Genomic DNA, 55736 nt, shown 5'->3' with positions numbered 1-55736 from the left:
ATGCAGGTTCACGGGATGCGGTTGCGCATGCGTCGCGCCGGGTTCCTGGAGGATGGCGTGGCCGGCGATTTCCTGCGCAAGCAGCGCCACGTCGAACCGCGCGTCGAAGGCGACGCCTTCGCGAAAGCGAGGTGGCGGGTTTTGCGAGAGGCGGGTCTTGAGCTCGCCCCAGGTCAGCATCTGTACCTGGCTCACCACATCCACGCGCAGGCTTTGCAGCGGGTGTGAAGAGCGCGCGGCAACGAAGGCCTCCAGCGCCTGCGTGCCTTGCTGCCAGGCCGCCTCCAGGTCTTCGCCACGTGCCGCGTGCACGTGGGCGCGATCGACGCCGTTGTGCAGTGCGAAGAACACGACACAGCCGGCGGTGCCAGCCGGTGCAAAGGCCTGCGGCGATGCGCCGCGGGAAGTCGCCAGGCCCTGCCAAGCGCTGTCCAGAAGATCGCTGAGATTCACTGCGTTGATCCCGGTCTCCGCCCGGCTGCCATGGGCGTTGTTCTTTTAGGTGGCGGCAGTCTATCGTTTGGCTGCAAACCAAAGCATGAACCCCTAGATGCCTTGGTGTCTCTGGTGCCGCCCCAGCGCAGCCGATCAGCGCGGCTGCTGTTGCGTGGTGCAGTGAATGCCGCCGCCGCCTGCGGCGATGGCATCGATGTCGAGCTGCACCACCTCGCGCTTCGGAAACAGGTCCCGCAGCAGTGCGCGCGCGTTGGCATCGGCGCGCGCATCGCCGAACTGCGGGCCGATGACGGCGCCGTTGCACACGTAGAAGTTGATGTAGCCCGCCGCGAACTCGTCCGTCTCGAACGTGCTGCGCACTGTCTCGGGACCCTTGAGCACTTCCACGCGCAAGCGCTGGCCGCGTGCGTCGGTGGCCTGCTGCAAGATTTCCAGGTGGCGCCGGGTCACGGCGTGGTCGTAGGAGTCCGGGTCGTCGTCGACGCCTGCAACCACCACCCCCGGCGCGGCAAAGCGCGCATAGAAGTCGGTGTGCCCGTCGGTGATGTCGCGGCCCGCGATGCCGGGCAGCCAGATGATCTTGCGCAGGCCCAGCAGGCGCTTGAGTTCTGCTTCGCAGGCCTCCTTGCGCAAGCCGGGGTTGCGGTTGGCATTGAGCACGCAGCTCTCGGTGATGATGGCCGTGCCCGCGCCGTCGACCTCGATGCCGCCGCCTTCGAGCACGAGCCGCGTGCTCAGGCGTTGCCCTTTAGCGGTGTCGGTCACGTACTCGGCCACCTCGGCGTCGCGTGCATGGGCCTGCTTGCCGCCCCAGCCATTGAAGTTGAAGTCGATACCGGCCCATTCGCCGGCGGCATTGCGCACGAACACCGGCCCGGTGTCGCGCATCCAGAGATCGTCCACCGGCTGCACTTCGAGTTGCACGCGGTTGCCGCACAGCCTGGCTGCCAGGTCATGCTCCTGCTCGCGCACGAGCATGTGCACGGGCTCGAAGTCGGCGATGGTGCGGGCGATGGTGGCCAGGTGCTCGCGCGCCGGCTTCAGCAAGCGCCGTCCCCAGACTTTTTCGCTGGGGCCGAAAGACATCCAGGTGGCGCGGTGCGCATCGCCTTCGTCCGGCATGCGCCAGGTCTCGGGGGCGGCGGCAACCGAAGACGGCGCAGCGGCCCAACCCAGCGGCGCAAGGCTCAGTCCGTTCAGCAGGCGGCGGCGGGTCATTGAAAAGTGCATCTCTCGAAGCCGATCAGAACTTGGAAAGAGGGCAGCCTGGCGTTGGACATATGAGTTCAATGGATGGGGGCGCCGATGCGGGGAGCCGCTTGGCCGTTTGCGGATTCTGACTAGAATCGCCACTCCCTTGGGGAGTAGCCGGCTTCCGGACTTCGGAAGCGCTCACGTCAACATACTCGGTTCGCACCATGCGAGCCGTGGCGTGAGCAACCGACAGGTTGGCGAGACCAGCGGCGCATGAACACGGCATTGGCCGGCGGGTTCGTGCGCTGCGGCGTCTTGAACCGGCCTTTGCTACTACCCACCATGAACATTGCCTCCACGATCCTTCTTGCATTCGCCATGTCGACGGATGCTTTCGCCGCTGCTGTCGGCAAAGGCGCAGCACTTCGCAAACCCTCCTGGCGCGAGGCCTTGCGCACCGGCCTCATCTTCGGCGTCATCGAGGCGTTGACACCCGTCATCGGCTGGGCTGCCGGCCTGGCCGCCGCCAGCTATGTCGCCCGGTGGGACCACTGGATCGCGGTCACGCTGCTCAGCGTGCTGGGGCTGCGGATGATCTGGGCGGGCTTCGGCGCACCCGATGCGGTGGAAGACAAGCCCGAACGCAACTCCTTCTGGACACTCGCGGTGACCGGCTTCGCCACCAGCATCGACGCGATGGCCGTGGGCGTCGGGCTGGCCTTCATCAACGTCAACATCGCCTGGACTGCGCTGGCCATCGGCCTTGCCACCATGACGATGGTGACCATCGGTGTGATGGTCGGGCGCGTGCTGGGTGCGGTGATCGGCAAGCGCGCGGAAATCCTGGGCGGCCTGGTACTGATCGGCATCGGCTTCCTGATCCTGTACGAGCACCTGAACGGCCTGGCCTGAGGCGCTGAAAAAAATGGGCGCCCGGCGCCCATTTTGAACACCTAAGCACTAGCATCCGGGGCATAAGACAGACAAGGACCCCCCATGGAGACGTACCCGACCCTTCGCCAGGCCACAGGCGTTGCCCGCATTCTCAGCAAGCGCTCGTCTTGCACCATCGTGGTCTATCGCCAGGGAGATGAAAGGTTCGTGGCGGCGCATTCCGCCGACCGTGTCGATGGCACCATCGAAAGCGTGTACCGCGACGGGTACGTTGTGCCGACGCTCCTGAGCAAGACGACACGCTGACGCGTCAGCGGCCGTGGGGCGCGTCCCCCGCGGCCTGCATCGCGATCCACTCCCATACCGCACGAATCGCCGGCTCTTTCTCGCGTCCGCTCGCGGTGGCCAGAAAGTAGCTGCCCGTGTCGAGCGCAGGCCCGAACGGCTGCACCAGCGCACCGCTGCGCACTTCTTCCGCCGCCAGCGTGAGGCTCAACAGCGCCACGCCATGCCCGCCGAGCGCGGCGAGCATCGCGTGCGTCTCGTCTGAAAACGAAAGGCCCGAAGCCTTCAGCGCCCGGCCCCTCGGCGGCGTGATGCCGGCCTCGCGAAACCAGCGCGGCCACACCGCAGGCGCCAGTGCCTGCGGCTGCCAGTCGCAGTGGATCAACTGGTGCTTCGGCAGATCGCCCACGCGCGTGAGGCCCAGCATCGGACTGCACAGCGGCGCGTAGCGCTCGGGCATCAGCTCGCGCGACGCAAGGCCGGGCCAGTTGCCGCTGCCCGAGCGCACCGCGATGTCGGCGTCGCCCCTTGCAAGGTCGACCAGCGTGTCGCTCGCATGCAGCCGCAGCTCGACGCCAGGGCAGGCCTCGCGGAAAGCCACCATGCGCGGCAACACCCACCGCGCGGCAAACGCCGTGTTCGTGGTGAGCGTGACGGCCTGCGATGCGGCAGGGCGCCGCAGCTTGTCGACACCGGCTTCGAGCACGTCGAAGCCCATGCGCAGGTCGTCGAACAGCCGCTGGCCCGCAGGCGTGAGCGCCAGTTGCCGCGTCAGGCGCCGAAACAGCGGCTGCCCCAGCGTGTCTTCGAGCGCGCGCACCTGGTGGCTGATGGCAGAGGGCGTGACCGAGAGTTCGAGCGCCGCGCGCTGAAAGCTCCGGTGCGCGGCTGCAGCCTCGAAGGCGCGCAGCGACAGCAGCGGAGGCAGGCGCCGGGGCGGCCGGACAGATGAGCCAATCTCGTTCATGAGAGGAAAAATGATCGTTTGTGGATGGCCTTGATCATGCCTAGATTCAGGACCTGTGCAGCCATTCTGACTGCACAGGACAGAACAAACCGACTCATCCATCAAGACCATGACACTGAACCTTCTCCACATCGACGCCAGCGCCCGTGCGGGCCGTTCCGACATCGACCTCCACGGCTCGCACACGCGTCGCCTTTCCGCGCGCTTTGTCGAGCACTGGCGCAAGGCGCGGCCGGACGACCGCATCGACTACCTCGATGTCGGCCAGCAGCCGCCCGCGCACGTCACCGGCCGCTGGATCCATGCGGCCTTCACGCCGCCGGCCGAGCGCGAACCGTGGATGGCCGACGTGCTCGCCGAGAGCGACCGTCTGGTCGACCAGCTCATCGCCGCCGATGTCGTCGTGGTCGGCCTGCCGATGTACAACTTCGGCGCGCCGGCGCAGTTCAAGGCATGGATCGACAACATCGTGCGCGTGGGCCGCACCTTCGGTTTCGATCGTTCGCGCGGCGCCGTGCCTTACTGGCCGCTGCTGGCGGACGCGGGCAAGCGCGTGGTGCTGCTTGGGGCGCGCGGCGACCACGGCTACGACGCGGGCGGGCGCATCGCGCACCTGAATCACACCGAGAACAGCGTGCGCTCGGCCTTGGGTTACATCGGCATCACCGAGGTGTTCGAGGCTGCGGTGGAGTCGGACGAATTCGGCGGCGAACAGCTTGCGCAGTCGCTGTTGAAGGCGGAGGCCGGAGTCGATCGCCTCGTCGACGAACTCGGCGGTGCGACAGCAGGCAAGGCCAATGCGAACGCCGATGGCCAGCTCGTATGCTCGGACGACCCCCGATGAACTGGAGCGAGATTGACCAAGCCCGAGGCAGACAAAAACCCGACTGACGGGACAGCCGCAGCGAAACCTCTGCGCGTTCGCGAGGCAGTGACTACCGATGTGCAAGCCATGCTCGCGTGCGACGCGTATGCCCGGTCGAACACCGGTCGGGCAAGTCTTGTCGCCGCCGCAGTCGGGCAGCGTCAATGCACGGTGGCTGTGGAGGACGGCCGTGTCGTCGGCTACGTGGTGCTCACACACGACTTCTTCGGGAACGGCTTTGTTTCTCTTGTCGTCGTTTCGCCTGCGCACCAGCGCAAGGGCGTGGCACTTCGACTGCTTGCGGCGGCCGAGGCCGCATGCCGGACGCCCAAGCTCTTCACCTCGACAAACAGCTCCAACCTGGCGTCCCAGAGGCTCATCTCGAAGGCAGGCTTCTTGCGCAGCGGCCTGATCGAGAACCTCGATGCGCATGACCCCGAGCTTGTGTACTTCAAGTTCGTTTGATCGAGCGGGCCTATCGATCACAGGGCAGGGGCGCGATAGACACCTTGCCCTTTGGGATGACCATTACATCCGCGTACACCGAAATCGGAGAAGATGAAGCACTGGTCGCCTGAAAAACATCGATGAATTTACCGGGTCTCTCTAAATTCCGCATTGGGTTGAACACACGCCTGAGCCTTGGTGTTGCTGCGGTCGTTCTGACCGCAACTTTCGCCATCGCCACCGTGGCGCTGCACCTGGTCAAGAGTCGCATGCGCGCATCGATCGCGGACGAGCAGGTCGCGCGCGTGTCCGCCATTGCCGACGCCATCGACCAGAAGTTCAGCAGCCGCCGTACCCTGCTGCAGACCTTCGGCGACAGCGTGGAAACCCAGGGCTTCGAAAACGCCGTTCCGCTGCAGGCCTTTCTGGAAAAGCACCCGGCGCTCAAGCAGGCCTTCGACAACGTGGCCTTCATCGACATCGACGGCAACCTCGTGGCCAACCAGAACGGCGCGCAGCAGATCGGCAGCGTCAACCTCAAGGACCGCGCCTACTTTCAGGAGACGGTGAGCTCCAAGGCCGGCGTCATCTCGCAGCCTTACCGCAACCGCCTGAACGGCCTGGCGCAGGTGGCCATCACGGAGCCGGTGCTCGACAGCGCCGGGCAGGTGAAGTTCGTGATTTCCGGCGCCATCAACCTGAAAGACCGCAACGTCCTGGGCAGGCTGGCCGATGTCCGGTTCGGCAAGACCGGCTACCTGTTCATCACGACCACGGACGGCATTGTGGTCGACCATCCACGCACGTCGCGCATCCTCAATCACATTCAGGCAGACGGCGCAGGAGCGCCTGAAATCATCCGCGCCATGGCCGGTTTCGAGGGGGCGAGCGAAGGCGTCGACGAGAGCGGTGTGCCCGGCCTCTATGCCTTCGACCGCACCGAGCAGACCAACTGGATCGTCGGGGCCATGTACCCGCGCGCCGAGGCTTTCGCCCGCCTCGATGCCATCGAACGCGGCGCCTGGCTCGGTGCGTTTTTGCTCGCGCTGTCGGCGGGCACGCTGGCACTGGGTGTGGTGCGGCGGCAATTGAGGCCATTGGCCGACCTGCACCGGCACATGCAGTTTGCGCAGGACGCGCCCACGGAAGTCGCGGCGCCGCGCAGCTACGCGCAGGACGAGATCGGCGATCTCTCGCGAACCTTCGATGAACTGATGGCGCAACGGCGCGCCAGCGAGGTCAGCCTGGCGCACAGCGCGGCGCAGGTCCGCACCATCGCGGACAACATCCCGGCGATGGTTTCGCACGTCGACGCGTCGCTGCGCTACACGTTCGTCAACGCGCACATCCGGGCGCTGCACAAGAACGCGCCGCTGGTCGGCCGGTTGATGCCCGAGGTTCGCGGCGAGAAGGACTTCGCTGTCGTCGAGCCGCATTTCCGGCGTGCGCTGGCTGGCGAGACCGTCATCATCGAGAAGACCGGCGACCCGGCGCTCGGCATCGGCGACCGCACCTTCAAGGCCCACTACATCCCCGACCATGATGCGGATGGCGTCGTACAGGGTGTGTTCTCGATGACCTTCGACATCACGGAAGACGTGAACATCCGCAAGGCGTTGACCGAGCAGGAGAAGCGGGTGCGCGACGTGACCGACAGCATCCCCGCGCTGGTCGGTTACTTCGATCGCAACCAGAACTGCCTGTACGGCAACAGCCGGGCGCGGCAGATGGCGGGCGTGGGCAACGGCTCGCTGCAGGGCCTGACATTGCGATCCGCCCTGGGCGACGCGATGTTCCGGCAGCACGAGCCCTACCTTCCCATGGTGTTCACCGGCCAGAAGGTGCGCTTTCCCGTGCATGCGCCGATGCATGACAGGGAGGGCTACTTCCAGGTCAACCTGATTCCCGACAAGAACCTGCAGGGCGAGGTTCTGGGTTTCTATCTCATGACCTTCAACATCACCGCGTTGAAGGAGGCCGAGCTGCGCCAGGCCGAGAGCGAACTGCGACTGCGCACCATCACCAACAGCATGCCGGCGCTCATCACCTACATCGACCGCGAAGAGAAGATCACCTTCGCCAACGCCACCAGCCGCGAATGGCTCGGGCTCGATCCGTCGGAAGTGCTGGGTCGTCATGTGCAGGACGTGGCCGGCCTCGACGTGTACCTCTCGCGCAAGGCCATGATCGCGCGGGCGCTGGCGGGTGAAAAGGTGGAGTTCGAAGCGCGCACCCAGCGCACGGGGTTCGAGCGCGTCACGCAGGTGATCTACGTGCCCGACACGCGCGAAGACGGATCGACGCACGGCATCTTCTCGCTCGCGCTGGACATCACCGCGCTGAAGGTGGTGGAGCACAAGCTCATCGAACTGGCGCGCCTTGACACGCTCACCGGCCTGCCGAACCGGCTGGCCTTCAACGAGTACCTGCCCGATGCGGTGCTGCGCGGGCGGCTCACGGGCAACTCGCTGGCGCTGATGTTCCTGGACATCGATCACTTCAAGGGCATCAACGACACGCTGGGCCACGCGGTGGGCGATGCCGTGCTGGTCGAATATGCGCGGCGGCTGCTGGGCAGCGTGCGCGGCACGGACATGGTGGCCCGGCTCGCCGGTGACGAGTTCGTGCTGGTGCTGGAAAACCTGAACGCACCGGACGCGGTGGCCTCGGTCGCTGAAAAAATCGTGGAGCGGATCAACGCGCCGCCTTTCGTGGTCGATGGTCAGCAGATCGAAGTCACGACCAGCATCGGCATCGCGTTTCACCGGGCGGCCGATTCTTCCGTCACCGCTGCCGAGCTGCTGGCGCGGGCCGATGCGGCGCTCTACAACGCCAAGGCGGCGGGGCGCAACCGGTTCGAGTTCTTCATTCCGGCGGGGGCTTCGGCGACGGGCAAGACAGCAGCGCCGGCCGATCCGTCTCCCGAGAAGCACTGACTTTCTCTATGGAATCAACGCGAGAACATGGTTCTCGTGGCGCCCCTCGCCAAGAACGAAATGGGTGCGCCCCTTCTCGACAAGACCGTGCTTCTCGTAGAAGCCGCACGCCCTCCGGTTCTTGACGTTGACCGACAGCCACAGCGCATCGGTACCTGTGCGCTTCCGGATCGACGCACGCGCCTCCCGCAGCAGTGCCGTACCCACACCAGCGCCCGTGAACGGCTCCTGGACATACAGCGTGCAAAGCTCCGCTTCCGCTGAAGGAATGAGCGGCTGTGCGACACCGAAGCGCACCAGCGCATAGCCGACGAGGTGACTGTCGATTTCCGCGACGAGCAGGCAAGCAGCGGCGTCTTCGGTCAGCGCGACGAACTTCGATGGCGTGAATTCCCCGAGTACATAGCGGGCGAGCAGATCGTTCACGCCCTCCGTGGCGTAGGTGCTAAGCCAGACCTGGATCGCGAGCGCGGCGAGCGTGTGTGCATCTGCTGTGACGGCAGGGCGGACGGCGATCGTGTCTCGTTCTTCGGTGGATGTTGCCGGCATGGTGTGTGTGGCTCGAAAGCGAAAGGGGCGATGCGTAGATGAAGCAGGTGTGCCGCTGGATTCTGCCTTCGCCAATCCGCTGGCGCGCCTTAAAAAAGTACCAAAGCCGCTTGACCCTCTCGCAACGTCACACCCTACGATGCCTTCAACTTGGAGAGAGAAGGCATGCTTTTGAAGATTGGCGAACTCGCCCGGCGCACCGGACTGACGGTGCGTGCGCTGCGGCACTACGGGGACATCGGCCTGCTGGTTCCGTCCGGCCGCTCGGTCGGCGGCTACCGCCTGTACGACCGCAAGGACATCGCGCGGCTGTACCGCATCCAGGCGCTGCGGCGGCTCGATCTGTCACTGGCCGAGATTCAGGGTCTGCTCGACAACGCGGCAAACGGTCTTTCGGAGGTCGTTGCGCAACAGGTGACGCAGCTCGACCGCGAGATCAAGCAGGCAACCGCACTGCGCACGCATCTGCTCGCGCTGCAGGCCCAATTGAAGGCCAGCGAGGAGCCGGCGGTCGACGACTGGCTGGTCGCGCTCGAAAGCATGGTGGCGGGCTCGAAGTACTTCAGCGACGACGAACTCCACCAGATGAAGACGCAGCGCGACGGCTTCAACGACGCGGTCGCGCCCGAGCGGGCCGCACTGACCGCCACGCTCCACGGGCTGATGGCGTCCGGCGCATCGCCGCAGAGCCAGCCCGCGCAAGCCTTGGCGCAGCGATGGATTGCGTTGCTGCTCGAAGAAGCCGGCGGCGACGAAGGCCTGCTCATCAAGCTCTACACGATGCATTGGAACGAGCGGGCGTTGCATTCGATGACCGGCATCGACCAGGCCGGCATGACGTACATCTCGCATGCGATGGCTCATGGGCGCCTGCAGTTGTACGCCGCCTACTGCAGCGCCGATGAGATGGCGACGCTGCGGGACCACTACGTCGCGCAGACCGATGCGTGGCCGCCGCTCATTGCCGAGGTGCGCCGCCAGTTGTTGCGGGGCGTGGCGCCGGGCAGCGCGGACATGCGCACGCTGGCGCGCCAGTGGCAGGCGCTGTCGCTGGCCAAGGCGGGCGGGGACATCGCGCTGCAGTCGAAGCTGCAGGTCGCCTTCAACAACGAGCCCGCCTTGCGCACTGGCTCGGGCATCGATGCCGCGCTGGCCGCCTATGTCCAGCAGGCCATCGATTCGCTCGAAGCACCCGAATCCATTCAGTAGACAGAAAGCCAAGGAAACACTTGAACCCCACGACCCAGGCCAATGCCCATTTCTTCAGCGGCAACTACGCACCGCTGACCGAGGAGCACGACATTGCCGCACTCGAAATCACCGGCAGCTTTCCCCCGGAACTCTCGGGCACGCTCTACCGCGTGGGCCCGAGCCCGCAGTACGCGCCGCGCGACGACAACTACCACTGGTTTTCCGGCGACGGCATGGTGCATGCGTTCCATGTCGCCGATGGCAAGGTGTCGTACAGCAACCGCTGGGCGCGCACGCCCAAGTGGCAACTGGAGCACGAAGCAGGGCGCGCGCTGTTCGGCACCTTCGGCAATCCGGCAACAAGCGATCCGCTCGCGCTGGGCCGCAACGGCGGCACGGCCAACACCAGCATGCTGTGGCACGGCGGCAGGCTGTTCGCGTTGGAGGAATCGCATCAGCCCTTCGAGCTTGATGCGCGCACGCTGGCGTCCAAAGGGCACCAGAGTTTTGGCGATCGGCTCACCACGCGTTGCACCGCGCATCCGAAGGCCGACCCGGAAAGCGGTGAGCTGCACTTCTTCGCCTACTCGCCCGATGGCCCCGGCACGCCGGGCATGCTCTATGGCGTGATGGACGCCGAATGCGAAGTGACGCAGTTGCAGTCCTTCACCGCGCCATACGCCAGCATGGCGCACGACTTCATGCTCACGCGCGGTCATGTGCTGTTTCCGGTCATGCCCCTGACGACCAGCGTGGAGCGCGCGATGCGCGGCAAGCCGCTGCTGGCCTGGGATGGCGACAAGCGGACGCATGTGGGCGTGATGCGGCGGGGCAGCAGCGTGGACACGATGCGTTGGTTCGACACCGACGCATGCCACGTCTTCCACGTGATGAACGCGTGGGACGACGGCGACGCCATCGTGGCCTATGTGATGCAGTCCGACACCGCCCCGGGCCTGCCCGACGCCGAAGGCAGGCCGGGCGATCCGCAAGCCATGGCCGCACGCCTGTGTCGCTGGACCTTCGACATGGCCGGTGCCGGCACGCAGTTCAAGCGCGAATACCTCGACGACCTTGTGGCGGAGTTCCCGCGCATCGACGAGCGCTTCACCGGGCGGCGCAATCGCTACGGCTTCTACACCTGCCACTCGGTTGCGCGCCCGAGGGACGATGCTGAAAGCGTTCTCTACGACAGCCTGGCGTGTTTCGATTTCGTCACCGGCGAGCGTCGCATCCACACACTGCCGCCCGGCGATGTGTTCTCGGAGCCGGTGTTCGTGCCGCGCCACGCCGATGCGCAAGAAGGCGACGGCTGGTTGCTGGCCGTCGCCTGGAGAGAGAAGGAGAACCGAAGCGACCTGCTGGTGTTCGATGCGCAGGCGCTGGCTGCGGCGCCTGTTGCGGTGGCCCGCCTGCCGCACCGCGTGCCCTTCGGCTTCCACGGGAACTGGCGGGCCAACGCTTCTTGAGGCTCGGCGGCGCTTCGGTCAGGCCCGCGCCGAAGCGCAATCGCCCAGCGAACCGTGCGTCTCGCGCTTGTCGAGCGAACGGCTCCACAGCGCGATGCCCAGGCCCACGAGCGTCAGCAGCGCAGCCACCCAGCCCAGCGCACGCAGCCCCGGTCCGTGATCGATCACCACGCCGCCGACCCAGGCGCCGAGCGCGTTGCCGAGGTTGAAGGCCGCGATGTTGAGGCTCGACGCAAGGTTCTGGCCCGCACCCGAGGCCTTCTCCAGCACCCGCAACTGCATCGGCGCCACCGTGGCGAACGAGGCCACGCCGAGCAGTCCGACGAAAACCACGGCAGTGAACGGCGTGCCGATGGTGAACTGCATCGCACCGAGCACCACGGCCAGCGCCACCAGCGTGCCGAGCACGGCGGGCATCACCGAGCGGTCGGCCAGCTTGCCGCCCAGGATGTTGCCGATGGCCAGTCCGCCACCGAACACCAGCAGGATGGGTGACACGGCCGATTCCGACAGGCCGGTGATCTGCGTCAGCAGCGGCTGGATGTAGGTGAACACCACGAACACGCCGGCAAAGCCGAGCACCGTCATCGCCAGGCCGAGCAGCACCTGCGGCCGCGCCAGCACGGCGAGTTCTTCGCGTAGCGGGGCAGGCTTGGTTTCGCCCTTGACGCGGGGCACGAACACCGCGAGCACGGCAAATGCCAGCACGCCGATCACCGTCACGGCCCAGAAAGCCGCGCGCCAACCGAACTGCAGGCCCAGCCACGCACCGGCCGGGACGCCGAGCAGCGTGGCGGCGGTAAGGCCGGTGAACATGATCGCGATGGCCGAAGCGCGGCGTTCCGGCGCCACGAGCCCGGTGGCAACCACCGAGCCGACGCCGAAGAAGGTGCCGTGCGCCAGCGAGGTGATCACCCGCGCGGCCATCAGCATTTCGTAGTTGGGCGCCAGCGCACAGGCGAGATTGCCGAGCGTGAAGATCGCCATCAGCGCGAGTAGCACCGTCTTGCGTGGCAGCTTGCGCGTGGCAATGGTGAGCACAGGCGCGCCGACCGCGACGCCGAGCGCATAGCCCGAGATCAGCAGGCCGGCGGCCGTGATGGTGACGTGAAGGTCCGTCGAAACCTGCATCAGCAGGCCCATGATGACGAACTCGGTGGTGCCTATTCCGAAGGCACCGGCGGTGAGGGCGAGAAGAGCGATGGGCATGATGGCCTGTACTGTGCAGACATTCGCCTTCGATGACTAGAATGCCGCCCCGACAAGCACTTGTGAGTTCAACTCACAAAGAAGGACGAAAACCATGCCCCGTCTCGATGTCAACCGCTCCGGCGAAATGGAAGCCTTCGTGCAGGTGGTCGAGTCGGGCGGTTTCTCGGCCGCGGCGCGCGTGTTGGGCATGACGCCCTCGGCCATCAGCAAGCTGGTCGCGCGGCTCGAACTGCGGCTGGGCATCCAGTTGGTGCACCGTTCCACGCGCAAGCTGCAGCTCACGCCCGAGGGGCTTCACTTCTACGAGCGCAGCACCCGCGTGCTGGCCGACATGGACGAGGCCGAGCGCTGCGCGGCCGCCGGTGCCGCACCGCGCGGGCGCGTGAGCATCAACGCCAGCGTGTCCTTCGGGCAGCACAAGCTGGTGCCGCTGGTGCCGCGCCTGCTGGAGATGCATCCGCAGATCACGCTCGACATTGCGCTGACGGACCGCATCGTCGACCTGATGGACGAGCGCGCCGACATCGCGATCCGCTGGGGCCAGTTGCCGTCGTCCGATTTGGTGGCGCGGCGGCTCGGCGAAACGAGCCAGGCCATCGTGGCTGCGCCGGCCTACCTGGCGAAGTACGGCACGCCGCGCACACCGCAGGAACTGGAAGCGCACAACCGCCTGGGCTGGAGCTACCGGCGCAATGCACCCGACTGGCCATTGCGCGTTGACGGCCGAATGATCGCGCTGCCGGTGGTCGGCCCGGTGCGTGCGGCCGACGGCGAAACGCTGCGGCACCTGGCCATTGCGGGCGCCGGCGTGGCGCGGCTGTCGCTGTACCACGTGCAGCACGACATCGATGCGGGCCGGCTGGTGCCCTTGCTCGACGAGTTCAACCCTGGCGAGATCGAGCCGATCCACGCGGTGTACATCGGCAAGGCGGGTACGCTGCCAGCGCGAGTGCGCGCGGTGCTCGACTTTCTGGTGGCCTGCTCGGGCGTGGGCGACGGGCGCTACACGCTCAAGCGCACAGCGCCGATGCCCGGGAATTCCGCCGTCACCTGATCGCCACGGCGGCATGGCAGCACGCCGACCCAGGAGCCGGTCGTCACGACGGTGCCGGCCGGCACGGTCTGGCCGTGGCGCGTGAGGTGGCGCAGCCAGATCGGCAGCAGCCAGGCTGGGTCCGACAGCGGATGGGTGCCGACGCGTACCACGGTTTCCGCATCGCCGACTTTGGTTTCGCAGCGTTGCGAAGCCCAGTCGACGGCGGCATAAGGCAGCCATTCGCCGAGCACCAATGCGCCGTGTACCTGCGAATCGGCCAGCCGCAGCAGGGCGGGCGTGGCGGGCAGGTCTTGCCAGCGCGCATCGACGATTTCTACCGAAACAGTCATGGCGTCGATGAGTGATGCGGCGTCGGCGTGGTCCAGGGTTGCGGCTTGTGCGGGCGTGATGTCGCGTGCCAGTCGCAGCGCAATCTCGGCTTCGATGCCGGGCGTGTGGAACACGAGGTCACTGAAGTTCGCGGGGCTTTGCCGCACGCCTGCCGGTGGCAGCGGCGCATGTGTGAGCGTCGCGCTGCGCGAGCCGCCGCCGGATTTCCAGATGCGGGGCAGGGCGCTGGTGCCGAACCAGTCGAGTGCGGTGGCTACGGCGTCTTGTACTTCGTAGGCTTGGGTGTCGCTGGCGAGCGTGCCGGTCCAGGGCGTGGCGTCGAGGGTGCGGTTGCCACGGCGTGCGGCGACCAGGGCGTCTGTGAGTGCGGTCTGGGATGGGGTCATCTTTGGGATCTTCTCAGGTTGGGCGATTGTTTTGGGCTGCTTGTTCAGGGCGAGTGCGAATGACACCAGGTGCTCCCCTCCGCGAATGTCCCCCGCTTCGCTCCTCCTTTATTTCGCTGCGGGGAGCACCTGGTGTCATTCGCACAGGGGCACGCTGCTGATGGATCGCAGATCAACCACCGCTCTGTCCAGCGCTCGCGCCGATACGGGGCTCTTTTTAGCTAAATAAAGGAGGAGCGAAGCGGGGGACATTCGCGAAAAAGAGCACCGTGTCGGCGTGAGCGATGCCCTGACCAGCAGCGGCGGCAAAACAAAACCAAGTCAGCTCTCGACGTGAACCTTCCCATCCTTCACAACCTTCGCCCACTTCGCAATTTCGGTGCTGATGAACTGTTTGAACTTGTCCTGCGAACCGCCGCCATCTTCAGCGCCGTAGGTATCAAGCCGCTCCTGCACATCAGGCATCGCCAACACCGCGTTCACATCGCGATTGACCTTCTGCGCAATCGCCGGCGGCAGCTTGCCGGGCCCGGCGAGCCCATACCAGGTGGTCGCCTCGAAACCCTGGAAACCTTGTTCCTGCATCGTCGGCACATTCGGGTGGCCCTTCGCACGCTTGGTGCGCGTTTGCGCGACCGCCAGCACGCGGCCGTTCTTCACATGCGGCGTGGCTGCGGTCATGGTCTCGAAGCTGTATTGAATCTGCCCGCCCATCAGGTCGCCCAGCAACGGGCCGCTGCCCTTGTACGGCACATGCAGCGCATCGATGCCGCCCTGCAGCTTGAACATCTCCAGCGCCAGATGTTGTGCCGAACCGGCACCGGCCGAGCCGAAGCTCACGGAGCCCGGTGCGGCCTTGCACGCGGCGACGATGTCTTTCACCGTCAACGCCTTTTGCGACGGGTTCGCGATCAGCAGGTTGGGCGTGACACCCACCAGCACGATCGGCACGAAGTCGCGCTCCACGTTGTAGCGCAGCTTGGGCTGCAGGCTGGGCGCGAGCGCGTGGCTGTTGATGTGGGCCATCAGCAAGGTGCTTCCGTCGCTGGGCTGCTGCGCCACGTACTCCGCCGCGAGCACGCCGGCCACGCCGCCCTTGTTCTCGACGATGACCTGCTGGCCCCACATGATCGTGAGCTTCTGCGCGACCACGCGCGCCAGCGCATCGGTGCCGCCGCCCGGTGGAAAGCCCACCACGATGCGCACCGGCCCGGAAGGCCACTCCTGCGCGAAAAGTCGTGGCACGCCCAGGCTGGCGGCTGCCGCGCCCGCGGCTTGAATGAGGGAACGTCTTTGCATCATCTTTGTCTCCGTGGTGTTGGGGTCCGATGCGTGCCGGGCAAGAAGGCCCGGCAAGTTGTTGGCCGTCGCGTCGTTCGAGCGAGGTGATGCGGCCTGGTGTGTTTTGCGCTCAGGCAGCCTTCTGTAGACCGGCAGGCGCCGCCGCGTGGTTCGCGAAATGGTCCATGGCCGCATGCACGCCGCTGCCGGCCAGCTTGATGCCGATGAGCTTCATGCCCATCTCGACGCCCGCGACCATCGCAACCAGCGTCAAGTCGTTGCTGTCACCGAGATGCCCCATGCGGAACATGCGGCCCTTGAGCTTGCCGAGGCCCGTGCCCAGCGACAGGTCGAAGCGCTGGTGGATCAGCCGGCGCAGCGCATCGGCATCGACGCCCACGGGGGTGATCACGCCGGTGAGCACTGGTGAGTACACGGCAGGGTCTGCGCATTGGATCGGCAGGCCCCACGCATTGACGGCGGCGCGCACGCCGGCGCCCCAGCGCTGGTGCCGTGCGAACACGTTGTCCAGCCCTTCGCCGAGGATCATGTCCAGCGATTCCGACAGGCCGTACAGCAGGTTGGTGTTGGGCGTGTAGGGCCAGTAGCCGTCCTTGTTCATCTCGACGATCTCATCCCAGGCCCAGAAGGCGCGCGGCAGCTTGGCGGTCTTCGAGACTTCGAGCGCGCGCGGCGACAGCGCATTGAAGCTGATGCCCGGCGGCAGCATCAGGCCCTTTTGCGAGCCGCTGATGGTCACGTCCACGCCCCATTCGTCGTGCCGGAAATCGGCGCTCGCCAGACCCGAGATGCTGTCGACCATCAGCAGGGCGGGGTGGCCCGCCGCATCGATGGCCTTGCGCACCGAGGCGATGTCGGAGGTGACGCCGGTGGAGGTCTCGTTGTGCACCACGCACACGGCCTTGATCTTCTTTTCGGTGTCCTTGCGAAGCCGCGCTTCGATGAGTTCGGCCTGCACGCCGTGGCGCCAGCTCGGCGCGTTGGGCAGGTGCTCGTCGGTGCCGCCCGCGGCCAGGAATTCGGTCGACAGGCCCAGGCGCGTGGCCATCTTCTGCCACAGCGAAGCGAAGTGGCCTGTCTCGTACATCAGCACGTGGTCGCCGGGGCTCAGCGTGTTGGCGAGCGCGGCCTCCCATGCGCCCGTGCCCGATGCGGGGTAGATGGCGACCGGGTGCTTCGTCTTGAAGATCTCCTTGATGCCGCCGAGCACCTTCAGGCCGAGCGTGCCGAACTCGGGCCCGCGGTGGTCGATGGTGGGCAGGCTCATGGCCCGCAGGATGCGATCGGGCACCGGGCTGGGGCCGGGGATCTGGAGGAAGTGGCGGCCGGTGGGGTGGATGTCGAGTTGAAGCATGGACTTTCCTTTCGCATTCAGTTTTGCATTCAAAATGCATTTTTGTTTGATGGTTTACCCTTAAATATAAGGCTTGTGGCCCTTCTTTTTTGCATTCAAAATGCATTCAAGGGACACAAACCATGACAGCAGACATCATCGAAATCTCGCGCCTCGCACTGCATGACCAGGTGGCGTCACGCCTGCGCACCATGCTGGTCGAGGGGCACATCGCGCCCGGCGCCAAGCTCAACGAACGCGAGCTGTGCCTGCAGATGCACGTGTCGCGCACGCCGCTGCGCGAGGCCATCAAGCTGCTGGCGGCCGAAGGACTGGTCGACCTGTTGCCCAACCGCGGCGCGGTGGCGGTGAAGCTCACCGAGGCCGACGTGCTCAACACCTTCGAGGTGTTGGCCATGCTCGAGGGCATGTCGGGCGAGCTGGCGGCCAAGCGCATCACCGACGAAGAACTGGCCGAGGTGCGCGCGCTGCACTACGAAATGATGGCCTGCTTCTCGCGGCGCGACCTGTCGGGCTACTACCGCATCAACGCGCGCATCCACACGGCCATCAACGAGGCTGCGGGCAACCCGGTGCTGTCGAACACCTACCGCTCGATCAATGCGCGCGTGCAGTCGCTGCGCTTTCGCACCAACCAGAACGAGACCAAGTGGAAACACGCGGTCGAAGAGCACGAACAGATGATCGACGCGCTCGCCGCGCGCGATGCCGCCGGCATGCGCAAGGTGCTCGTGGCGCACGTGCTGCGCAAGCGCGACACCGTGCTGGAGCTGCTGCGCGCCGGCGAGATCTATCCCCAGGCCAACAACAAAGCGAGCTGACCCCCAACATGCGCATCGATCCCGCCAGCCACATACAGCCAGCCGGAACCGTTCTTCCGCCCAACGACACCTGCGAACTGCTCGCGCGCCGGTTGCGCGCCGACACGCAAGGCGAAGTGTTGTTCGACGACGGCTCGCGCGGGCGCTACGCCACCGATGCGTCGATCTACCAGATCACGCCGGTCGGCGCCTTCGTGCCGACGAACGAGCGCGACATCGCCACCGCCATCGACATCGCGCGCGACCTGAAGGTGCCGGTGCTGGCGCGCGGCGGCGGCACCAGCCAGTGCGGCCAGACCACGGGCGCGGCGCTGGTCATCGACAACAGCAAGCACTTTCGGCGCGTGCTCGATGTGAACGTGGAGGAGGGCACCGCCACCGTCGAGCCCGGCCTGGTGCTCGATCATCTGAACGCACAGCTCAAGCCGCACGGGCTCTGGTATCCGGTCGATGTGTCGACCAGCGCGCAGGCCACGCTCGGCGGCATGGCGGGCAACAACTCCTGCGGCTCGCGCTCCATCGCCTACGGCAACATGGTGCACAACGTGCTGGGCGTGAATGCGTGGCTGTCGAGCGGCGAGCTGGTCGAGTTCGGCCCGCAGCCGCTGCTGGGCGTGCGTGCCGCCGGCATTGCGCAGTTCGTGCGCGGGCTGGCGCGGCAGCATCGCGAGCAGATCGCCGAGCACTGGCCCAAGGTGATGCGCCGCGTGGCGGGCTACAACCTCGACATCTTCGACAACCAGAGCGAGCGGCCCTATACCGTCGATGGCAGCGTGAACCTTGCGCACCTGCTGATCGGCTCCGAAGGCACGCTGGCCTACACGAAGAGCCTGAAGCTCAAGCTCGCGCCGCTGCCGCGCGCCAAGGTGCTGGGCATCGTCAACTTCCCGACCTTCCATGCGGCGATGGATGCGGCGCAGCACATCGTCAAGCTGAGCCCTACGGCGGTGGAACTGGTCGACCGCACGATGATCGAGTTGAGCCTGACGAACCCCGCGTTCAAGCCCACGGTCGAGACGGCGCTGATCGGCAAGCCCGCGGCCATCCTGCTGGTGGAGTTCTCCGGCGCCGACAAGGCCGCGTTGCTGCTGCAGTTGAAGCAGCTCGTCGAGCTGATGGGCGACCTCGGCCTGCCGGGCAGCGTGGTCGAAATGCCCGACGATGCACGCCAGAAGAACCTGTGGGAAGTGCGCAAGGCCGGCCTCAACATCATGATGAGCCTCAAGGGCGACGGCAAACCCGTGAGCTTCATCGAAGACTGCGCGGTGCCGCTGGAGAGCCTGGCCGAATACACCGACGCGCTGACCGAGGTGTTCGCCAAGTACGGCAGCCGCGGCACCTGGTACGCCCATGCCTCGGTCGGCACGCTGCATGTGCGGCCGATCCTCGACATGCGCGTGGATGGTGGCGCGAAGATGCGCGCCATTGCCGAAGAAGCCTCCGCGTTGGTGCGCAAGTACAAGGGCGCCTTCAGCGGAGAACATGGCGACGGCCTGTGTCGTGGTGAGTGGATCGAATGGCAGTTCGGCCCGGCCATCAACGAGGCCTTTCGCGCCATCAAGCAGAAGCTCGATCCGGCCAACCTGTTCAACCCCGGCAAGATCATCGACCCGCCGCGCATGGACGACGGCGCGCTGTTCCGCTTTGCACCGCCCACCGCACCGAAGCCGTATCGCCGCATCGAGCTGAAGCCGGTGCTCGATTGGTCGGCCTGGAACGTCAACGCCGACCCGGTGACCGAAGAGACCACCGCGCCCGGCACCGGCGGCGACAGCACCGGTGGCCTGGCCAAAGCGGTGGAGATGTGCAACAACAACGGCCACTGCAGAAAGTTTGATGCCGGCACCATGTGCCCGAGCTACCGCGTGACGCGCGACGAGCAGCACCTGACACGCGGCCGCGCCAACACATTGCGCCTTGCACTGTCGGGGCAGCTCGGTCCCGATGCCTTCACCAGCGAAGCCATGCACGACACCATGGACCTGTGCGTCGGCTGCAAAGGCTGCAAGCGCGACTGCCCAACGGGTGTCGACATGGCGAAGATGAAGATCGAGTTTCTCGACCACTACAAGAAGCGCCACGGCCACACGCTGAAGGACAAGCTGGTCGCCTACATGCCCGACTACGCACACAAGGCCAGCCGCATGCCCTGGCTGCTGAACCTGCGCAACAGCGTGCCCGGCGCCGCATGGCTGGGCGAAAAGCTGCTGGGCTTTTCGGCGAAGCGTTCGCTGCCTGAGTGGCGCAGCGACACCTTCTGGCGCGCCAAGGGCAACGAACCGGGCCTGTTCACGGACCAGGCCTCGGTGCTGTCGGTCGTGGCGCGCGGCGGCAAGGCGGCCGTGCTGTTCGTGGACACCTTCAACGGCACCTTCGAGAGCGAGAACGCCTTTGCAGCCGCGCGCGTGCTCGAAGCCGCAGGGTACGTGCTGCACACGGTGGAAAAGCGCGGCGGCCACCATTGCTGCGGCCGGACCTTCCTGGCGAGTGGCATGGTTGCAGAGGCCAAGCTGCGCGCCGAGGCGCTGATCGATGCGCTGCTGCCGCTGGCACAGGCTGGCATTCCCATCGTCGGGCTGGAGCCCTCGTGCCTGCTCACGCTGCGCGACGAAACACTGGCGATGGGTTTCGGCGACAAGGCCCACACCGTGGCCAAACAGGCACTGCTGTTCGAGGAATTCATTGCGCGCGAGATCAAGGCCGGCCGCTTCGAGCTGGCGCTGAAACCATCCACCGGCCCGATCCTTCTGCACGGCCACTGCCACCAGAAGGCCTTCGGCGCGGTGAGCCCGGTGATGGAGGTGCTGAAGCTGATTCCCGGCGCGCAACCCGAGCTGATTGAAAGTTCGTGTTGCGGCATGGCCGGCAGCTTCGGCTACGAGGCGAGCCATTTCGACGTGTCGATGCAGATGGCCGAGGCCAGCCTGCTGCCTGCCATCCGCGCGAAGCCCGACGCAGTCGTGGTGGCAGACGGCACGAGTTGCCGCCACCAGATCGAAGACGGCGCGCAACGCGAGGCCGTGCACGTGGCCGTGCTGCTGGAGCGGCACCTGTTGCGCAGCAGCGAACGGGTGGCCGGCGCGGCTTGAGGGGAGTCCCCGCCAGCAGGATCGGGCAGGGTGCCGCAAAATGGGCGGCCCCCATCGCCCCGATGTCGACCTCGCTCACTTCCACAGCCGTCCCGGCGCAGCCTGCTCTTCGACTCGCGTTCGCGCTCTCGATGGGGGCGGCCGTGTCGCTCGGCATCACGCGTTTCGCCTACGGGCTGCTGCTGCCGCCGATGCGCGCCGACCTGGGCTGGAGCTATGCGCTGGCCGGCGGCATGAACACGGCGAATGCGGTGGGCTACCTGATCGGTGCGCTGATCACGCCGATGCTGATGCGGCGCTTCGGCGTGACCCGGCTGCTGGTGGTCGGCGCGGTGCTGGCAAGTGTCTTCATGGCAGGCAGCGGCTTCGTGACCGCGGCGCCGGCCCTGCTGCTGCAGCGCCTGCTGGCCGGCATCGCCAGCGCCTGGGTGTTCGTGGCGGGCGGCTTGCTGGCCGCGCGGCTCGGCGAGGCCGGGTCTTCGCGGGGCGGCCTGTTGCTCGGCATCTATTACGGAGGCACCGGCTTCGGCATCGCGTTGTCCGCGCTGCTCGTGCCGCAGGTGTTGCGCGCGGCGGCCGAAGTGCCGCATGGCTGGACCTGGGCGTGGTGGGCATTGGCGATCGCGAGCGCGGCCGCCACCTGCCTGCTGGCCTGGGCGGCCCGCGCGATGCCGGACAGGCCGGCTGCGCACACCGCGCAGTCGACTGCGCCAACAGCCAGCGCATCGCCGGTCGCGCTGCACCGCTTCGGCTGGGCGCTTGCCGGCTACGCGCTGTTCGGCATGGGCTACATCGGCTATATGACGTTCGTGATCGCGCTGCTGCGGGAGCAGGGCGCCAGCGCCGGCTTCGTCACCCTGTTCTATGCCTTGCTGGGTGTCGCGTGCGTGGCGTCTTCGCGCTTGTGGGCCGGACTGCTCGACCGCTACCACGGCGGCCAGCCGCAGGCGTTGCTGAACGGGCTGCTCGGCGTGGCCACGCTGCTGCCGGTGCTGAGCCCCTCGGCGCCGATGGCGCTGGTGTCGGGCGTGCTGTTCGGCGGGGTGTTCCTGTCGGTGGTGGCGTCGACCACCGCGCTGGTGCGCCACAACCTGCCGCCCGCGCGCTGGGTGCAGGGCATCAGCATGTTCACCATTGTTTTCGCGGCGGGGCAGATCGTCGGGCCGACCGTCACGGGCTGGATTTCCGATGGCTCCGGCGGGCTGGCGCGGGGTCTCGTGGCTTCGTCGGTCATGTTGTGGGCGGCCGCTGTGCTGGCGTCGCGCCAGCATTCGCTGCGGGAGGCGTGATGAGCGGCTTTGCCTTGTTCGAAACTTCCATCGGCATGTGCGCCCTGGCGTGGGGCCCACAGGGGCTGGTCGGCGTTCAACTGCCCGCCGACGACGGCGAGCCGGCCACGCGGGCGCGCATGAAGCGGCGCTTTCCGGATTTGCGCGAAGGGCTACCCGACGAGACGGCACAGCGCGCCATCTCGGCCATCCAGGGTCTGCTGCAGGGGCTGCACGACGACCTGAGCCACATCGAACTCGACATGCGCGGCGTGTCGGAGTTTCACCAGCGCATCTACGCCATCGCGCGGCGCATTCCACCCGGGCAGACGCGCACCTATGGCGAGATTGCCGAAGAGCTGGGCGACAAGGGCCTGTCGCGTGCCGTGGGCCAGGCGATGGGCCACAACCCGTTTGCGCCCGTGGTGCCTTGTCACCGCGTGCTGGCGGCTGGCAACAAGCCTGGAGGTTTTTCTGCCGGCGGCGGTGCGCTGACCAAGTTGAAGATGCTCGCCATCGAAGACGCGCGGCCTAACGGGATGGCGTCGCTGTTCTAGGACGAAATCGGGTCTTTTTCCGTCTCGCGCGCTGCTGTTCAGGGCGTCGCTCACGCCGACACGGTGCTCTTTTTCGCGAATGTCCCCCGCTTCGCTCCTCCTTTATTTAGCTAAAAAGAGCCCCGTATCGGCGTGAGCGTTGGACAGAGTGGTCGTTGATCGCAGGATCAATCAGAGCGTGCGCATGTGCGAATGACGCCAGGTGCTCCCCGCAGCGAAATAAAGGAGGAGCGAAGCGGGGGACATTCGCGGAGGGGAGCACCTGGCGTCATTCGCACTCGCCCTGAACAAAAGTCCCCAGAACCCAAGGCGTAGTCAGCGATCCAGCCCCGCAAGACAGACGTACTTCACTTCAAGGAAGTCATCGAGCCCGTACTTCGACCCTTCACGCCCCAGCCCCGATTGCTTGACGCCACCGAACGGCGCCTCTGCCGTCGAAACCAGCCCCGTGTTCACCCCCACGATGCCCGACTCCAGCGCCTCGGCCACGCGCATGATCCGCCCGATGTCGCGACTGTAGAAATACGCAGCCAGCCCGAACTCGGTGTCGTTGGCTGCTGCAATCGCTTCGGCCTCGGTGTCGAAGGCAAAGATCGGCGCCAAGGGCCCGAAGGTTTCTTCGCGTGCGAACAGCATGTCGGCCGTCGCACCGCCGATGACGGTCGGCTCGTAGAACAGGCCCCCCAGCGCATGCCGCTTGCCACCAGCCAGCACCTTGCCACCCTTGGCCAGCGCATCGGCCACATGCTCTTCGATCTTCTCGACCGCCTTGCCGTCGATCAGCGGGCCTTGCGTGACGCCCGCCTCGGTGCCGTCGCCGACCTTGAGCGCGTTGACCTTGGCCACCAGCTTCTGCGTGAAGGCTTCGAGTACACCGCGCTGCACATAGATGCGGTTGGCGCACACACAGGTCTGGCCGGTGTTGCGGTACTTGGAGACCATCGCGCCTTCGACGGCGGCATCCACATCGGCATCGTCGAACACGATGAAGGGCGCGTTGCCGCCCAGTTCGAGCGAGAGCTTCTTGATGGTGTCGGCTGATTGCTTCATCAGCGTGCGGCCCACCTCGGTCGAGCCGGTGAAAGTCAGCTTGCGCACGATGGGGCTGCGCGTCATCTCGCCGCCGATCTTGCTGGCCGAGCCGGTGAGCACCGACAGCAGGCCCTTGGGCACGCCGGCGCGGTCGGCCAGTTCGGCGAAAGCGAGGGCAGAGAACGGTGTCTGCGTGGCGGGCTTCACCACCATGGCACAACCCGCTGCGAGCGCGGGACCGGCCTTGCGCGTGAGCATGGCGGTCGGGAAGTTCCACGGCGTGATCGCGGCCGTCACGCCCACGGGCTGCTTGAGCGCGAGGATGCGGCGATCGGCCTGTGGCGCGGGGATGGTGTCGCCATACACACGACGCGCCTCTTCCGCAAACCATTCGATGAACGAGGCGGCGTAGGCAATCTCGCCACGGCTCTCGGCCATCGGCTTGCCCTGCTCGGTGGTCATGATGAGCGCGAGGTCGTCGACGTTGGCAAGCATCAGGTCGTTGAGCCTGCGCAAGATGGCCGAGCGCTCCTTCGCAGGCACCTTGGCCCAGGCACGCTGGGCGACCTGTGCCGCCGCGATGGCGCGCACGGTCTCTTCGGTGCCGCACATCGGCACCGTGCCGATCTGCTGGCCGTTGGCGGGGTTGGTGACGGCGACGGTGGTGCCGTCATCGGCATTCACCCAAACGCCGGCAATGTAGGCCTGCTGGCGCAGCAGGGTCGGGTCTTTGAGCTTCATGGGCATGGGCGGGTACTCAGACTTGGAGGGCGGAAGCGAGGATGCCGAGGCCTTCTTCGAGCACGGCGTCCTCGATGGTCAGCGGAAACAAAAAGCGGATCACGTTGGCATACACGCCGCAGGTTAGCAGCAGCAGGCCCGCGTCGCGTGCCCGGATTTGCACCTGCTTCGTGAACTCGGGGTCGGGCGCGCCGTGGGCATCGGCGAACTCGACGGCCACCATGGCACCGAGGCCGCGCACGTCCGAAATCTGCGGCACCTTGGCGCGAAGGCCTTCCAGGCGTGCCTTGAGCCGGTCGCCCAGCACCTGCGCGCGCTCGCAGAGCTTTTCTTCCTCGATCACGTCCAGCACCGCATGGGCCGATGCGATGGCGAGCGCATTGGCGGCATAGGTGCCGCCGAGGCCGCCGGGTGCCGGTGCGTCCATGATGCTGGCGCTGCCGCACACCGCCGACAGCGGCGTGCCGCCGGCCAAACTCTTGGCCATGGTCATGAGGTCGGGCACCACGTCGCAGTGCTCCATCGCGAACCACTTGCCGGTGCGGCCGAAGCCGGTCTGGATTTCGTCGGCGATCAGCAGGATGCCGTAGCTGTCGCAGATCCGGCGCAGCGCACGCATGAACTCGGGCGGCATCGCGTAGAAACCGCCTTCGCCCTGCACCGGCTCCAGGATGATGGCGGCCACCTGCTCGGGCTCGATGTCGGCCTTGAACAGCCGGTCGATGGCGCGCAGCGAGTCCTCGACCGATATGCCGTGCAACGCAATGGGTGCGGGCACATGGAAGATGCTGCCGGGGAAGGGGCCGAAGCCGGTCTTGTAAGGCACCACCTTGCCCGTGAGCGCCATGCCCATGAAGGTGCGGCCGTGGAAGCCGCCACCCAGCGCGATCACGCCGGGGCGGCGGGTGGCTGCGCGCGCGATCTTGATGGCGTTCTCGACGGCTTCGGCGCCGGTGGTGAAGAAGGCGGTCTTCTTGGCGTGCGTGCCGGGCGTCAGCTTGTTGAGGCGCTCGGCCAGCGAGACCACGCTTTCGTACGGCACCACCTGGTAGGCGGTGTGGGTGAAGCGGTCGAGCTGCGCGCGGATTGCCTCGACCACGCGCGGATGGCGGTGGCCGGTGTTGAGCACCGCGATGCCCGAGCCGAAGTCGATGTAGCGCCGGCCTTCCACGTCCCACAGCTCGGCATTGAGCGCGCGGTCCGCGTAGATCGGAAAACCGATGCCGACGCCGCGGGGCGTGGCCGCGACACGGCGTGCGTCGATGGCGGCGTTGGTGGTGTGGGCGAGGGGGTTCATGCGGGTGTCCTTCCTTCTGTCTTGTTGTCGATATCCGATGGCCGAGTCCAAGGGCTCAGTGGCTGCCCGGCACCACCATGCGATGGCGGATCTGGTCGGCGACCACGGCCACGATCAGCAGCGCGCCCAGCACCACCATCTGCAGGTACGAGCCGACGCTGGCCAGGTTCATGCCGTTCTGCACGAGCCCGATGAAGATGGCGCCCATCACCACGTTCGGCACGCGGCCGATGCCGCCGCGCAGGCTCACGCCGGCGATCACGCAAGCGGCGATGGATTCCAGCGCCACGGTGCCACCGAGGTTGGCCTCGCCGGTCTCCACGCGCGCCGTCAGCAGCAGGCCGCTCACGGCCGCCAGGCCGGCGCACAGCAGGTAGGCCATCAGCAGCACGCGGCGGGTGTCGATGCCCGAGAGGGCCGCCGCCTTGGCATTGCCGCCCACCGCCAGCAGGTGCGTGCCGGTCGGCATGCGGGCCATGAGAATGCCCATGCTCGCGACGCACACGGCCGTCACCAGAATCGGTATGGGCACCCCCAGCAGCGTGCCGAAGCCGAACAGTTCGCTGAACTCGCCGGGGATGCCCGACACCGGCACGCCGCCCGTGAGGTACAGCGCAAAGCCGAAGCCGATGGACTGCACGCCCAGCGTCACGATGAAGGGCGAGACGCCGATGAAAGCCACGCCGATGCCGTTGATCAGGCCCACCGTCAGCCCCGCGAGCAGGCCGCAGACGCAGCCGGCGATCACCACCACCCACGTTGCATCGGGCAGCGCCGCGCCGAAGGCCTGCATGGCCAGTGCCGAGACCACCGAGGTGATCGCCATGACGGTGCCGACCGAGAGATCGAAGCCGCCGGTCACCAGCGCCAGCATCTGGCCCATCGACACCAGGATCAGGTAGACCGACTGGCGCAGCAGGTTCACCAGGTTCTGCACCGTGAGGAACTGGTCCGACAGCGTGCTGAACACGATGAAGGCAATGACCAGCATGAAGGGCAGCACGCCCAGGCGCAGGAACAGGTTGCGCAGCAGGCCGAGCAGGCGGCTCGCAAGGCCTGGAGTGGGCGCGGCGGTGGCAGTGGTGCTGGCCACAGTGGGAGACGGAGTCATGGCTTTCTTTCGCTGGAACCGAAAAACAGGTTGAGCACGCGGGTTTCGTTGATCGCATCGCCTTGCAGCTCGCCGGCGATCTCGCCGCGGCACATCACATAGACGCGGTGGCTCAGGTGCAGCACCTCGGGCAGGTCGGACGAGATCACGACCACGGCTGCGCCGCCTTCGCAGAGCTTCTGGATCACCTGGTACAGCGCGCTGCGGGTGCCGATGTCCACGCCCACCGTGGGCTCGTCGAACACATAGAGGGCGGCGTCGCGCGTCATGCCCTTGCCGAACAGCACCTTCTGCTGGTTGCCGCCCGACAGCAGCGCCACCGGCCGTTCGAGGTTGCGGGGTGCCAGCTCCACGCGCTCGGCCGCCGTGGTGGAAAGCCTGCGCCCGAGCCGCTTGCGCAGCCAGCCGCCATGTCCGCGCAGCGGCCCATGCACCAGCGGCAGCGTGATGTTGGCGCGCGAGGTGAAGCCCAGCACCAGCCCTTCGCCCTTGCGGTCCGGTGGCAGGTAGAACAGTCCTTCGTCGAGCAGTTGTCGCACCTTCGCGCCGGTGCGCGGCAGGCCCTTGAACAGCACGCGGCCTTCGCTCACCGGGTCGAGCCCGTAGATCGCGCGGAACAGCTCCGACTTGCCGCAACCCACCAGCCCCGCCAGCCCGACCACTTCGCCGCGCCGCACCGTGAGGCTTGCGCCGCGCACGCCGTTGGGCGAAGACAGGCCTTCGACCTGCAACACCACCTCGCCAGGGTCGTGGGCGATGTGTGGATAGATCTGCTCGATCGCGCGGCCGCTCATCAGCTCGATCAGTTGGTCGGCGCTGGTCGCACGGGCTTCCACCGTGGTGACCTTGCGGCCATCGCGCAGCACCGTGATGCGGTCGGCGATCAGCGCGATCTCCTGCATGCGGTGCGAGATGTAGACGATGCCCACGCCGCGCGCCTTGAGCCGCGCCACCAGCTCGAACAGGCGTTGTGTCTCGGTGTCGGTCAGCGACGCGGTGGGCTCGTCGAGGATCAGCACCGACACCTCGCCGCGCAGGCCCTTGGCAATTTCCACCATCTGCTGCTGGGCGCGCGTGAGGCCCGAGACCGGCGCGTCGACGTCGATCTCGAAGCCAAGGTCGGCCAGCATCGTGCGGGCCCGCTCGCGCACCGCCGCGCGGTCGAGCAGGCCGCCCTTGCACGGCTCTTCGCCCAGGCTCAGGTTCTGCGCCACCGACAGCGTGGGAATCAGCGAGAACTCCTGGAACACCGCGCTGATGCCGTGGCGCCGGGCCTCATGCACGTTCGAGAACCGAACCCGTTCGCCCTGCATGCGGATCTCGCCGGCCGAGGGCGTGTTGGCGCCGGCCAGCAGCGAGATCAGCGTGGACTTGCCGGCCCCGTTCTCGCCGAACAGCACATGCACTTCGCCGGCGCGCAGCTCGAAATCCACCGCGTCGAGCGCCAGCACGCCCGGATAGCGCTTGCCGAGGCCGACGGTTTGCAACAGCAGGGCAGACATGGATGGCCGGACTTACTTGACCTCGAACACCGGCTTGAAGCCCGGCGGCGGCAGGATGTCGTCGAGCTTCACGCTCTTGATGTTGCTGCTGTCGACCACGAAGATCTTCGGGCCGACGTGCTTCACCACGTCCTTGTTCTCGAGCAGGCGCACCGCCTGGTCGACCGCGATGCGGCCCTGGATCACCATCGAGTCGGCCGGCGATGCCACGATGCGGCCCTTCTGGATGCCTTCGTAGACGCCCGGCGTCATGTAGAAGGACAGCACCTGCACCTTCTTGTCGAGGTTGCGCGAACGCAGGATGCCGGTGGCCGCCTCGGCCGTGACCGCGGTGCCGGCCACATAGGCAAGGTCGGGGTTGCCCTGCAGCACGTCTTCGACCAGCTTGGCCTGTGCCTCCTTGCCGGTGTCGCCGTATTTCGGATCGAGCGCCACCACGGCGCTGCCCTTGATCGCTTCCATGAAGCCCTTGTGCGCGGCCTCGACCCAGCCCGCGCCGGCCGGGCCCGGGAACCAGCCCACCTTGACGGGCGGCGAACCGGCCGGGTGCTTCTTCGCCAGGTACTCGCCGGTTGAATGGCCCATCGTGTAGAACGACACCAGCGACTTGGCCGACAGGTCGGGCGAGCTGATGCCGTTGACGAGGTCGATCACCGGCACCTTCTTCGCGGCTGTGGCCTTGATGACGTTGTTCAGCCCGTCACCCGAGATCGCGCCGATGATCACCGCGTTGGCGCCGCGCGCCACGCAGTCCTCGATCTGCGAGACCTGCTTGGCCAGGTTGGTGTAGCCGCCTGCATCCGCCACCTGCAGCTTCACGCCCTGGCGACGGGCCTCCTCGATCACGCCGTAGTCGACGCCGAGCCAGTAGGCGTCTTTCATGTGCGGGAACGATACGCAGATGTCCCACTTCTTCGAGGCCTTGGCCAGCGGCGTGTAGTCGATGGGCTTCTTCGTGCCCTCGGCGGAGAAGGCCGGCTCGGTCGCCTCGGCCTTGTAGGGAAACCAGTCGGCGGCCGAGGCCGCGCCGTGCCACAGCAGGCCGGTGGCGGCGAGCGAAGCGGCGATCAATGAAACGCGCAGGGGCGAACTGTTCATGAAGAACTCCTTGGATGACAGCGGTGAAAAAAGAGAGAGGGAAGGGGGGCGCGGCTCAGGCCGCGAGCGCCGCGCGCAAACGATCGATGTGTCGTCGTCGCTCGGCGCGGGCTTCCAGCGCTTGGGCCATGTCGACCTCGACGAAGCGCGCCTTGTGGTTGGGCTGCATCTGGGCGATGAGGTCCATGTCCGCGCTGATCACGGTGCCGACCATCGCGTAGCCGCCGCCCGAGACCGCGTCGCGGTGCAGGATGATCGGCTCGCGCCCGCCCGGCACCTGGATCGATCCATAGGGGTAGCCCGCATCGACGATGTTCGACGGATCGTCGCCCGCGCCGAAGGGCGGCTTGCGGTCGAGAAACTTCAGCGGCGTGCCGTTCTTGTAGCGGTAGCCGATGCGGTCGGCCTCGGAGCCGACGGTCCAGGTGTCGGCGAAGAAGCTCTGCACCGACACCTCCTGCAGGCGGTGAAAGTAAATGCCCGGCAGCACGCGCAGCGCCACTTCTTTTGTCAGCACGGGCAGCAGCGCGGCATCGACCTTGCGGCCGGGCCTTGCCTTGGCCGAGGGCGTTCCGACCGGCAGGCTGTCGCCAGCCAGCAGCTTGCGGCCATTGAAGCCGCCGAAGGCACCCAGCCCGTAGGTCGAGCGGCTGCCCAGCACCACCGGCACGTCGATGCCGCCGGCCACGGCGATGCACATGCGGGCACCGAGCTTCATGAAATCGAAGCTGAGCTTGTCGCCGGCATGCACCGCGAAGGATTCGTTGCGTGGCATCTCGTTGCCGTTGAGCTTGATCTTGGCGTCGGCGCCAGTGATGGCCACCAGTGCGGGTGCGTCGAACTGCAGCTCGGGGCCGAGCAGCGTGCTTTCGATGACGGCCGCGCCCTCGTCGTTGCCGACCAGCAGGTTCGCGAGCACCAGGCTTTGCTGATCGAGCGCGCCGGACAGCGGAATGCCCAGGTTGTAGTAGCCGGGGCGGCCCGCGTCCTGCACGCTGGTCGCCAGGCCGGGCTTGATGACTTCAATCGCCATGGAGCACCTTCAGCAGCTGTTGGTTGTAGCCATCGGGGTTGGCCAGGAATTCCTTGAGCGAGAACGACACCGGTGCAATGCGCAGCGTGTAGGTGCCCGCCTCGACCTGCGCGATCTGGCGGTCGTATTCGGCGCGGTCGATGGGCTTCCACTTCACGATGTCGCCGGGCCGGAAGAACACCATCAGGTCCTTCAGGTAAGACAGGCGTTGCGCCGGATCGAAGATCGGCGCGGGCGTGACGCCGAACATCTGGTAGCCGCCCGCGCCGCGCACCGAGTAGATGCAACTGAAGCAGCCGCCATGGCCCAGCGTGAGCTTGGGCGTGTCGGTGCGCGGGCTCAGGTACTTGGGCACCTGGATCTGGCGCTCGCGCTCGACCATCTGGAACAGGAAGGGCAGGCCGGCCACGAAGCCGACCATCGACACGAACCAGGGCGCGGACGAATGCGCTTCGATGAAGGCATCGACCGATGCATGGCCGTTGATGCGCGCGGCGTACTCGATGTCGGTGCTCGTCGGGTCCTGGTGCCGCTCGCGAAAGCGCATCAGCGTTTCGTGCGTCCACGGGTCGTTGTAGAGCACCGGGATTTCGATGATGCGGGTCTGCAACTGCAGGTCGGCTTCGCCCAGGCCCGCCTCGATCTCCTTCAACGTGGCGAGCAGCGTGCCGGGCGCGATCGCATCGGGATCGAAGCGCACGAGGTAGGCGGCGTTGGCCGGGCAGATTTCCGTGACCCCGGGCAGGGCGCGGCGGCGCAGCTCGTTGCAGATGGCCATGCCCTTGAAGAAGGCGGGCAGCGACATCTCTTCGCTGATCTCGACGAACAGGTGCTCGTCGCCGCCGAAGCTGTAGCGGGCTTGGGCGGGGAGGGTGGTTGCAGCGGTCATGCGGGCACCTTCACAAGCGCAGGGGCGTCGGGCAGCGGATTCGCCGCCAGCCAGGTTTCGAGAAAGCCCGTGTGGAACGCGGCCTTGGCCACGTCGGCGTCGTCGCACAGCGCGCGATGCAGCGGGATCGTGGTGTGGATGCCTTCGACCTTGAGTTCGCCCAGCGCGCGGCGCATGCGTGCCAGCGCGCCGGCGCGGTCGGTGTCGTGCACGATCAGCTTGCCCAGCAGCGAGTCATAGTAGGCCGGCACGGTGTAGCCGGGGAACAGCATGGTGTCGAAGCGCACGCCCGGCCCGCCCGGCACCACGAGCTGCGAGACCAATCCTGGGCTCGGCATGAAGTTCTTCGCGGCGTTCTCTGCGTTGATGCGCACCTCGATGGCGGCACCGGTCAGGCGGATGTCTTCTTGCTTCAGGCGCAGCGGCTGGCCCAGCGCGATGCGCAGCATCTCTTTCACCAGATCGACGCCGGTGATCATTTCGGTGATGGGGTGCTCGACCTGGATGCGGGTGTTCATCTCGATGAAGAAGAACTCGCGCGTGTCGTCGTCGTACAGGTATTCGAGCGTGCCGGCGCCCCGGTAGGCCACGGCATTGGCCAGCCGCAGCGCCGATTCGCAGAGCGCGGCGCGGGTGGCCTCGCTGATGGCCGCTGAAGGCGCTTCTTCCCAGACCTTCTGGCGTCGGCGCTGCAGCGAGCATTCGCGCTCGAAGCAATGCACCACGCGCTGGCCGTCGCCGAGGATCTGCACTTCGATGTGACGCGCCTGGCGGATGAAGCGTTCGAGGTACACCTCGCCGTTGCCGAAAGCCGCCTGCGCTTCGGCGGTGGCCGTGGCGAACTGCTGGCGCAGCTCGGCTTCGTCCTGCGCCACGCGGATGCCGCGCCCGCCGCCGCCGGCCGAAGCCTTGATCATGATCGGGTAGCCGATGTCCTTGGCCACCTCGATGGCCGTGTCCGGGTCGGTGACCACGCCGGCGCTGCCGGGGACCGTGGGCACGCCGGCCTTCATGGCGGCGGCGCGCGCAGCGGCCTTGTCGCCCATGGTGCGGATGGCGTGCGGTGTGGGGCCGACGAACACCAGGCCCGCGGCCTCGACGCGTTCGGCGAAGTCGGCGTTCTCCGAAAGAAAGCCGTAGCCCGGATGCACCGCGCCGGCACCGCTGTCGGCGGCCGCCTGCAGGATCGCATCGACGCTCAGGTAGCTTTTGGTGGCGTGCGCCGGGCCGATGCGCACGGCTTCGTCGGCCATCTGCACAGCGAGGCTCTGCGCGTCGGCGTCGCTGTAGACGGCGACCGTCTTCAGCCCCAATTCTTTCGCGGCGCGGATGATGCGCACCGCGATCTCGCCACGGTTGGCGATCAGCAGCTTGTCGAATGCAGCGTTCATGGGCCTTGCTCTCATGCTTTCACGCCGTCTCGATGACGGCCAGCACCTGGCCCGGATCGACGGGCTCGCCGTTCTCGACCAGAAAGCGCTGCAGGCGGCCAGCCGCATCGGCCGTGACTTCGCTGAATTGCTTCATCACCTCGACCAGGCCCAGCACGTCGCCCACGGCCACGGTGTCGCCCTCGGCCTTGAAGAGCGGCGCATCGGGCGCCGAGCGGCGGTAGAAGGTGCCCGGCAGCGGGCTCAGGACTTCGTGGGTAGCGGACATCGTGTGCACTCCTGGAACAACAAGAACGGGAAAACGCAATCAGGCCTGCGCCAGCGCGGCAAGGCCGGCAACGCGAATGTCGTGGTCGGCGAGGGCGCGCCGCGTGGCTTGCACCAGCGCGAGCGCACCGGGCGTGTCGCTGTGGATGCAGACCGAATCGAAGTCGATAGCAATATCCTTGCCCTCGACCGTGCGCACCAGTCCTTCGGTGCAGGCGCGCAGCACCTTGGCGGCCACAGCGGCAGGCTCCAGCGCCCCGACACGGCGCGTGAAGACGATGGAGCCGCTCAGGTCGTAGTCGCGGTCGGCATAGAACTCGCGCACCACCGGCTGGCCGAGTTCGCGGGCCACCTGGCAGGTGATGGACGCTTCCATGCAGAACAGGCGCAGCGTGGGCTCGATCTGCTGCAGCGCCATGACCAGCGCACGCGACAGCGCCTCGTCGCGCGCCGCGTGCATGTACAGCGCGCCATGCGGCTTGATGTGCTGCAGCTTCATGCCCGCCAGCCGTGCGAACTCGCGCAGCGCGCCGAGCTGGTAGACCATGTCGTTCACCAGCTCGTCGGCCGGTGCGGTGATGTGGCGGCGGCCAAAGCCCACGAGATCGCGAAAGCCGGGATGCGCGCCGATGCCCACGCCATGTTCGCGGGCCAGCAGCACCATCTTGCGCATGATGTTCGGATCGCCTGCATGGAAGCCGGTGGCGATGTTGGCCGAGCTGATCAGCGGCATGAGCTGCTCGTCGACACCATCGCCGATGGTCCAGGGGCCGAAGCCTTCGCCCATGTCGGAGTTCAGATCGATCAGCGTCTTCTTCACGTCTCGCAGCCTTTGTTCTGTGGGCATCGCCGGAAAGCGGCAATGCAGGACAGGGCGAAGATTAGTGAGCGGTCGAAAGACTGAAAAGCATTGTTTTCGAGCGGCTCGGTATCTGAAAAACAGATGCTGCAACGCCGCGCATTGAGCGCTACTCTGGAGGGGCACGATTTCGCGATATCGGGTTTCCACCTAATGTGGGGTGCCCGGCGCGCATCTGGCAATACCTCATCCAGGCCCCAAGGAAGGCGCTCCATGTCCCTGACACTTCGCCAGCTCAAGTACTTCTCCGCCGTGGCCGAGGTAGGGCGCATCTCGCACGCGGCGCTGCAGCTCAACATCTCGCAGTCGGCCGTGACCACCGCCATTCGCGAGCTGGAAGAAATGATGGGGCAGCAGCTCTTCGAGCGCCATCCGCACGGTGTGGAACTGACGAAGGCGGGGCGGCGTTTTCTCAGCCACGCTTATGCGGTGCTGTCGGCCGCGGACGAGGCGATCCGCATGCCGCACGACGGCGCGAACGTCGAGGGCTCGCTGACCATCGCCGCGAGCTACACGGTGCTGGGCTACTTCCTGCCGCATCACTTGCAGCGCTTCGAGCAGTTGCATCCGCAGGTCACGGTGAAGGTGCACGAGGTGGCGCGCGAGGCCATCGAAGAAGGCCTGATCACCCAGAGCTACGACATGGGTGTGGTGCTCACGTCCAACGTCGTGCTGCGCGAGCTGTCGCTCGAAACCTTCTTCGGCTCGCAGCGCAGGCTGTGGGTGCCCGCCAAGCATCCGCTGCTGGAGAAGGCCGAGGTCACGCTGGCCGACGTGGCGGCCGAGCCCTACATCATGCTCACCGTGGACGAGGCTGCGGCCACGGCGCTGAAGTACTGGAGCAAGACGCCGCACCAGCCGCGCATCCGCTTGCGCACCAGCTCGGTGGAGGCGGTGCGCAGCACGGTGGCCAACGGGCTGGGCGTGACGGTGCTGTCGGACATGGTCTACCGCCCCTGGTCGCTGGAGGGCAAGCGCATCGAGACCATCAACCTGCGCGACGCGGTGCCGACCATGAACATCGGCCTGGGATGGAAGCAGGGCGTCGAGTTCTCGCCCGCCATGACGGCGTTTCGCGATTACTTCCGGCAGATTTTCCTGGAGCCGGCGTCGGCGCGACAGGGGCGCAGCCGGGCCGCCTGAGCAAACCTCAGCCTGCTGCCACGGGCAAGTGCCGTAGCCCCGCGATGCGTGAAGAAAAAATGATCCCAGCCTGCAGCACGAACCCCGCCAGTGCCAGCAGCAGGCAGGCCGGCTCTCCCCACACCGCGCCGACCGCACCGCCCAGCGCGGCGCCGACGGGCCGCGCACCCGCATTGATCGTGAGGAACACGGCAGACACACGGCCCAGCATCGCTGCGTCCGTCACGCTCTGGCGCAGCGTGGTGGTGGTGATGACCCAGACCATCGGCCCCGCGCCGAACAGAAAGAAAGACAGCGCGGCCAGCGACGCGTTCGGCACGATGAGCGTTGCAGCCATCGTGGCCGCGGCGACGACGGCCACGGCAGGCCCGACCTGTATCGCGCGACCGAAAGGCATGCGCGCAACGACACGCGACGTGAGCAATGCCCCGGTCACCATGCCCGCGCCATACATCGCGAGCGTGAAGCCGACCGCCTGCGCGCCCAGGCCCAGCACGCGCACGGCATAGGGCACATACCCCGCCTGCAGCACGAACCACGAGATGTTGAAGACCGCGCCCGTCATCAGCATGGGGCGCAGCAGCGCGTGCTGCCAGACGAAGCGTGCGCCGTCGCGCACGTCGAGCAGCGGATGGCGCTGCGATGCCGCGTTGCGTGGCGCTTCGGTCAGCTTCAGCAGCAGGCCCACGGCCGAGACCGAGAGCAGCGCGGCCAGCACGAACGCGGCGGACGCACCCGCCCACGCGACGAGCGCGCCTGCAAGTGCAGGGCCGGCGGTGAAGGCCGCACTGCGCGCGAGTTCCAGCCGGCCGTTGGCTGCGGCCAGTGCATCGCGCGGAACCAGCGCCGGCACCAACGCAGGCGCTGCCACGCTGAAGCCGACAGTGCCAACGGCACCCAGAAAGCCGAGCACCGCCAGCCATCCGATGCTCAAGGTCGATGCAAGCACCATCGCCAGCAGCACCAGCAGGGACACCGCCCGCAAGGCCTCGGAGCAGACCATCAGCCGCCGCCGCGACATGCGGTCCGCGAGCAGGCCCATCGGCATCGAGACCAGCAGAAAAGGCAGCGTCTGGATGGCGGCCAGGAAGCCGATTTCTCCCGGCCCGGCGCCGAGCGCGAGCACCGCCACCAGCGGCACGGCCGCAAGGCTCAACTGCTCGGCGGACTGCGCCGCGAGGTTGGACCACGCGAGATTCAGGAAGGGGCGGGGGAGGGCTGCGGACATGCGGGAAGGCCTTGGTGGAAAGCCTCATCTTGCGAGCCGGCGCCGCCTTGCGCTGGCCGTTTACGGACCTGAAAGCAATCGGCCCGGATGCCGGTCAGCGCCGGGTTTTAGCCGTCGCTTCCGGTGCAATGGCCGCCATCATGAAGTCGATGAAGGCCCGCACCTTCGCCGCCGGCAGATGGCGCGACGGATACAGCGCATACAGGGGAAAGCGTTCGTCCGGCCAGTCGGGAAACAGGTCGACGAACTCGCCGCTGTCGAGCTGCGACTGGATGCCCACCGCCTTGATCTGCGCCACGCCGACACCCGCAAGGGCGGTGGCGAGGATGGTGCCTGCATCGGTCAGCAACAGCCGGCCCGTGGTGGGCACCTTGATCAGCTTGCGGCCGCGCTGGAACTCCCACGCGTAGGGCTGTCCGGTGACCGGGTTGCGCACCTGGAGACAGGTGTGGTCGACCAGGTCCGCAGGCTTGGCGGGGCGGCCGTGGCGTTTCAGGTAAGCCGGCGTGGCGACTGTGACGATGCGCGTGTCCATCAGCTTGCGCGCGATCAGCGATGACGATGGCGGCTCGCCGAAACGCACCGCGATGTCGAAGCCCTCGGCCACGAGGTCGCCAAGCTGGTCGCGCGCAATCAGTTCCAGCGACAGCTCGGGATAGAGCGCGAGGAAGCGCGGCAGATGCGGCGCCAGCAGCAGGCGGGACGTGAAGGCGTCGGTGTTCACGCGCAGGCGCCCGCGCACCGCGCCGGACGCACCGGCCGTGAGCGTGACCGCGTCCTCGATGCCCAGCACCAGCGGATTGATGTTGGCGTAGAGCAGCCGGCCTTCGTCGGTGAGGCTCAGCGACCGCGTGGTGCGGTCGAACAGGCGCACGCCGATGCGCGCTTCGAGCCGTGCGATGGCGCGGCTGACGCCCGAAGGCGTGAGGCCTAGCGCCTGTGCGGCACTGGCAAAGCTGCCGCCTTCGACGACGGCGGCGAGCACGCCCACGTTGGAGAGAAGTCGTCCGTCGAGTGCCATGGCCTATTCGTGATTGAGTGTCATGAATGATATGTCTTTGAGTCGCTTTACTCAAAGAATGCCAATTCCTAACATTCGCCGCATCGTATTCAAACAAGGAAATTTCATGTACGCCATCACAGGTATCACGGGTCAGGTCGGGGGCGCTGCGGCGCGTGCGTTGCTGGCTGCGGGCCAGCCCGTTCGCGCGGTGGTTCGCGATGCGGCCAAGGGCCGGGTCTGGGCCGACCTTGGCTGCGAAATCGCCGTCGCGGAGATGGAAGATGCGCAGGCACTGACGCGAGCCTTCACGGGCGCAACCGGTGTTTTCGTTTTGCCGCCTTCGAACTTCGATCCCGAACCGGGGTTTCCGGAGGCCAGGGTCGTCATCTCCGCTGTGCATCAGGCGCTTGCTGCGGCACGTCCGGCACGCGTGGTTTGTCTTTCGACCGTTGGCGCGCAGGCCACGCAATCGAACCTGTTGAGCCAGCGCACGCTGATGGAAGAAGCGCTCGGTACGTTGCCCTTGTCCGTCACCTTCCTGCGGCCCGCTTGGTTCCTTGAAAACCTGGCCTGGGACATTGCGCAGGCGCGCGAGGAGGGCGTGCTCTCCAGTTATCTGCAGCCGCTCGACAGAGCCGTGCCGATGGTTGCCACGGCCGATGTGGGCGCGGTTGCCGCGGCGCTGCTGACGCAGCACGAAGCGCCGCCGCGCATCGTCGAACTGGAAGGCCCCGAGCGGCTGAGCCAGCACGGCATTGCCGATGCACTCTCGAAGGTGCTCGGCCGCCCGGTCCGTGCACAGGCGGTACCACGCGAAACCTGGGGCGCGCTCTTTCGCGCGCAAGGCACGCGCGATCCGATGCCGCGCATCCAGATGCTCGACGGTTTCAACGAAGGCTGGATCTGCTTCGAGGGCGACGAGGCGACCGTTCGCAAGGGGAGCGTCGGCGTCGCGGAAGTCATCCGCGCGCTTGCGGGCTAAGCACTCCGGGCCAGCATGTCCTCGAACCATTCGGCGACGTACTGCGCTTCCGGTGCCGCATCGGGCGCAAGGCCGTAGTAGTAGCGATCGAGCGCCATGCGCGATGTGGGCAGCGGCGATTGCAGGCGGCCCGAGGCAAGGTCGTGCGCCACCAGCGAGGTCGGCGCGAGCGCAATGCCCAGGCCGTCGACCGCGGCCTGCAGCACGAAATGCAGGTGATCGAACTGCAGCCGGCCGGCCGGCCGCGCGCGCGGTGCGCCGAGCTGCTTCTTCCAGGCATCCCAGTCTTCCTTGCGCGTCTTCGCGGAGAGCTGCACATGCGATGCGAGCGCACGCAGGTCGGGCAGCGGATGCGTCTTGAACAGCGCCGGCGCGCCCACCACCAGCACTTCGTCTTCGAGAAAGGGCCGGACCTTGATGGACGGCGGCCAGCCGTCGAGGCCACGGCGCACCGCGATGTCGAAGCTGTCGAGCGCCTGCTCGGGCATGACGGTGCTGGTGATGACCTGCGGCTCGATGTCGGGATAGCGTTCGACGAACGAAGGCAGGCGCGGAATGAGCCAGCGCACCGCGAAAGAGGGGCGCACATTGATCCGCACCGCGCGCGCCGGCCCCTGTGCCTGCAACGCCCGCGCCGCCGAAGCGATCTGCGCGAGAGCGGGTTCCACTTCGGCGAAGAACTGCTGCCCCTCGGCGGTCAGCGCGACCTGCCGGATGCGACGCTCGAACAGCGCCACGCCAAGGAAGCTTTCAAGGCTCTTGATCTGCCGGCTCACCGCGCTGTGCGTGACGTGAAGCTCCTGCGCCGCGCGCGTGAAACTCAGGTGGCGGGCTGCGGCGGCAAAGGCACGCACGGCGTTGAGGGGCGGTTCTCGAAGCGGCATGCGTGCGATTTTCTCACGCATGCGGGTCGTTAATGTCGTTTGTCGGCAAGCGTTGCCGCAGTGCACCATGCGGTCTCGATGTCTTCCTCTTCCTGCGCCCCAATCCCCACCTCCACTGATCTGAACTCGCGCCGCGCTGCGATGGCGCTCGGTCTTTCGCTGCCGGCCGATGTCGTGCTCTACCTCTTGCTGCCGATGTATGCCAGCCAGTTCGGCGTGACGCTGGCCGAGGCCGGCATGCTGCTCGCGGCGAACCGGCTCGTGCGCATCGCGGGCTATGGCTGGGTCGCGCGCTTTTACGCACGCAACGGCGACCGGCTGACCTGCACCATCGCGGTCTTGGCGGCTGCGGTTTGCGGAATCGGCTACGCAACCCTGTCCGGCTTCTGGGCGCTGCTGCCGCTGCGGCTGATGTGGGGCCTGTGCTTCGCGGCGCTCAACCTGTCGACACAGGCACTGGCCACGGCCGACCCGGTTGGTGCGGCGCGGCGCAACGGGCGTTCGCGCGCTTTCATCGCCATGGGGCCGGTGCTGGCGCTGCCGCTGGGCGCGCTGCTGGCGCATGCGTACGGGCCGCGCACGATCTTCGGCATCCTCGCCGTGTTCTCGCTGATGGCGTGGTTCGTCACGCGGCGGCTGCCAGCGGCACCGCATGCGATCGGCAAGCCCACGCGGCGCTTCAAGTGGCCCAACAGCCTTGACAGCTGGTCGTTCATGGAGGGGTTCGCGCTCGATGGCCTTTTCATCATCGGCCTGTCGTACCTGGGCAAGGACCTGATGCCGGGCGGCGCCGTGATCGTGGCCGGCGTGCTGCTGGCGCTGCGTTACCTCGCGGAAATCCTGCTGAGCCCGGTCGGTGGCCACATGGCGGAACGCTTCGGCGCCGAGCGCCTGCTGGTGAGCCTGTCGCTCGTGACGGCCATCGCGCTCGTGGGCTTCGGCCTCGGCTGGCTGTGGAGCTGCGCGGCCCTGATCGTGGTGCTGCGCGCGCTGCAACTGCCCTTGCTGCCGCCCATCGTGGCGCGGCGCACGCCTGGGCCGGAGCGCGTGCAGGCGCTGGCCGCGCGTTCGGTGTGGCGCGACATCGGCGCCGGCACCGGGCCGCTGCTCGCAGGGGTTCTGCTGCCGATCGCCTCGCCGCCGTGGATCTACGGCACTGCCGCGCTGCTGCTCGCGTTGACGGCATTGGCCTGCGGCTGGAATGCGTCGTCGCCGGCACCCGATGCGGCACGAACCCCAGGTTGAAGAACAATCCCATCTCTCACACACACGCTCACAGGAACAACCGCGATGACCACGCCCCATGCCATCGACACCGTGACCCAGCTCGAAGCCCTGTTCGGCGTGGCCGGCGAGGCCTCGCTCAAGAAGGAGGTGCCGTACCTGCACCCGGCCTACCAGGCGCTGATTGCCGCGTCGCCCTTCGCGGTGCTTGCCACGCTCGGCCCCGGTGGCTTGGACGCCTCGCCGCGCGGCGACCCGCCGGGCTTCGTGGTCGTGCAGGACGAAAAGACCTTGCTGCTGCCCGAGCGGCGCGGCAACAACCGCATCGACAGCCTGCGCAACATCGTGGCCGACCCTCGCGTGGCGCTGCTGTTCCTGATTCCCGGCGTGGGCGAGACGCTGCGCGTGAACGGCAGGGCGCGCATCACCGTCGAGCCCGAGTTGATGGCCCGCCTTGCGATGCAAGGCAAGCTGCCGCAGTGCGTGATCGAAATCAAGGTGGAAACGGTGTTCTTCCAGTGTGCCCGCGCGATCCAGCGATCGCAACTGTGGGCGCCACTGCCGGCGGATGCGAAGCGCGAAGTGCCTACGCCGGGTGCGATTCTTTCGGCGCTGACGCAGGCAGCGTTCGACGGGGAAACCTATGACCGGGAGCTGCCGGCGAGGCAGCGGTCAACTCTGTATTGACGGCAGTCCGCGCACGCGAGCCGGGCATGAAAAAGCCCGCGTTCGCGGGCTTCGTGGTGAGGTGGATCAACGCACCCAGTGGCAGACGCGGTGGTGATGGCGCGCATCCCACTTGCACACCTTGTGCTTCTGGTGGTGGTAGGGCGCCGCAGAAGCGACGCCCGGGGCCAGCAAGGCCAGGCCGGCGAATGCAAGGATGCCGGAGAAGATGAGCTGCTTGGTTTTCATGGTGGTCTTTCTAAGCAATGACATCGTGGATGGATGTGCGTCGTTCATCAGGCGCACCCACCCAACGGTCCACGAATGCTTTTGGATGACGTCCTGAAGGCGTCTTGTTCTAGCGATACGACAGCACCAGTCCGTGCACAAGGCGCGTCCAGCCATCCAGCATCACGAACAGCAGCAGCTTGAAGGGCAGGGAGATGGTGGTGGGCGAGATCATCGACATGCCCAGTGCCAGCAGCACGGTGGCCACGATCAGGTCCACCACCACGAACACCAGGTAGATGATGAAGCCGATCTGGAACGCCCGCGTGAGCTCGCTGAGCGTGAAGCTGGGCACCAGCACCATGAAGTCGTCGTCCTTCAGTTGCTCGGCGCGCGCCTTGGGCCAGATGTTGGAGGCCGACTTCAGAAAGAACTGCCGCTCGCGCTCGTGCGTGTGCTTTTGCAGAAACTCCTTCACCGGCACCTTGGCGGCATCGAGCACGGCCATGATGTCGCCCATGCTTTCGCCTTTGCTGCCAAAGTTGCGCCCGCGCAGCGCATCGCCGATGTCCATGCCCACTGGCGCCATGATGTAGACCGACAGGATGATCGCGATGCCGTTGAGCACCATGTTCGGCGGCGTCTGCTGCAGGCCGAGCGCGGTGCGCAGCAGGCCGAACACGATCACCAGCTTGGTGTAGCTCGTGACCATCAGCGCCGCGAAGGTCGCGAAGCCGAACGCGACCATCAGCGCGACGAGTGTGAGGGGTTCCGGGAGTCCGCCTTGCATGAGAGCTGCCTTGGCTGGTGCGGGTGCCGCGCGTCAGACTTCGCCGGGCGCGAACTCCGACACGCGCACGCCCAGCCTGTCGCCCACGGCCACGAGGTAGCCCTTGCCCAGCACGTTGCCGTGCGCCAGGATGCGCACCGTGCAGCGGTTCAGCGGCTGTGCCAGGTCGAACACGTGGCCGGCGCGGATGCCCTTGAGCTCGCCCAGCGAGAGCGACAGGTCGCCGACCTCGAAGCGCAGCGTCACCTCCAGCGCGTCGAGCCTGTCGATGGGCAGGTTGACGCTGTCTGCGGCGTCGGCAATGTACGGGGGTATGTCTGGCTTCATGGCGCTGTCTCTCGGTGGCTGAACGGTGATGCGCGAGCCTTCGGCAAGGGCCCAGAGGTGCAGCCCCGCGGCGCCCCCCAGCTCGGCCGTGACCACGATCGCGGCGCCCGAAGAACTCCATTGCTCGATGCCGACGATGTCGCCGGGGCGGATGCTGCTGATCTCGCGCAGCGCGATGGGCGTGCTGCCGAGGCTGAAGCTCACCGGCATGCGCAGCGCGTCGTAGATCCCCGAGGCGGCGCTCGCGTGCACCGCACGGTGCATGGCCATGCCTGCGGGCACCAGCGCATCGAGCGTGGCCGTGTCGTCGAACTGCACGAAGCCGCGCAGCGGCGCACCGCCATCCGACGGCGTGGCCACGAAGAAGGCCGCGCGCTCAGGGTCGCAGTGCAGCGGTGCGGGCTCGCCGCTCTTGCGCACTTCGGCCTGCGCAGGCTGCCACTCGAAGTGCAGGCGCAGGGCCTTCTCCAGCGTGTCGATCACCGGATGCAGCGCATCGGCCAGCAATATGTAGCGCAGGTCGCGCGGCAGCAAGTCGAAGCGGCGCTCGCCCAACAGGGCCTGCATGCTCGGCGGGTCCATGGCCAGGTGGCCGACGTGCGCGCCGAGCCTGAAGCTGTAGCTCTCTCGCGTGGTGTGCGCAAAGGCCATGTCGTGGTGCCACGCCAGGCTGTAGCGCGCACCGCGTGCGGCAATGTCGCGCAGCGGCGCCGCCGCGTAGAGGCGATTGAGCGCACGCACGTTCGCCGCATCGGCACGCGGCAGCGTGCGCGCTTCGCCGAGCTCGGTCACTGCGTCACCGGCGTGCGTGGGCATGCATGCTTTCGTTCGAACAACTTCTGCGTTGGGTCACTGTCCACCTTCAAGCAATGCACGGGGTCGTGTCGTATGAGGAAAGGCAGCTTAGCGAAAGGGGTTCGATGCAGGTAGTACGCAAAAGCGTAGTGCCGCGCACGCCACAAGACCTTCGTACTTACGAGAACTCGTGGTTGCTGCGAACAGAGGGCGGCGCTTAGAGTTTGCGGACCGCGGCGAGTCGGCCACGGTCCACAACAACTCCAAGAACACCACCAGGCAAGCACGCAATGGCGAGTCCCGCGCGATCTCTTCAGCACTACCGTGGCGGTCTTCGCGACCTGCTCGGCAACGCAGGCCGCTACAACGATCTTCTGCTCGCCGGCCTGCTGGTGGTGGTGGTCGCGCTGTTCGTGCTGCCGCTGCCCACGCCGCTGCTCGACCTGCTGATCGCGAGCAACCTGGCCATCAGCCTGGTGCTGCTGATCGTGGCGATGTACGTGCCTTCGGCGCTGTCGCTGTCGACCTTTCCGTCGCTGCTTCTTTTCACTACGTTGTTCCGGCTCGCGCTGAACATCGCGTCAACCAAGCTGATCCTGCTGCAGGCCAATGCAGGCCACATCATTGACACCTTCGGCAAGCTCATCGTGGGCAACAACGTGGTGGTGGGCGGCGTGGTGTTCCTCATCATCGCGATCGTGCAGTTCATCGTGATTGCCAAGGGCTCGGAGCGCGTGGCCGAGGTGGCGGCGCGCTTCGCGCTCGACGCCATGCCCGGCAAGCAGATGAGCATCGACGCCGACGTGCGCGCCGGTGTGCTCTCGTCGGCCAAGGCGCAGAAGCGGCGCCAGCTGCTGGAGCAGGAATGCCAACTGCACGGCGCGATGGACGGCGCCATGAAGTTCGTGAAGGGCGATGCCATTGCCAGCATCGTGATCGCGCTGGTCAACATCCTGGCGGGCATTGCCATCGGCACGCTGATGCACGACATGACGCTGGGCGGCGCGCTGCAGCGCTACGCCATCCTCACGGTGGGCGACGGCATGGTGTCGCAGATTCCGTCGCTGCTGGTGTCGATTGCCGCGGGCATCGTCATCACCCGCGTGAGCACCGGCGAGCGCCGCGACACGCAGCTCGCGCAGCAGATCGGCGAGCAGCTGATGGCGCACCCGCGCGCGCTCATCATCGCGGGCCTGGCGGTGGCCAGCTTCCTCGTGGTGCCGGGTTTTCCGAAGTGGGTGTTCGGCCTGCTGGCGGCCGTGCTGCTGGGGCTGGGCTTGTCGATGCGCATGCTGCGCCAGCAGCGCAACACACCGGGCTGGATCTCGCACACCGGCGGCGTGGCCGCCGAAGAAACCGACACCGACCACGCCATTGCCGCGCCGCTGGCCGTGCGCCTGTCGGCGGGGCTGCGCAACGCGGTCGACCGCTATGTGCTCGACCAGCACCTGTCGGCCGTCAAGACCTCGGTGGAGGCCGACCTCGGCCCGATCTTTCCGCGACTGCAGCTCAACTATGCAGACGGCCTGGCCGACAACGACTACCAGGTGCTGGTGCACGACGTGGCGGTGGCGCGCGGCACGCTCAAGCCCGGCTGGTTGCTGCTCGATCCGTCCGCCGCCGTGTCGCCGCCGTCGGGTGCCGAAGTGGCCGAGCCCTTCGGGCCGTTCGCGCGCGTGGTGTGGGTGCCGGGCACGGAGCCCGGCGTGACCACCTGGACTGGCGCACAGGTGGTGAGCCTGCACGTGGACCATGCCGTGCGCCGCAACGTGAAGGAGCTCATCGGCCTGCAGGAAGTGCAGCGCCTGCTGCATTCGGTGCAGCGCGATGCGCCAGAGCTCGCGGCCGAGGTGCTGCGCGTGGCTTCGGCCCAGCGCATTGCCGAGGTGCTGCGCCGGCTGCTGCAGGAGGGCATTCCCATTCGCAACCTGCACGCGATTTTCGAGAGCCTGACGATGTGGGCCGCGAAGGAACAGGACGGCATTGCGCTGACCGAGCTGGTGCGCATCCATCTCGGGCGCTACATCACCAGCCGCTATGTGGGCGCCAACCGGCAGCTCGAAGCCATCCTGTTCGAGTCGGCGCTGCTGGAGCGCGTGCAGAACGCCGTCGAGCGCTCGCCGCGCGGCAACCTGCTGCTGCTGAGCCCGGCGGTCACGCAGGACATTCGCGACCAGGTGCGTCGCGTTCTCGGCGCCACGGCCCAGCGCGTGGTGGCCATCGCTTCGGCGGACGTGCGCCGCTACATCAAGACGCTGATCGAGCCCGTGGCACCGCAGCTCGCGGTGCTTTCGTACCAGGAAATCGACGACGACGTGGCCCTGCAGCCGGTGGGCTGGATCACCAATCCGCAAGCCCATTGATGAACACCTTTGCACTTCTTTTCCGTACCCACACCCCGAGCCATGACACCGCAGAACATTCTGGACATCACGCGCGAAGGCCTGTTCCTGGTGCTCTGGATTTCGCTGCCGGTGGTGGTGGTGGCCACGCTGTCGTCGCTGCTGGTGGCGGTGCTGCAGGCGGTCACGCAGGTGCAGGACCAGAGCATCGGCCAGTCGGTGCGGCTCATCGCGGTGATGGTGGCCATCATTGTCACGGCGGGCTGGCTGGGGCGCGACGTGATGCGCTTCGCAGAGCGCGCGTTCCTGTCGCTGACATCGCTGTCGTGAAGATCGCCTTGCGCCTCCTTGCGGTCCGTCGCCAGGCTTTTCTGCTGCTGGGCTGCGCCGTGCTGATGCTGCTGGTGGCGCAGCACAGCAGGGCGGCCGATTTCCATTGGCAGAACCGGCCCTTCCAGATCGTGGCCAACGAAAAGCCGCTGAACGACTTTCTGCGTGAGCTGGTTTCGTCGCAAGGCATGACCGCGGTGATCGACCCCAAGGTCAACGGCGTCATCAGCGGCAAGTTCGACGGGCCGGCCAGGAACATCCTGAACAGCGTGTGCTCGGTCAACGGACTCACCTGGTACTTCGACGGTGCGTTCCTCTTCATCGACCTCGCAGCCGATGCCAAGAGCGAGGTGCTGCCGATTGCCGCCGAGAACGCCGGGCGCATTGCCCAGACGCTGGTGCGCCTGCACATCTCCGACGAGCGCTACCCGCTGAGCATCAGCGAGAACGATGCCAGCGTGTACGTGACCGGTCCGCGCCGCTACGTGGAAATGGTGCGCCAGGCCGTCAAGCTGGCCGACCAGAAGACCGCGCTGGCCGAGGGCGCGGAGATCCGCCTGTTCCCGCTCAAGTACGCGTGGGCCTCCGACTTCAAGATCAACCGCTCGGGCAAGGAGACGGTGGTGGCAGGCGTGGCCAACGTGCTGCGCAGCCTCTACGGGCGCAGCGGCAACAGCGCCGGCGCCAACGGCGGCGGCCGCGGCACCAGCGGCACCGTGTCGGTGGGGCCGAACCGGCAGATCAAGCTGCGCAGCGGCGATTCGATCAACGCGCCGCGCATCGACGTGGCAGGCGCCGGGCCCGCCACCGACAGCCCCGCCACGCTGGGTGGCATGTCGAGCGTGATGGGCAACGAGCTGCCGCAGTTCCAGGCCGACACGCGCATGAACGCCGTGCTGGTGCGTGACATGCCCGACAAGATGGCGCAGTACCAGAAGCTGATCGAGGCGATGGACACGCGCCCGCGGCTGGTCGAGATCGAGGTGACCATCATGGACATCAGCTCCGACACGCTCAGCAGCCTGGGCGTCGACTGGCGGCTGCATGGCACGCATGCCGATTTTCAAACCGGCAACGGCACGCGCACGCCGCTGACCTGGGGCGGCACGGGCAGCGAGGCCGGACAGGTGGGCAGCGTCGACACCTCGGGCAACCCGCTCACGCCGCTGGGCGGCATGTTCACCGCGGCCATCGGCAACAGCGCGCGCAACTACCTGCTGGCCCGCGTGACCGCGCTGGCCACCAACGGCAACGCGAACTTCGTGGCCCGCCCGAAGGTGATGACGCTGGACAACACCGAGGCCGTGCTGGAAAACCTGAGCGAGTTCTACGTGAAGGTGGACGGCTTCCAGGACGCGGGCCTGTTCAGCATCACCGCCGGCACCTCGGTGCGCGTGACGCCGCTGATCATCGACGAGGCCACGGGGCGCGGCGTGATGATGTCCATCGACATCGTCGACGGCGACCTGAGCACGCAGAGCGTGAACCAGATCCCGATCGTGCGCCGCCGCAACGTCAACACCCAGGCGCTGGTCGACGAGGGCGCGAGCCTGCTGATTGCCGGCTACTCGTCGGAAGAAAAGAGCAACGCGGTCACGGGCGTGCCGTTGCTCAAGGACATTCCGGGCGTCGGCAATCTCTTCAAGTACACCGACAAGAAGCAGTCCAACATGGAGCGCTTCTATCTGCTCACGCCGCGCCTGGTCATGCCGGGCACCACGGTCGCGCTGCCGCCGCTGCACGTGCCGGAACCGGGAGGCTGAGCATGGACGCCGACACGCCAGACCTTCCCGACATTCCCGGTGACCCGGACACCGCCGCGCCGCATGGCATGCCGGCTGTGGCCGCGGGCTGGTGCCTGCGCTTTCTGAGCGGCGCCGTGAAGGGCCGCACCATCGTGCTCAGGCCCGGCATCAACGTGCTGGGCTCGGGCGGCGAATGCGAAGTGATGCTGCCAGGGGGCGACGTGCTGCCGCGCCACCTGGCCTTCACGGTCGGCGAGCTGGTGGTGTCGATGCAGCGGCTGGGCACGGCGTCGGCACGCCTGAACGGGCAAGACATGCAGCAGCCGCGCAAGAGCGTGGTGGCCGGCGACATCGTGAGCGTGGGGCAGATCGACTTCCAGCTCGACCGCACCTACCCGGCCCACGCACAGGAAGACCGCATGTTCGCGCCGGCCCGCGGTGCCGCACCCGGCGACGACACCGACCTGCGGCCGCCGGCTTCCAATGCGCAGCGCCTGGGCCTGTGGGTGGGTGGCGTGATCGCGATGCTGGCGGTGATCGGCGTGGCGGCCGTGTGGGTGAGCAGCGACGGCAGCGCTGCCCGCAACGGCGGCAACGTGAACCTGGCCGAGGTGGAGAAGGCGCTGGTGCCTTTCCCTGAGGTGGAAGTGGTCGCGGCGCAGGGCGGCCAGTTCAGCGTGAAGGGCTACGTGGAATCGCGGCAGCGCCGCCAGACGCTGGAGCAGGCCATGACGCGCTTCGGCAGCAAGGTCAGCGTGAACGTGCATTCGGCCGAGGACATGGTCGAGCAGGCACGCCGCTACGTCGACGACCCCGGCGTGGCCGTCACCTATGCAGGGCAGGGCCGGCTGGTGCTCAGCGGCACGGTCGAAGACGCGGCCGTGCGCCAGAAGATCCGCCGGCTCAGCGAAGACCTGCACCCCGCGGTGCTGGTGTCCGACAAGGTGCATTACCGCGAGGCGCCGAAGCCCGAGGCCAAGGACGACGACATGCGTGCCCAGTGGGAGAGCTGGCAGAGCCTGCTGCCGGCGCGCATGGTGAGCATCACCGAAGACGGCAACGGCATGCGCCAGATCCAGCTGTCCAACGGCAACCGCTACTACGAAGGCTCGGTGCTGCGTTCCGGCGCCGAGCTCACGCACATCGACGCCGACGGGCTGGTGCTCAGCGGCGGCGTGCCCAACAAGAGACCCGCGAGATGAGCGCGATGCACCGCGCTCGTTTCGCCCCCGATTTCATGCGGCGCCGCAAGACCTTGCGCCGCGTGGAATGGCTTCGTCCCGCGGGACGGAGCACCTTTGTTCCCCAGTGAACCTTCAACCGTCAACCATGACAGGAGTTATCCCATGAGCGCAGTCGACACCTCGATCCAGCAAATGCAGCAAGCCGCGGCCGACCAGGCCCGTCTGATGAGCGTCAGCATGGCCGCAGGCGCCACCATTTCGGGCGCAGCCGCCACGGCGCAAACGGTGAACGGCGCCAACGCCGCGGGCACGGAAGTGGCCAAGTCCACCGGCAACGACATCCGTCAATCTGCCAAGCAGAGCTGACGGGCAAGGCCCGCGCGGAGCCCGGGCTTCGCGCGGCGCTTTCTCTCTCTTTTTTTCGCAGGCCTCCAGGCTTCCAGGAGCGTGAACCATGACCGATCCCATCGCGTCGGCGGCCCTCAGTGCGCCGCCACCCGAAGCCGCCAACTCGGCGGCGTCGGCGGCATCCGCTGCCTCCCCCAGTTCCACCGCATCCACTGCCGGTCCGCAGGCTGCAGCCCCACAGCGCTTCGAGCCCGGTGAGACGCGCATGTTCGCCCACATGATGCAAGGCGTGCAGGCGCCCCCCAGTGCTCTGGCCGCGCCCAGTGCGCTCGGCGATGCGGCCCGCTCGCTGGCCGCGCAGTTGTCGGGCAACACGCGCTCGATGGAAGACATGCGCAAGAGCATGCTCGAGTCCATCGATTTCTCGGACCCCATCAAGACCATGTTCGTGATGACCGATCACGCCATGGAAGCGAACATGATGTTCGCCCGCATGCACATTTCCACCGGGCTGGCCAGCGCCGCGACCAGCCTGTTCGGCGGCCTGCTGAAGAACCAGCAATGAGGCTGTCCTTTTGCCTGAATCGCATGCGCCTCGTCGTCGCCCTGGCGCTGCTGCTGGCGCTGGCGGGTTGCAAGGTCGCGCTCTACTCCAGCCTCCACGAGCAAGAGGCCAACGAGATGGTCGCGGCCCTTTCCACGGAGGGCATCGGCGCCACCAAGACCCGGCTCGAAGGCAGCAACTGGCAGGTCGAGGTGGAGGAAGAGCGCCTGAGCCAGGCGCTGGACGTGCTGCGCGTGCAGGGCCTGCCGGCCGAGCGCTACGTGAGCATGGGCGAGGTGTTCCAGAAGCAGGGCCTGGTGTCCACGCCCTCGGAAGAGCGCATGCGCTACATCTACGCCATCTCGCAGGAGCTGTCGCAGACCTTGCGCAACGTCGACGGCGTGGTGGCCGCGCGCGTGCACGTGGTCATTCCCGCCAACGATCCGCTGAGCGAGAAGATCCGGCCCTCGTCGGCCGCGGTGTTCATCAAGTACCGGCCCGACACCGACCTGCGCCTGCTGGCGCCGGCCGTGAAGGACATGGTGGCGCACAGCATCGAAGGGCTCACGCACGACCAGGTGTCGCTGTCGCTGTTCGAGGCGCGCCGCATGGCGGTGCCCACGCCCGCGGCCAACGCGGCGGCGCAGCCGATGGTGCTGGGCCTGTTCTCGACCCAGACCGCCATGGTGCTGCTGGGCCTGCTGTTTCTGGCGGCCGTGTGCCTGATGGCGCTGCCGGCCCTGCTGCGCAGGCAAGGCCTGGACTGGCGCCAGTGGATGCGCCGCCAGGTGCTCAAGCGCTGACCGCCTCCACCGATGCCCGCGCCGACCCTCGCACCCAACCCTGCACCCACGGCCGCGCCCGGCCCGATGGACCTGGTGCGCTTGGTCATGCGCTTCAACCTGCATCCCGAAGTCGACCTGCACCCGAGCTGGTTGCCGGCGAATTGGCCGCTGCACCACCGCAGCCTTGCACGCCTGGGGCCGGCCGGCCTCGCCGTGTATGCCGAGCTGCTGCGGCGCGGGCAGGCGCCCTCGATCGCCGGGTCGGACTACAACTTCGATTCGCGCCTGCGGCGGCTGGCGCTGCTCGATGGCGCTTCGCTGCGGCGCCTCGCGGCCTACGTGGGCTTCTGCGCGCACCTGCCGCTTTTTCGGGTGCGGGGCGGGGCGGGCTTTCAGATCCGGCGCCAGGCCCGCCGCTTCGACCGCGACGCGGTCGACTTCGTGCTCGAACGCGTGCCCCAGCTCACCGAGTTGCGCATGGACACCGCCGCGCTGCAGCAGCGGCCTCTGGCCGCCGGCCGCGTGGTGCTCGACCGCGGCTACCGCCTGCTGCTGGGCGCCGCCGCGTCCGAGGGCGAGGCCACGCTGCAGCGCCTGCGGCACAAGCTGCCGCGCCGCATCTCCACCCTGAGCGTGCCGCAGTTCGAGCGGCGCCAGGCCCAGCAACTCCACGAACTGATGCTCTCGTGCATCGTTCCCGAAAGACTGCCGCAATGGGACTGGCTTTTCTGATCACAACCGACAACCTGCAGCTGCTGAGCGAGCGCAAGGTGCTGAAGGAAAACGAATACGCCGCGCTGCTCGATGCCGCGGCCGTGGTGGACACCGCGCGCAAGGAAGCGGCACGCATCGGCCAGCACGCCGAGCAGGGCGCCGAGGCCAGCCGCCGCAAGGGCTACGAGGAAGGTCTGGCGCAGGCGAAGGCCGAGTACGCGCGGCAACTGGTGTCGGACAGCCTGGCGGTCGAGCGGCAACTGCACGCGCTGCGCACGTCGATGGCGCAGATCGTGGTCAAGGCCGTGGGGCAGTTCCTGGGCGATGCCGATCCGGCCATGCTGTTTCATTCGGCGCTGCTTCGCGTGGAGGCGCTGCTGCGTGCGGAGTCTTTCATTACCGTGCGCGTGGCGCCGGCGCAAGAGGCCGACATGCGCGAGACGCTGCACCGGCTGCGCAACGACGCCCACTGGGCCATGGGCGTGACCATCACGCCCGACCCCGAGCTGCCGCCCGGTGCCTGCGTGGTGCAGACCTCCACCGGCGTGCTGGAGATCGGCGTGGATGCGCAGCTCGAGGCGTTTCGCCGCGTGGTGGCGCAGGGCGGGAGCGCGCGGTGAGCGCACGGCCGCACACCGCCGGCGCGCATGGCGTGGGTGTGTCCGAGGCGGCGCTGGGCATCGTGGCCGACCTGGCGCAGGCCTTCGGCCACGTCACGCCGGTGGCCATGCGCGGGCGCGTGAGCAAGGCGGTGGGCATGCTGATCGACGCCACCGGCATCCAGGCGCACGTGGGCGAACTGTGCGAGCTGGTCACGCCCGGCGAGCCGCCGTTGCTGGCCGAGGTGGTGGGGTTCAGGGGCAACACGGCCATCCTCACGCCGCTGGGCTCCATCACCGGCATCTCCGCGCTGACCGAGGTGGTGCCCACGGGGCGCGGCCATGTCTGCCCGGTGGGCGCGCACCTGCTGGGGCGCGTGCTCGACGCGCTGGGCCAGCCCATCGATGCGCTCGGCCCGCTGGCGGCGCATGTGCGGATGCCTGTGCACCGCGAGCCCGTGAGCCCGCTGGAGCGCCGGATGATCGATGCGCCGCTGGCCACCGGCATCCGCGCGGTCGACACGCTGCTCACGCTCGGCGAAGGCCAGCGCGTGGGCGTGTTCGCGCCGCCCGGCGTGGGCAAGAGCACCTTGCTGGGCATGCTGGCGCGCGGCTCGACGGCCGAGGTCAACGTGATCGCGCTCATCGGCGAGCGCGGGCGCGAGGTGAAGGAGTTCATCGAGCACAACCTGGGCGCCGAGGGCCTGGCCCGCACCGTGATGGTGGTCTCCACCTCCGACCGTCCGCCGATGGAGCGCATCAAGTCGGCCTATGTGGCCACCACCATCGCCGAGCACTTTCGCGACCAGGGCAAGAAGGTGCTGCTGCTGGTCGATTCGCTCACGCGCTTTGCGCGCGCCCAGCGCGAGATCGGCTTGGCCAGCGGCGAGCCGCCCACGCGGCGCAGCTACCCGCCGTCGATCTTCTCGATGCTGCCGCAGTTGCTGGAGCGCGCGGGGCAGGGCAAGGCGGGGTCCATCACCGCGGTGTATTCGGTGCTGACCGAAGGCGACGAAGAGAACGATCCCATTGCCGAGGAGGTGCGCTCCATCCTCGACGGCCACATCGTGCTGTCGCGCAAGATCGCGGCGGCCAACCGCTACCCGGCCATCGACGTGCTGGCCAGCATCAGCCGTGTGATGCCGCTGGTGGCGTCGCGCGCGCACTGCGCTTCGGCCGCGCACTTTCGCAGCCTGCTGGCCAAGTACCAGGAGATGGAGCTGCTGGTGCAGATCGGCGAATACAAGCCGGGCAGCGACGCACTGGCCGACGAGGCCATTCGCGCGCGGCCCGCCATGCTCGACTTTCTGGCCCAGCCGCCGCGCAGCAGCCAGCCTTTTGACGAATCGCTGGCGGCGCTGCGCCGCTATGGCCCGCCAGAGGGATCGGGGGCCGCGCCATGAGCCGCATCGACTGGAAGCTGCTCATCGACGTGCGCGAGCGGCAGAAGACCGCCGCCATGGGCGTGGTGGTGCGCGACCGCGCAGCCGCCGAAGAGAGCCAGGCGCAGTTGGCGCAGGCCGAAGCCTGGCAAGAGCAACAGGTGCAGAACAAGGTGCAGCACTGGCAGGCGACCCGCGGCGCACTCTCGGGCGGGCAGTGCAGCATGGCGGACCTGCGCAATGCGGGCGCCTGGAGCGGCGCGCTCGATGCGCAGATTGCGCAAGCCGGCCAGTCGACCGCGCAAGCCTCGCAGGCGCACGCGCAGCGCGAACAGGTGCTGGAAGAAAGCCGCAGACAACTGCGCGCCGCCAGCGGCGAGCTGGAGAAGGCGCAGCAGATGCAGCAGCGCGCGCGTGCCGAGCGCCTGCACCTGCAGGAACTGCGACTGGAAGACACGGCCGAAGAAAGCGCGTCGCAGGCCTGGGCCGCGCGCCGGCCCGCGTAGGCACACGAACGGCAACCCCATGGACACCATCGAACTCGCCAGCCTGGAGAAGTTCTTCTCGGCCATCGTGCTCACGATGCCGCGGCTGTTCGCGATCTTCGCAGTCGTGCCTTTTCTGTCGGGCGGCATGATCACCGGCATCGTGCGCAACGGCCTGCTGCTGATGCTGGCGATCTTCATGTCGCCGGTGGCGGGCGAGATGCCGTCCGCCACCATGGGCACCTGGGTGCTCATCGCGGGCAAGGAGGCGCTCATCGGCGTGATGCTCGGCCTGGGCTTCGGCATCTTCATCTGGGCCATCCAGAGCGTGGGCGACCTGATCGACTTTCAGACCGGTTCGAGCAACGCCTCGTTCTTCGACCCCGTGGCCGGCCACGAGACCGGGCCCACCAGCGAGTTCCTGGGGTGGATGGTGATCACGCTCTTCGTGTCGGGCGGCGGGCTGCTCGCGATGCTGGGGGTGATCGTCGACTCGTACCGCCTGTGGCCGGTCGCGTCGTTCTTTCCGAACATGGGCGAGGTGCTGGAGCAGTTCGCGGTGCGCCAGGGCGACACCTTGTTCCTGTGGATCGTGAAGCTGGCCTCGCCCGTCATCGTGGTGCTGCTGCTGGTCGAGCTGGGCGTGGGCCTGGTGGGGCGGGTGGCGCCGCAGCTCAACGTGTTCGTGTTCGCGCAGCCGCTCAAGAGCCTGCTGGCGCACCTGATGATGCTGCTGTTCCTGGTGTTCGTGTACGACGCGCTGCAAGACTTCCTGCGGCCCGAGAACGGCGTGCTCGACTTTCTGCGGGCCACCCTGTAGCGGGCAGCGCATGGCCGAAAAAGACCAGGCTCCCACCGCCAAGCGCCTGCGCGATGCGCGCAAGCGCGGCGAAGTGGTGTTCAGCACCGACGTGGCCTCCACCGTGGTGTTCGTCGTGGTGGTGGTGTCGCTGTGGCTCGGCGGCCAGCTCATCTACAGCCTGCTGCGCGAGCTGTGGCTGCACGCCACCAGCACCAGCTTGCTCACGCAGCCCGACGACCGCTTTGCCGAACTGCTGCTGCACACGGGCGCCACGCTGGTGTGGGGCACCTTGCCGATCATGGCCATCGCCGCGGCCGCGGGCATCGTGGGCTCGCTGTTCCAGGTGGGCGGCGTGGCGGCGTGGGGGCGCCTGAAGCCCGACGTGAACCGCCTGAACCCGGCCGAGGGCCTGAAGCGCATCTTCTCGTCGCGCAGCCTCATCAACCTGCTCAAGATGAGCACCAAGACCGCGCTGCTCGGTGCGCTGATGTTCGTGGTGGTGCGCGGCTTCATCGACACGGCACTCAAGCTGGGCTATGCGCGACCCGAGGGAATCATGGTGGCCGCGACCCACATGGTGCTCATCGCCTTTGGCTGGGCGGTGGTGATCTACACGCTCATGGCCATGGTCGACTACGCGCACCAGCACCACGAGTTCATGAAGCAGCAGCGCATGTCCATCGAGGAAATCCGCCAGGAATACAAAGAGATGGAGGGCGACCCGCTGAACCGCTCGCGCCGCCGCTCGGCCTACTTCGAGGCGGTGTACGCGAGCCTGAACGACCGCGTGCGCGCGGCCTCGGCCGTGATCCATTCGCCGCGCGTCGCCATCGCCCTGCAGTACCTGGGCGAGACCGACCTGCCGCGCGTCATTGCGCGCGGCGAAGGCGAGGTGGCCGCGCAGATCCGGCGCTTTGCCAGCGAAGGCCTGATCCCGACCGAATTCGAGCCCGCGCTGGCCGAACGCATCTACGAAGAAGTGCCGCAAGACCAGCCCATTCCGCGCGCGCTGTATGCGCCCGTGGCCAAGCTGCTGCGCTGGGCGCAGGGCAACGACGCCTGAAGAAAACCGACGACTGAAAGGAAACGACCATGTTGATTGCAGATGCAGGCGGCGGCAGCGTCCGCACAGTGGTAAGTGCCCCCGCGGCCAGCCCCGCGCAACAGCCGCCGGCCAACACGGGCGCCTCCGACGCGGCAGCGCGCGCGGCCGAACTGGAACGCCAGCTCGAAGCGCTGCTCGAGAAATTGCGCGAAGCGCAGCGCCAGGCCGAAGAGGCCCGCAAGCGCGCGATCGAAGCGCAGAAGAAAGCCGACGAGGCCAAGGCACAGGCCGAAGCACTGGCCGCGCAGCGCA

At 67.2% G+C, this 55736-nt stretch carries 54 protein-coding genes and 1 riboswitch (2 of these 55 running past the window's edge); of the genes, 30 read left to right on the top strand and 24 right to left on the bottom strand.

The window, feature by feature from the left end; all coding sequences use genetic code 11:
• On the bottom strand, positions 1–453 hold the 5' end (the start) of the coding sequence (locus H7F35_RS30240) for a Mur ligase family protein (protein WP_187110185.1). Its footprint begins 5055 nt before the window's first position; the window shows 453 of its 5508 coding nt (coding positions 1–453); its start codon is at positions 451–453; its stop codon lies off the left edge, out of view.
• 135 nt (positions 454–588) lie between these two features.
• Entirely contained in the window at positions 589–1674 is a 1086-nt protein-coding gene (locus H7F35_RS30235) for an agmatine/peptidylarginine deiminase (protein WP_410010741.1), read from the bottom strand.
• A 136-nt stretch (positions 1675–1810) separates the two neighbouring features.
• Positions 1811–1980: riboswitch (yybP-ykoY riboswitch) on the top strand.
• Positions 1981–1992: 12 nt separating this feature from the next.
• Here H7F35_RS30235 and mntP point away from each other — a divergent pair.
• On the top strand, positions 1993–2562 hold the full coding sequence (gene mntP, locus H7F35_RS30230) for a manganese efflux pump MntP (protein WP_187110183.1): 570 nt from the start codon (positions 1993–1995) through the stop codon (positions 2560–2562).
• Between the two features lie 84 nt (positions 2563–2646).
• Positions 2647–2850: a hypothetical protein gene (locus H7F35_RS30225; RefSeq protein WP_187110182.1), complete on the top strand. Its 204-nt coding sequence runs from the start codon at positions 2647–2649 to the stop codon at positions 2848–2850.
• Between the two features lie 4 nt (positions 2851–2854).
• Here the strand turns inward: H7F35_RS30225 and H7F35_RS30220 are convergent, their stop codons facing one another.
• Complete coding sequence (locus tag H7F35_RS30220; protein WP_187110181.1) at positions 2855–3796, bottom strand: LysR substrate-binding domain-containing protein; 942 nt, start codon at positions 3794–3796, stop codon at positions 2855–2857.
• A gap of 109 nt (positions 3797–3905) precedes the next feature.
• Here H7F35_RS30220 and H7F35_RS30215 point away from each other — a divergent pair, with 109 nt between their 5' ends.
• The 3 genes from H7F35_RS30215 to H7F35_RS30205 all read left to right on the top strand — a co-directional run bounded on the left by H7F35_RS30215 (position 3906) and on the right by H7F35_RS30205 (position 8044).
• Positions 3906–4640 carry an FMN-dependent NADH-azoreductase gene (locus H7F35_RS30215; RefSeq protein ID WP_261803418.1) on the top strand — a complete coding sequence of 245 codons (735 nt, stop codon included), beginning with the start codon at positions 3906–3908 and terminating at the stop codon, positions 4638–4640.
• A 12-nt stretch (positions 4641–4652) separates the two neighbouring features.
• Positions 4653–5126 carry a GNAT family N-acetyltransferase gene (locus H7F35_RS30210; RefSeq protein ID WP_222621984.1) on the top strand — a complete coding sequence of 158 codons (474 nt, stop codon included), beginning with the start codon at positions 4653–4655 and terminating at the stop codon, positions 5124–5126.
• A 158-nt stretch (positions 5127–5284) separates the two neighbouring features.
• Entirely contained in the window at positions 5285–8044 is a 2760-nt protein-coding gene (locus H7F35_RS30205) for a diguanylate cyclase domain-containing protein (protein ID WP_261803417.1), read from the top strand.
• A gap of 6 nt (positions 8045–8050) precedes the next feature.
• On the opposite strand, the gene H7F35_RS30200 is transcribed toward H7F35_RS30205, so the two are convergent.
• The gene (locus H7F35_RS30200; protein ID WP_187110179.1) at positions 8051–8593 is read right to left on the bottom strand and encodes a GNAT family N-acetyltransferase; all 543 of its coding nucleotides are present in this window, start codon (positions 8591–8593) and stop codon (positions 8051–8053) included.
• Between the two features lie 165 nt (positions 8594–8758).
• On the opposite strand from H7F35_RS30200, the gene H7F35_RS30195 reads away from it, so the two are divergent.
• Positions 8759–9802 carry a MerR family transcriptional regulator gene (locus tag H7F35_RS30195; RefSeq protein ID WP_187110178.1) on the top strand — a complete coding sequence of 348 codons (1044 nt, stop codon included), beginning with the start codon at positions 8759–8761 and terminating at the stop codon, positions 9800–9802.
• A 20-nt stretch (positions 9803–9822) separates the two neighbouring features.
• Positions 9823–11253: a carotenoid oxygenase family protein gene (locus H7F35_RS30190; protein ID WP_187110177.1), complete on the top strand. Its 1431-nt coding sequence runs from the start codon at positions 9823–9825 to the stop codon at positions 11251–11253.
• Positions 11254–11271: 18 nt separating this feature from the next.
• Here H7F35_RS30190 and H7F35_RS30185 read toward each other — a convergent pair whose 3' ends face one another.
• Complete coding sequence (locus H7F35_RS30185) at positions 11272–12462, bottom strand: MFS transporter (RefSeq protein ID WP_187110176.1); 1191 nt, start codon at positions 12460–12462, stop codon at positions 11272–11274.
• A 94-nt stretch (positions 12463–12556) separates the two neighbouring features.
• On the opposite strand from H7F35_RS30185, the gene H7F35_RS30180 reads away from it, so the two are divergent.
• Positions 12557–13519, top strand: coding sequence for a LysR substrate-binding domain-containing protein (locus tag H7F35_RS30180; RefSeq protein ID WP_187110175.1), 963 nt, complete (start codon positions 12557–12559; stop codon positions 13517–13519).
• On the opposite strand, the gene H7F35_RS30175 is transcribed toward H7F35_RS30180, so the two are convergent.
• The 3 genes from H7F35_RS30175 to H7F35_RS30165 form a co-directional block, all read right to left on the bottom strand.
• Entirely contained in the window at positions 13468–14238 is a 771-nt protein-coding gene (locus H7F35_RS30175) for a fumarylacetoacetate hydrolase family protein (RefSeq protein WP_187110174.1), read from the bottom strand. The genes H7F35_RS30180 and H7F35_RS30175 overlap by 52 nt on opposite strands.
• A gap of 321 nt (positions 14239–14559) precedes the next feature.
• The gene (locus H7F35_RS30170) at positions 14560–15537 is read right to left on the bottom strand and encodes a Bug family tripartite tricarboxylate transporter substrate binding protein (RefSeq protein ID WP_187110173.1); all 978 of its coding nucleotides are present in this window, start codon (positions 15535–15537) and stop codon (positions 14560–14562) included.
• 112 nt (positions 15538–15649) lie between these two features.
• Complete coding sequence (locus tag H7F35_RS30165; protein ID WP_187110172.1) at positions 15650–16894, bottom strand: pyridoxal-phosphate-dependent aminotransferase family protein; 1245 nt, start codon at positions 16892–16894, stop codon at positions 15650–15652.
• A gap of 122 nt (positions 16895–17016) precedes the next feature.
• Here H7F35_RS30165 and H7F35_RS30160 point away from each other — a divergent pair, with 122 nt between their 5' ends.
• The 4 genes from H7F35_RS30160 (at position 17017) to H7F35_RS30145 (ending at position 22629) form a co-directional block, all read left to right on the top strand.
• Positions 17017–17715 carry a GntR family transcriptional regulator gene (locus H7F35_RS30160; protein ID WP_187110171.1) on the top strand — a complete coding sequence of 233 codons (699 nt, stop codon included), beginning with the start codon at positions 17017–17019 and terminating at the stop codon, positions 17713–17715.
• An 8-nt stretch (positions 17716–17723) separates the two neighbouring features.
• Positions 17724–20804: an FAD-binding and (Fe-S)-binding domain-containing protein gene (locus tag H7F35_RS30155; protein ID WP_187110170.1), complete on the top strand. Its 3081-nt coding sequence runs from the start codon at positions 17724–17726 to the stop codon at positions 20802–20804.
• A 62-nt stretch (positions 20805–20866) separates the two neighbouring features.
• Positions 20867–22093, top strand: a complete 1227-nt coding sequence (locus H7F35_RS30150) for a YbfB/YjiJ family MFS transporter (protein WP_187110169.1) — start codon at positions 20867–20869, stop codon at positions 22091–22093.
• Positions 22093–22629: a methylated-DNA--[protein]-cysteine S-methyltransferase gene (locus tag H7F35_RS30145; RefSeq protein ID WP_187110168.1), complete on the top strand. Its 537-nt coding sequence runs from the start codon at positions 22093–22095 to the stop codon at positions 22627–22629. The genes H7F35_RS30150 and H7F35_RS30145 overlap by 1 nt, the downstream gene beginning before the upstream one ends.
• 315 nt (positions 22630–22944) lie before the next feature.
• Here the strand turns inward: H7F35_RS30145 and H7F35_RS30140 are convergent, their stop codons facing one another.
• From H7F35_RS30140 to H7F35_RS30095, 10 genes are read right to left on the bottom strand one after another with little or no spacing between them, the layout of a single operon-like run.
• Positions 22945–24408 carry an NAD-dependent succinate-semialdehyde dehydrogenase gene (locus H7F35_RS30140; protein ID WP_187110167.1) on the bottom strand — a complete coding sequence of 488 codons (1464 nt, stop codon included), beginning with the start codon at positions 24406–24408 and terminating at the stop codon, positions 22945–22947.
• A 10-nt stretch (positions 24409–24418) separates the two neighbouring features.
• Complete coding sequence (gene gabT, locus H7F35_RS30135) at positions 24419–25699, bottom strand: 4-aminobutyrate--2-oxoglutarate transaminase (protein WP_187110166.1); 1281 nt, start codon at positions 25697–25699, stop codon at positions 24419–24421.
• 55 nt (positions 25700–25754) lie between these two features.
• On the bottom strand, positions 25755–26810 hold the full coding sequence (locus H7F35_RS30130; protein WP_187110165.1) for an ABC transporter permease: 1056 nt from the start codon (positions 26808–26810) through the stop codon (positions 25755–25757).
• Positions 26807–28312 (bottom strand): sugar ABC transporter ATP-binding protein, encoded by a 1506-nt coding sequence (locus H7F35_RS30125; RefSeq protein ID WP_187110164.1) that lies wholly within the window; start codon positions 28310–28312, stop codon positions 26807–26809. Before H7F35_RS30125 ends, H7F35_RS30130 begins: the two co-directional genes overlap by 4 nt.
• 12 nt (positions 28313–28324) lie before the next feature.
• Positions 28325–29410 (bottom strand): TMAO reductase system periplasmic protein TorT, encoded by a 1086-nt coding sequence (gene torT / locus H7F35_RS30120; protein ID WP_187110163.1) that lies wholly within the window; start codon positions 29408–29410, stop codon positions 28325–28327.
• Between the two features lie 55 nt (positions 29411–29465).
• Positions 29466–30443, bottom strand: coding sequence for a biotin-dependent carboxyltransferase family protein (locus H7F35_RS30115; protein ID WP_187110162.1), 978 nt, complete (start codon positions 30441–30443; stop codon positions 29466–29468).
• The gene (locus H7F35_RS30110; RefSeq protein WP_187110161.1) at positions 30433–31332 is read right to left on the bottom strand and encodes a 5-oxoprolinase subunit B family protein; all 900 of its coding nucleotides are present in this window, start codon (positions 31330–31332) and stop codon (positions 30433–30435) included. The genes H7F35_RS30115 and H7F35_RS30110 overlap by 11 nt, the downstream gene beginning before the upstream one ends.
• Complete coding sequence (locus tag H7F35_RS30105) at positions 31329–32723, bottom strand: acetyl-CoA carboxylase biotin carboxylase subunit (RefSeq protein ID WP_187110160.1); 1395 nt, start codon at positions 32721–32723, stop codon at positions 31329–31331. Before H7F35_RS30105 ends, H7F35_RS30110 begins: the two co-directional genes overlap by 4 nt.
• A 19-nt stretch (positions 32724–32742) precedes the next feature.
• Positions 32743–32991, bottom strand: a complete 249-nt coding sequence (locus tag H7F35_RS30100; RefSeq protein ID WP_187110159.1) for an acetyl-CoA carboxylase — start codon at positions 32989–32991, stop codon at positions 32743–32745.
• A 39-nt stretch (positions 32992–33030) separates the two neighbouring features.
• Positions 33031–33810: a 5-oxoprolinase subunit PxpA gene (locus tag H7F35_RS30095; RefSeq protein WP_187110158.1), complete on the bottom strand. Its 780-nt coding sequence runs from the start codon at positions 33808–33810 to the stop codon at positions 33031–33033.
• A gap of 252 nt (positions 33811–34062) precedes the next feature.
• Between H7F35_RS30095 and H7F35_RS30090 the strand changes: the two genes are divergently transcribed.
• Positions 34063–34992 carry a LysR family transcriptional regulator gene (locus tag H7F35_RS30090; RefSeq protein WP_187110157.1) on the top strand — a complete coding sequence of 310 codons (930 nt, stop codon included), beginning with the start codon at positions 34063–34065 and terminating at the stop codon, positions 34990–34992.
• A gap of 7 nt (positions 34993–34999) precedes the next feature.
• Here the strand turns inward: H7F35_RS30090 and H7F35_RS30085 are convergent, their stop codons facing one another.
• Together H7F35_RS30085 and H7F35_RS30080 are read right to left on the bottom strand one after the other, a co-directional pair.
• Positions 35000–36220 carry an MFS transporter gene (locus H7F35_RS30085; protein ID WP_187110156.1) on the bottom strand — a complete coding sequence of 407 codons (1221 nt, stop codon included), beginning with the start codon at positions 36218–36220 and terminating at the stop codon, positions 35000–35002.
• 94 nt (positions 36221–36314) lie between these two features.
• Positions 36315–37241 (bottom strand): LysR family transcriptional regulator, encoded by a 927-nt coding sequence (locus H7F35_RS30080; RefSeq protein ID WP_187110155.1) that lies wholly within the window; start codon positions 37239–37241, stop codon positions 36315–36317.
• A gap of 106 nt (positions 37242–37347) precedes the next feature.
• Between H7F35_RS30080 and H7F35_RS30075 the strand changes: the two genes are divergently transcribed.
• Positions 37348–38205: an NmrA family NAD(P)-binding protein gene (locus tag H7F35_RS30075; RefSeq protein WP_187110154.1), complete on the top strand. Its 858-nt coding sequence runs from the start codon at positions 37348–37350 to the stop codon at positions 38203–38205.
• On the opposite strand, the gene H7F35_RS30070 is transcribed toward H7F35_RS30075, so the two are convergent.
• The gene (locus H7F35_RS30070) at positions 38202–39089 is read right to left on the bottom strand and encodes a LysR substrate-binding domain-containing protein (RefSeq protein ID WP_187110153.1); all 888 of its coding nucleotides are present in this window, start codon (positions 39087–39089) and stop codon (positions 38202–38204) included. The two genes, H7F35_RS30075 and H7F35_RS30070, sit on opposite strands and share 4 nt — an antisense overlap.
• A 141-nt stretch (positions 39090–39230) precedes the next feature.
• Between H7F35_RS30070 and H7F35_RS30065 the strand changes: the two genes are divergently transcribed.
• Entirely contained in the window at positions 39231–40334 is a 1104-nt protein-coding gene (locus H7F35_RS30065; protein WP_261803416.1) for an MFS transporter, read from the top strand.
• 45 nt (positions 40335–40379) lie between these two features.
• Positions 40380–41000, top strand: coding sequence for a pyridoxamine 5'-phosphate oxidase family protein (locus tag H7F35_RS30060; protein WP_187110151.1), 621 nt, complete (start codon positions 40380–40382; stop codon positions 40998–41000).
• Between the two features lie 66 nt (positions 41001–41066).
• Here the strand turns inward: H7F35_RS30060 and H7F35_RS30055 are convergent, their stop codons facing one another.
• From H7F35_RS30055 to sctQ, 3 genes are all read right to left on the bottom strand, one after another.
• Entirely contained in the window at positions 41067–41228 is a 162-nt protein-coding gene (locus H7F35_RS30055) for an HHHH-motif protein (protein ID WP_187110150.1), read from the bottom strand.
• A gap of 109 nt (positions 41229–41337) precedes the next feature.
• A complete protein-coding gene (sctR, locus tag H7F35_RS30050; RefSeq protein ID WP_187110149.1) occupies positions 41338–41997 on the bottom strand; it encodes a type III secretion system export apparatus subunit SctR in 660 nt (219 codons plus the stop codon).
• Between the two features lie 33 nt (positions 41998–42030).
• Entirely contained in the window at positions 42031–43140 is a 1110-nt protein-coding gene (gene sctQ, locus H7F35_RS30045) for a type III secretion system cytoplasmic ring protein SctQ (RefSeq protein WP_187110148.1), read from the bottom strand.
• Positions 43141–43409: 269 nt separating this feature from the next.
• Here sctQ and sctV point away from each other — a divergent pair, with 269 nt between their 5' ends.
• The 14 genes from sctV to H7F35_RS29975 form a co-directional block, all read left to right on the top strand.
• The gene (gene sctV / locus H7F35_RS30040; protein WP_187110147.1) at positions 43410–45482 is read left to right on the top strand and encodes a type III secretion system export apparatus subunit SctV; all 2073 of its coding nucleotides are present in this window, start codon (positions 43410–43412) and stop codon (positions 45480–45482) included.
• A 42-nt stretch (positions 45483–45524) separates the two neighbouring features.
• Positions 45525–45791 (top strand): type III secretion system export apparatus subunit SctS, encoded by a 267-nt coding sequence (sctS, locus tag H7F35_RS30035; RefSeq protein WP_187110146.1) that lies wholly within the window; start codon positions 45525–45527, stop codon positions 45789–45791.
• Positions 45788–47554, top strand: a complete 1767-nt coding sequence (gene sctC / locus H7F35_RS30030) for a type III secretion system outer membrane ring subunit SctC (RefSeq protein ID WP_261803415.1) — start codon at positions 45788–45790, stop codon at positions 47552–47554. Before sctS ends, sctC begins: the two co-directional genes overlap by 4 nt.
• Positions 47555–47556: 2 nt before the next feature.
• Positions 47557–48738 (top strand): FHA domain-containing protein, encoded by a 1182-nt coding sequence (locus H7F35_RS30025; RefSeq protein ID WP_187110145.1) that lies wholly within the window; start codon positions 47557–47559, stop codon positions 48736–48738.
• Between the two features lie 144 nt (positions 48739–48882).
• Positions 48883–49086: a hypothetical protein gene (locus H7F35_RS30020; RefSeq protein ID WP_187110144.1), complete on the top strand. Its 204-nt coding sequence runs from the start codon at positions 48883–48885 to the stop codon at positions 49084–49086.
• 88 nt (positions 49087–49174) lie between these two features.
• Positions 49175–49633 carry a hypothetical protein gene (locus tag H7F35_RS30015; protein WP_187110143.1) on the top strand — a complete coding sequence of 153 codons (459 nt, stop codon included), beginning with the start codon at positions 49175–49177 and terminating at the stop codon, positions 49631–49633.
• Positions 49630–50415 carry a type III secretion system inner membrane ring lipoprotein SctJ gene (gene sctJ / locus H7F35_RS30010; RefSeq protein ID WP_187110142.1) on the top strand — a complete coding sequence of 262 codons (786 nt, stop codon included), beginning with the start codon at positions 49630–49632 and terminating at the stop codon, positions 50413–50415. The genes H7F35_RS30015 and sctJ overlap by 4 nt, the downstream gene beginning before the upstream one ends.
• A 12-nt stretch (positions 50416–50427) precedes the next feature.
• The gene (locus tag H7F35_RS30005; RefSeq protein ID WP_187110141.1) at positions 50428–51129 is read left to right on the top strand and encodes a SctK family type III secretion system sorting platform protein; all 702 of its coding nucleotides are present in this window, start codon (positions 50428–50430) and stop codon (positions 51127–51129) included.
• Positions 51111–51731 (top strand): type III secretion system stator protein SctL, encoded by a 621-nt coding sequence (gene sctL, locus H7F35_RS30000; protein WP_187110140.1) that lies wholly within the window; start codon positions 51111–51113, stop codon positions 51729–51731. The genes H7F35_RS30005 and sctL overlap by 19 nt, the downstream gene beginning before the upstream one ends.
• A gap of 32 nt (positions 51732–51763) precedes the next feature.
• Complete coding sequence (locus H7F35_RS29995; RefSeq protein WP_187114463.1) at positions 51764–53113, top strand: FliI/YscN family ATPase; 1350 nt, start codon at positions 51764–51766, stop codon at positions 53111–53113.
• Positions 53110–53598 carry a serine kinase gene (locus H7F35_RS29990; protein ID WP_187110139.1) on the top strand — a complete coding sequence of 163 codons (489 nt, stop codon included), beginning with the start codon at positions 53110–53112 and terminating at the stop codon, positions 53596–53598. Before H7F35_RS29995 ends, H7F35_RS29990 begins: the two co-directional genes overlap by 4 nt.
• 19 nt (positions 53599–53617) lie before the next feature.
• Positions 53618–54397 (top strand): type III secretion system export apparatus subunit SctT, encoded by a 780-nt coding sequence (gene sctT, locus H7F35_RS29985; protein ID WP_187110138.1) that lies wholly within the window; start codon positions 53618–53620, stop codon positions 54395–54397.
• A 10-nt stretch (positions 54398–54407) separates the two neighbouring features.
• Complete coding sequence (locus tag H7F35_RS29980; RefSeq protein WP_187110137.1) at positions 54408–55442, top strand: EscU/YscU/HrcU family type III secretion system export apparatus switch protein; 1035 nt, start codon at positions 54408–54410, stop codon at positions 55440–55442.
• 29 nt (positions 55443–55471) lie between these two features.
• Positions 55472–55736, top strand: the 5' end (the start) of a protein-coding gene (locus tag H7F35_RS29975; protein WP_187110136.1) for a hypothetical protein. The gene runs 12017 nt beyond the window's last position; the window shows 265 of its 12282 coding nt (coding positions 1–265); the start codon lies at positions 55472–55474; its stop codon lies beyond the right edge, outside the window.

This window comes from Variovorax sp. PAMC26660, assembly GCF_014302995.1.
Lineage (GTDB): Bacteria > Pseudomonadota > Gammaproteobacteria > Burkholderiales > Burkholderiaceae_C > Variovorax.
This window is presented reverse-complemented; position numbering and strand designations above follow the sequence as displayed.

Bases quoted from the DNA above. Each gene is read 5' to 3' on its own strand.
- H7F35_RS30235 (WP_410010741.1), bottom strand. From the start codon at position 1,674: ATGACCCGCCGCCGCCTGCTGAACGGACTGAGCCTTGCGCCGCTGGGT.
- mntP (WP_187110183.1), top strand. From the start codon at position 1,993: ATGAACATTGCCTCCACGATCCTTCTTGCATTCGCCATGTCGACGGAT.
- H7F35_RS30225 (WP_187110182.1), top strand. From the start codon at position 2,647: ATGGAGACGTACCCGACCCTTCGCCAGGCCACAGGCGTTGCCCGCATT.
- H7F35_RS30220 (WP_187110181.1), bottom strand. From the start codon at position 3,796: ATGAACGAGATTGGCTCATCTGTCCGGCCGCCCCGGCGCCTGCCTCCG.
- H7F35_RS30215 (WP_261803418.1), top strand. From the start codon at position 3,906: ATGACACTGAACCTTCTCCACATCGACGCCAGCGCCCGTGCGGGCCGT.
- H7F35_RS30200 (WP_187110179.1), bottom strand. From the start codon at position 8,593: ATGCCGGCAACATCCACCGAAGAACGAGACACGATCGCCGTCCGCCCT.
- H7F35_RS30195 (WP_187110178.1), top strand. From the start codon at position 8,759: ATGCTTTTGAAGATTGGCGAACTCGCCCGGCGCACCGGACTGACGGTG.
- H7F35_RS30185 (WP_187110176.1), bottom strand. From the start codon at position 12,462: ATGCCCATCGCTCTTCTCGCCCTCACCGCCGGTGCCTTCGGAATAGGC.
- H7F35_RS30180 (WP_187110175.1), top strand. From the start codon at position 12,557: ATGCCCCGTCTCGATGTCAACCGCTCCGGCGAAATGGAAGCCTTCGTG.
- H7F35_RS30175 (WP_187110174.1), bottom strand. From the start codon at position 14,238: ATGACCCCATCCCAGACCGCACTCACAGACGCCCTGGTCGCCGCACGC.
- H7F35_RS30170 (WP_187110173.1), bottom strand. From the start codon at position 15,537: ATGCAAAGACGTTCCCTCATTCAAGCCGCGGGCGCGGCAGCCGCCAGC.
- H7F35_RS30165 (WP_187110172.1), bottom strand. From the start codon at position 16,894: ATGCTTCAACTCGACATCCACCCCACCGGCCGCCACTTCCTCCAGATC.
- H7F35_RS30160 (WP_187110171.1), top strand. From the start codon at position 17,017: ATGACAGCAGACATCATCGAAATCTCGCGCCTCGCACTGCATGACCAG.
- H7F35_RS30155 (WP_187110170.1), top strand. From the start codon at position 17,724: ATGCGCATCGATCCCGCCAGCCACATACAGCCAGCCGGAACCGTTCTT.
- H7F35_RS30150 (WP_187110169.1), top strand. From the start codon at position 20,867: ATGTCGACCTCGCTCACTTCCACAGCCGTCCCGGCGCAGCCTGCTCTT.
- H7F35_RS30145 (WP_187110168.1), top strand. From the start codon at position 22,093: ATGAGCGGCTTTGCCTTGTTCGAAACTTCCATCGGCATGTGCGCCCTG.
- H7F35_RS30140 (WP_187110167.1), bottom strand. From the start codon at position 24,408: ATGCCCATGAAGCTCAAAGACCCGACCCTGCTGCGCCAGCAGGCCTAC.
- gabT (WP_187110166.1), bottom strand. From the start codon at position 25,699: ATGAACCCCCTCGCCCACACCACCAACGCCGCCATCGACGCACGCCGT.
- H7F35_RS30130 (WP_187110165.1), bottom strand. From the start codon at position 26,810: ATGACTCCGTCTCCCACTGTGGCCAGCACCACTGCCACCGCCGCGCCC.
- H7F35_RS30125 (WP_187110164.1), bottom strand. From the start codon at position 28,312: ATGTCTGCCCTGCTGTTGCAAACCGTCGGCCTCGGCAAGCGCTATCCG.
- torT (WP_187110163.1), bottom strand. From the start codon at position 29,410: ATGAACAGTTCGCCCCTGCGCGTTTCATTGATCGCCGCTTCGCTCGCC.
- H7F35_RS30115 (WP_187110162.1), bottom strand. From the start codon at position 30,443: ATGGCGATTGAAGTCATCAAGCCCGGCCTGGCGACCAGCGTGCAGGAC.
- H7F35_RS30110 (WP_187110161.1), bottom strand. From the start codon at position 31,332: ATGACCGCTGCAACCACCCTCCCCGCCCAAGCCCGCTACAGCTTCGGC.
- H7F35_RS30105 (WP_187110160.1), bottom strand. From the start codon at position 32,723: ATGAACGCTGCATTCGACAAGCTGCTGATCGCCAACCGTGGCGAGATC.
- H7F35_RS30100 (WP_187110159.1), bottom strand. From the start codon at position 32,991: ATGTCCGCTACCCACGAAGTCCTGAGCCCGCTGCCGGGCACCTTCTAC.
- H7F35_RS30090 (WP_187110157.1), top strand. From the start codon at position 34,063: ATGTCCCTGACACTTCGCCAGCTCAAGTACTTCTCCGCCGTGGCCGAG.
- H7F35_RS30085 (WP_187110156.1), bottom strand. From the start codon at position 36,220: ATGTCCGCAGCCCTCCCCCGCCCCTTCCTGAATCTCGCGTGGTCCAAC.
- H7F35_RS30080 (WP_187110155.1), bottom strand. From the start codon at position 37,241: ATGGCACTCGACGGACGACTTCTCTCCAACGTGGGCGTGCTCGCCGCC.
- H7F35_RS30075 (WP_187110154.1), top strand. From the start codon at position 37,348: ATGTACGCCATCACAGGTATCACGGGTCAGGTCGGGGGCGCTGCGGCG.
- H7F35_RS30070 (WP_187110153.1), bottom strand. From the start codon at position 39,089: ATGCCGCTTCGAGAACCGCCCCTCAACGCCGTGCGTGCCTTTGCCGCC.
- H7F35_RS30065 (WP_261803416.1), top strand. From the start codon at position 39,231: ATGGCGCTCGGTCTTTCGCTGCCGGCCGATGTCGTGCTCTACCTCTTG.
- H7F35_RS30060 (WP_187110151.1), top strand. From the start codon at position 40,380: ATGACCACGCCCCATGCCATCGACACCGTGACCCAGCTCGAAGCCCTG.
- H7F35_RS30055 (WP_187110150.1), bottom strand. From the start codon at position 41,228: ATGAAAACCAAGCAGCTCATCTTCTCCGGCATCCTTGCATTCGCCGGC.
- sctR (WP_187110149.1), bottom strand. From the start codon at position 41,997: ATGCAAGGCGGACTCCCGGAACCCCTCACACTCGTCGCGCTGATGGTC.
- sctQ (WP_187110148.1), bottom strand. From the start codon at position 43,140: ATGCCCACGCACGCCGGTGACGCAGTGACCGAGCTCGGCGAAGCGCGC.
- sctV (WP_187110147.1), top strand. From the start codon at position 43,410: ATGGCGAGTCCCGCGCGATCTCTTCAGCACTACCGTGGCGGTCTTCGC.
- sctS (WP_187110146.1), top strand. From the start codon at position 45,525: ATGACACCGCAGAACATTCTGGACATCACGCGCGAAGGCCTGTTCCTG.
- H7F35_RS30025 (WP_187110145.1), top strand. From the start codon at position 47,557: ATGGACGCCGACACGCCAGACCTTCCCGACATTCCCGGTGACCCGGAC.
- H7F35_RS30020 (WP_187110144.1), top strand. From the start codon at position 48,883: ATGAGCGCAGTCGACACCTCGATCCAGCAAATGCAGCAAGCCGCGGCC.
- H7F35_RS30015 (WP_187110143.1), top strand. From the start codon at position 49,175: ATGACCGATCCCATCGCGTCGGCGGCCCTCAGTGCGCCGCCACCCGAA.
- sctJ (WP_187110142.1), top strand. From the start codon at position 49,630: ATGAGGCTGTCCTTTTGCCTGAATCGCATGCGCCTCGTCGTCGCCCTG.
- H7F35_RS30005 (WP_187110141.1), top strand. From the start codon at position 50,428: ATGCCCGCGCCGACCCTCGCACCCAACCCTGCACCCACGGCCGCGCCC.
- sctL (WP_187110140.1), top strand. From the start codon at position 51,111: ATGGGACTGGCTTTTCTGATCACAACCGACAACCTGCAGCTGCTGAGC.
- H7F35_RS29990 (WP_187110139.1), top strand. From the start codon at position 53,110: ATGAGCCGCATCGACTGGAAGCTGCTCATCGACGTGCGCGAGCGGCAG.
- sctT (WP_187110138.1), top strand. From the start codon at position 53,618: ATGGACACCATCGAACTCGCCAGCCTGGAGAAGTTCTTCTCGGCCATC.
- H7F35_RS29980 (WP_187110137.1), top strand. From the start codon at position 54,408: ATGGCCGAAAAAGACCAGGCTCCCACCGCCAAGCGCCTGCGCGATGCG.